We start from the raw sequence: 57,671 nt of genomic DNA, 5'->3' as shown, positions 1-57,671 counted from the left end.
CCCCTGAACATTCATCGCAGAGATCATCAGAACATGCTTCTCGCCCAGATTAAAGAAATCCGGGCATTCCCACATTCGTCCATAAACGCCATCATTCTTCAGGAGTACTCCCTGATATTTCCAGTGCGAGGCATCCACAGATTCATAGAGAACAATCTCTCCCAAGCCACTTTTGTTGTCTCGAAGAGCTATCACCGCATGATATTTTCCACCTTCAAACCATATTTTGGGGTCTCTGAAGTTCCTTTTATCCCCCTCCTCAGGCAGATCATTTTCAGTGATCACGGGGCCATATTTTTTAAAGTGATACCCATCACCTTTGGCAATGCACTGTCTCTCACAGCGATCTATCGTCTTATCATCGCACAGCCTTTCGTCATGTGCTGTATATATCAGCAGAAGCGTTCCATCCCGATCTGTAATTGCGCTTCCGGAGAACACACCTGTTTCATATGTCTGATCCGGAGCCAAGGCTGCTGGCTCATAGGTCCAATGCAACAAATCGAAGCTGGACCAGTGGCCCCAATGCATCGCATCCCAGTGACTTGCATATGGATAATATTGATAATATAGATGATATTTTCCATTGTAATAGGAAAATCCGTTTGGATCATTCAGCCAGCCACAGGCCGGTGTCAGATGATAACCGGGCCTTTCTTCTGCGCTGATATCCGATATCTTCCTTCTCTCATACGCCCGCGCCTCCTCTAATGTATAATTCATAGTCTTTTCCTTTGATACTCCTGGTATTCTTCTTTTGTCATAGATGATATCCCCCGTATTAGTTCTACATCGAGCTTGATCTCACTCTCTGAAACGAATTCACCCTGTATCTTCTGCATCAAAGTCCTGACTCCAACATCCGCCAGAGATCTGATCGGCTGCTTAATGCAGGTCACTGTCGGATAGATCATATTCAGGAAACTGGCCCCGTCAAAGGAGACAAAACGTATGTCATCCGGAATTTTTTTCCCTTGTGTTTGAACATATTTCATGTAATGCAGCACAAAAGAATCTGTCCCAAAGACGCCATCGATCTCCGGATACTTTTGAAAACAGTCCTGACACAGTTCCTCAAAATAACCATCATCAAACTCATTCCAGCGAATCAGAACATTAACGCACTCCGCATGATTTTCCCTCATAATCCTTTCAAATTCCTCATGGCGTTTGTTAAAAGGAAATTCTGCTTTTGTCTTATGATCCCGAAACTGAAGAACCCTTTTGCAGCCGGATCGAAGCAATTCATTTGCAGCCAGAGCCCCGCCTTTATAATGATCGACCGTGACTCTCTCTATCTGTCCCGGAACATAAATCGTGTCAAATGAGACAATCGGCCCCTGCGCCTTAACATAGCGATCCTGCCTCAAATCATGTGTACAGGTCAAAATTCCATCAACCATATTCCGATCTAACATATCGAGATAAAGCTGTTCATTGCTCTTCTCCCCATTTGTCTCGCAAAGCATTGTTTTATAGTTATACTGTCTGAGACTCCTCTCACACTCCGATACGAGCTCGCTGAAATATGGATTCTGAAGATTGGGAACAATAATTGCAATATTCATCGTTCTCTTCTGCAGGAGGTTTCTTGCCATTTCATTCGGCTGATAATTCAATTCTCGGACAGCCTCTCTTACCTTTTCCCGCGCGTTAGCTGAAGCATATCCGTTATTATTCAACACACGTGAGACGGTCCCTATACTAACTCCCGCCTTCTTTGCGACATCCTGTATTCCAATCATTGTGTCCCCCTCGTCTAAGATTCCCACCCTATATCGCGGGCAGAGGCCGTACTATATTCTTCTCGGGATCAAGCTTCAACTGATCCGATCTTCCGGTATCCAAAACGATATTGCGCTCAGCTCCTGTCTCTATCATGACGGCGATTATCTCTAAGTCCTCTCTTTTTGCACTCGTCAAAGCCTCAACCTGAGACGCAAAGCAGGCATCTGACGTTTCCGTCCTCTTATTTTCAGTCCTTGCAACAATATGATTCTGAGCAATATAATTACTCTCTCCGTCTGAAATATAAATGATTACCGGATGACACCCCAATGGCCGTAACATATCCCTTTTGCAAAAATAGGAAATATGATTTCCGATCAGAGAATTATCACTCCCGCTGATGCACAAGAGGCCCCCGTCATCATCTCTCTTATTATTGTACTCCCGCATCGGAGTCCATGGCTCATTATCCCTTAAAAAATGGTTGGCAGAAACCAGATTTTCACAACACTGTCTTTCAAAAACCAGCATACCCGGATAAAAAGCATGGAAGCGGTTCGCGCTGATATTTGATTTCGACACATGGAAAAACCGCACCACGCTCTCTCCTCGCGGAAAAATATTATTCCCCGTGATCAAAAGACCTCCAAAATTTTCAGCATAAACAGAATAGCCATGAAACCCTGCTCCAATCAAGTTATCCGTAACTTTAGACGCCTGACCCCAACCTCTTAACTCAATGCAATTACCGCATTCTGCGATAAAATTGTCATGAATCGATAATGCATCTGCGTGATAGACTGTCAATGCGTGCTCCAAATAGACAAATCCCATCTCGTTAATCCGAAAAGAGTCCTGGGCGCTTTTAACCAAAATCCCGGTCTTTCCATTTCGATAGCTATTCTCCGGATTCTCCATTTCACCTGTATCATCTGTAAAGTGCAAACCATCGATACAAAAGTTCGCAAATTCTACAGAACTGATTCTTGGATTTCCTTCTCTCTCAACAAGAAAAGCCGCTCCATCAGGTTCGTTTTCTCCCTTCTTCGGAAGTTCAACCATGATGCGACTCCCCCCCGGCCATATTTCATGTAATTGCCCCCACGCAAGCTCAGGAAGGTTATAGCGAATACTCGAAGATATAAAGCCATGTCCCGCACCCATAATTTTTAAGTAGCTGCAATCAATTCGAACCTGTGTTTTTAAAGGATAATCGCCTGGCGGCAGGAAGATAACTGCCCCTGCATACCCTTCTCCACAAGTATCTATCATTTCAGATTCGCTTTTCCGTCTCTTTATATCTGAAATAATTGAATTCAGGACATAGCCAATATCAACATATGGATCACCATCTCTCCACTTTGTGACATCATAAAAAGTTTCTTTCCTCATATCTGTTTACCCCTTTACCGCACCTGCAGTAATTCCCCTGACAATATACCTCTGTGCGGCCAAAGAGAGAACCATTACCGGAAAACTGAACAGGAATGCGCCTGCGCACATAGGCCCCAGATCTATGCTGTATGCTGATAAAAATCCAGCCAGCCCAACCGTAAATGTCTTGGCTGTGGTACTCGTCAAAAGGAGTGCGATCAAAAAATCATTCCAGGCCTGAAACAGCGTAAAAATAAAGGCCGTTGCCAATCCCGGACTTGCAATCGGCAATATAATCTTCCAAAATGTCTGATGACTGGTACAGCCATCGACACAGGCCGCCTCGTCTAGAGTCCTTGGAATCCCCTCATAAAAACTGAGCATTGTCCACATCACAAAAGGCATATTAATCGCTGCATACACAATAATCAGCGCAATTCGCGTATCATATAGCCCCAGCCGACTGATAATCTCATAAATCGGAACCGCAATGCTCGATGTGGGAATCATCTTTAAACAGAGGATCAAAACAATCAGACCAACTGATATCCTGCTGCCTGAGCGCTGAATCGCATACGCCGCCAAGGATCCCAGAATAAGGGCAATCATCGTGCTGATAAGACTTGTCGACAGGCTGTTCATCAGGAATTTCAAGGCGTCCATTCTCTGAAACAAATTGGCAAAGTTTTCTACAGAGAACACCTTGGGAAAGAAAGTCGGAGGAACCGCAATCACTTCTGCTCCAGGTTTGAAAGAACAGCAAATCACATAAATATAGGGAAACAGCCATAGCACAACTAATATAATTGATCCTGCAATCAAAATTCTCTCAAGGATTTTTGATTTGAGCGTCATTTCGACATCATCTCCATTCTCTTCTAATACTTCCGTGGTTTCCAGAGGTTTTGCATAAATATCAGAGTAAATACAACCAACACGACGATAAAGATAACAGCCATAGCACTGGCATAACCTGCGTTATTAAACCTGGTCAGGGTTTTATAAATCACAATACTGATCGTCTCCGATGAGCTGTTTGGTCCTCCTTCAGTCATTGCCCAGATAATGTCAAAGGTACGAGCGGCATCAATGATTCGAACCGATAGCGCCGTTAATAATACTCCCTTAATCAAGGGGATTTTTATTTTAAAAATCTGATTCCATAGGTTTGCCCCGTCAATTTTAGAGGCCTCCAGCAGACTACTGTCTACCCCCTGCAGACCGGCCAGGAACATGAGCATCATGTATGGTGTTGTCAGCCAGATGTCTGCGATACAGCAGGCGATCAGTGCCCATTTGGGATTCGCCAGCCATAGAATATCCGTCGGCTTCGACAAAATACCGATGCGCGTCAATAATTCGTTGACAATTCCAAAACTGGAACTCATCATTAATTTCCATATCAATCCCGCAACAAGAGGTGCAATCATAAGAGGCGACATCATAAAGGAACGAACCAATCTGCTTCCCTTATGATTTAATTCAAAAATCAAGGCAAAAAGCATACCAAGAACCGTTTCGAATCCAACCGCAAACAAAATATAGATCATCGTATTCTTCAATTGCTTCAGGAATCCGCCTGAGGAAGAAAATGCTCTACTGTAATTTTGTAGACCAATAAATTCTCTGGTCCCAGTAATATCAATTGAAAAAAAGCTGTCAACTGCCATTTTTATAATTGGATATACTAAAAATATCCCCATGAAAATGGCTCCAGGCAAGAAAAAAATCAATAATGTTCTTCTCGATATTAGTTTCATATCATCCCCTTGAACAACAATGGAATACACGCTCCACGATTATTCCATTGTCATGAACAGAGACTGCCACTCCATTCCTGATGTGGCAGCCTCTGGCAAACAGCTTATCGGCTCATCTGCTCAATCTGACTCTTTGCACCTGCGAGAGCTTCTTTTGCATCTGCGCCTCCCAGAACTGACTCTACTGTTCCTGTCAATACCTCTTCGATCTTCGGCCAGTTTTCAACCATCGGTCTTGCCTGTGACTGTGCTGCGCTAAGTGTTGCAAGAACTGCTGATGTATGTTCATTTCCCTGCTCTTTCGCGGCACTTTCATACACAGACTTGCGCCCCGCAATCTTAAGCGTCTGTTTCATGTAGTCTCCATTGTGGTCGTACATAAATTTGATATATTGTTCTGCAATCTCTTTGTTCTTTGACGCCTTCATGACGCACTCATACCAGGGACCTGTGGTCGCCCCAATTCCAGCGCTTCCACCAATCATAGGCGCACACCCGACTTTGTCCGCACCAAGCGCTTTAACAGCCGCGGGATATTGATGACTCCAGTTCAACTGCATCGCAACCTTCCCATTGGTAAATAATTCCTGAGACTCTGTTGCCGCCGTCGATAAAGAATCTGAGGGAGAATAATCTGCCTGCGCCATCTCTTTCATGAAATTCAACGCATCCACATAGGCCTGATCCGTCAAATTAACCTTTCCATCTTTATCAAAGACCAGACCCTTTGCGCCTGCCTGACATGCGAAATCAAGAAAAGAACAGACTGCATCTGAACCACTGCCAAAGACCGTCGTTCCATACATGTCATTTGTCTTTAATTGCTTAGCCAACTCCTTATATTCGTCCCAGTTCTTTGGCACCTTGTTCTCTGGAATCAGGTCTTTTCTATAAATCAATATTTTGGAATTAACCCACATAGGATACCCCAGCAATTGTCCATTCATACTCCCAGAGGATTCCAATGTTGGAAGGAAATCGCTTGTATCTGCATTTTTCAGCGGCTCGATTGCCTTCTGGAATGCCGGGAGCCAGACGACATCCATGCAGGCGACATCGTGTGTTGCCTGATTTGCCTTGACCTCAGTTGATATTTTGTCATACATTCCTGAATAGGCAACCGCGTCCACAACTACCTCATAACCGGTCTGCTTCTTAAATTCCTCCGAGGTACTCTTCGCCAGAGTCTCTGCCGGCGAACCACTCTCCACTAGCACATTAATCTTCTTTGCATCAGAAGATGTATTTCCCCCAGCGCCTTTCGTACCACTGTTTCCGCAGGCCATCAGCCCAGAAGCTGCGGTTAATACTGCTAAGAATACTGCTAGATACTTCCTACTCCTCATGTCTTACCTCCCTGATTTTTTGTGTAAACCTTTTCACATTTCTCTCAAATAGAAAAGGTCACAACATATCCGTCCCTAATTCCTTCTGATGGATGTGTAAACCTTTTCATATCTTGAATTTATCTTACCCCTTTGCCTCAAAAAGTCAACTACCTATCGCCTTGCAAATATAACAATTCTCTGTTTTTATTTTTGTGTAATTTATACAGACGATATCTCTTCTTCCCATTCATCGTGATGATTCCACCCCAATTACTCCATACTTTTCCACCTGATGTGGCTCTTTTATCCGTCTTATCCCCGCAAAAAACGAGGACCTGTCATACAGACAAATCCTCGCTCCTTACTTCCTCTTCCAAACCGCGGATCTCATTGAAAACCATGCCCGCGTTTTACCCTTATACGCTTACACTCTTATGCTCTCGATTTCTTGGCCTCTCGGCCTCTTGATATCTTGATTCCTTATACTCTTGCCCTTCTTTACTTCTCATTCCTTCTGCGCTTGATAATCGCAAGACGAACCCAAGTCAGAAAACTGCCTGCAAGCAGGGCGACAGCGATTCCGATCAGAAGCGACTGTTCGTCGCCTGTCTTTGCGGCCGTCACCTCCTGTCTCATTGAATTCTGCTGGTTCTGGGCAGACTTCCGAGACTTGTCCGTCTTTTGACTGCCGAGCGCCGTCTTCTGATCTGATACAGACTTGCCATTTGCTCTGATCCGCGCGCTCGCCTGATCCTGCTTCTTAATCCCGGAGTTTTCCGTCCCCGGCTTCACTGGATTTAAATTCTCTCTTCCGACGTCTTCCGCCCCCGGCTTCTTTTGATCCTCCGTCTCAGGCTTTTCCGGACCCGGCTTCTTTGGACTCGGATCCTCTTCCTCGGAATCCTGTGGCTTGACCTCCCGCGTCTGATACAGATCCATTGCCGGCGTCGGGTCGATTCCTGTCCTCCAGTAAAGCTTCAGCAGGGGATCGTCCGCCCCGATCGCCTCACTCTGCGCGCCGTCCGCTATATGCTGTCTGGAGCTGGTCACCTTCACCTCTCCGGCGATTGCCTTGCCCGGATTGGAATTTCTCAGCTTACTGGCATTTGCTCCCTGCAGGAAAGCCTCAGCTGTCTCAATGCTCCCCTTTCCGCTAATGGCGTTCCCGCCATCACCCCAGAGGACATCGCCGCCGATCGCTATCACTTTCCCCTTGCCGTCGATCTTACTTCCTTCCTCTAATTCAATGGCGTTTCCGCCCTTTGCGTTCAGAAGAACCTTTCCAGCTCCGCCGTAAGCGGCCAGCTGTGCCCCGTCTTCCAGATAGAGCCTGCCCCTCACACGCAGAGCAGTCTGTCCCCGGTCACTTCCCGCTTCATCTCCCCTGATAAATACCTGTCCCTTTACTGTGACATTTCCACTCATCGTCACGACCGGCTCCGCTGTCGTGCGATCCGTCCGGCTTCCGTTGGCCAGGTAGTTCGCATTAGAATAAATAGCCGCGTTCTCGAGGATCGCTCCGTCCGCCAGGCGAAGCTGTCCGCAGATGGATGCCCCTGTCGTGAATTTCCCCGCGAAGGAATCATAATTCATGGAGAATTTTCCCCCGTCCTGCACATCGATAATTCCCTGAACCGTGGAGTCTGACAGATTCAGTTTACCCCCCTTCTCAACGACGATGCGGACACTGCTCAAGATCTTCATATTCTTCAGGGTCAGATCGCAGCCGGCGGGAATATAGAGGGTCTGTGGAATCCTTCCCTGCTCCACATCTTCCCAGGCGATATCATATCCGAGCACCCCATAGGTTCCGCTCTCATGGGAACCGAACCAAACCTCAAGCTTAGCCGGTACTCGAACCGCATTGTCCTGTCCGGACACATTGCTTCCAAACTCCCGGATCGCCCAGGGCTCCATGATATCCCAGGCCATCAGGCCATTGGCATATTTTTTGAGATTTTCCTCCTTCAGCTGATCCGCCAGCTTCTCCTGACCCGAATATACTGTGAAGGGGAGGCTGTTGCTGACTGCCACCCGCCCCTGCCGGTCTGCTACCGAGACAGAAATCAGATAGCGACCCGGATCCTTAGGTGTTCCGCTCAGGGTCAGACTGCTGGACAGGGTCAGGTAACGTCCCTCCATCCCGCTCTGGCTTCCCGCCGCAGTACCGCTGGCTGTATCCGGCACAAGATTTACCCTGCACTGGCCGGGATCCAGCTGGATTTTCGAAGTATGATCCAGTTCTTCCCAGTCCTGGTCACTCGGCTCCTGCCCCTTCTTGACCAGGGCCCCATAGACCTTGACACTGCTGTTCTGGTTCTGGGATGTTCCGCTGAGACTGGCGCTTGTCACGCCATCATAGTTCTTCTGCCCCTTGATGGCTGCCTCGAAAGAGCCCTGCAACTTAACCCTGAATTCATAGGGATCGCCCTGCTGATCGTCCTCAGCCAGGCTGGCATTCCCATCAGCATCGATAAGGAACTTGAAGCTCAGATCCTCATAGCCCTCCGCCTTAACGCGGACACTGTCTCCGCTTTTTAAAATGGGAATGGTCTGCGCGGCGCTGAAATCCTGGGCGGCAAAAATCAGCTGATTTGTCTCAGCCTTTTTCTGGTATCTTCCTCCCATATTGGGACTGTAGGGATTCTCCGTCCATACTTTTCCGTTGACAGAGATCTCCTTTACCTTGGCAACATAAGCATCCGCGTCCGAGACCGTGATCTTCCAGGTGCTGCCCCAGAGACCCAGGCTGAGCTTCAGCTGACTCAGATTGATCTTGCCCGCCGTGTTTCCGCCCGGCACATTCCCGCTGCCGGATTGATTTCCGCCACCGGACTGACCTCCGCCGCCGGACTGATTTCCGCTGCCGGACTGGCCTCCGCTGCCCGACTGGCTCCCGCTCTCCTTTTCCACCGTCGCCTTATATTCATAAGGGTAAACGGCGGCATTCTTCTCTACCTTGACCTTAATCGTCTGGTAGCCCTTTGCCTTGATCGTGATTTGGGCCGGATAATCCGGGTTGACCAGCTTCAGCGCCCGGTATCTTCCATAAGCTCCCGTGACCTCCGTCACCTGCCAGACCTTCTCAGACGTCCCCCAGCTGATCGTACCCTTCACATATTTACTGCCGTCAACCGTCAGCTCCTTGATCTGATTCATCCAGTTCTGGTCTGTAAATTCCAGATTCAAAGTCTCCGGCATAAACCCGCTGACGGTAGCGCTCTTGACCTCACTCGGTCCCTCTTGCTTCTCTGCCGCCGACACAGGCAAAAAGCAGCTTGTCATGACAAGCAGGGCGGACGCCAGCAAGCTTCCTCCCCTTGTAATCATGGCTTTTTTCACGTTTTTCTCCCTTCTTCCGTTCCCGATCCGTCTTCTAACGACTCATTTCCTCGCGTTTGAATCATCCGATGAATTAGCGCTTTGTTAGTATAAACTAACTTCCTTTGAAAAAGGTAATCGTTTACCCCTGTCCTTGTCAATTCCCCTCTCGCAACTTTACAGATTTTGACAGCGGCCCGATATAAGGAAGTGAGCTCCGGCCAATCGAGTAGGAGGCGGTGATTAGCCGCCGTCCTCTCACACCACCGTGCGTACCGTTCGGTACACGGCGGTTTCAACAGTTGACGTGCATGGACTGATATGCTGTGGATAGATCAAAGAATCCCCAGTGTATCAGTCTTTCTTTTGTTAACGCCCTCTTGACCACTCCAACATTCGACATGCGCCAGTAGGACTTACGGCTATATGCTCCTTCGCAGGCTGCCCATTCAGGCAGGCCCAGCCCCAGAAGCTTCCGTTTGCGTGTCCTTGGCAGTTTCCACTGCTTCCAGATGCACATGCGAATTCTCCTGTACAACCAGCCGTTGATGTCTTCGATGTTGCTTTTCATATCTGCAATGCCGTAGTAGTTCAACCATCCCCGCGCACTCTTTTCTATACGCTTCATGGTATTGACTATGCTGCCGCATCTGCTCCGGGAAGTGAGCCCGCGCAACTTGTCCTTGAACTTCTTCTTGGATTTCTGATGTACTCTGATGAATACGCCTTTCTTCCCCTTCCCAAAGCAGAAGCCAAGGTACTTAAAATTTCGAGTTGCAAACACGCTGACCGTTCTGCTTTTCCCCCGATTCACCTTTAGCTTCAAGGTTTCCTCAAGGTACTTCACACTGGATTCCAGTAGCCTTAGCGATGCCCGCTCACTTTTCGCCAGCAGGACGATATCATCTGCATAGCGGATACACGGCACCCCTCGTTTACTGAACTCCTGATCAAACTCGTTCAGATATATGTTCGCCAACAGGGGAGAGAGACTTCCGCCCTGCGGTGAACCTTCTTCTGTCGGAGTCACAACACCGTTTTCCATCACTCCACTCTTCAGATACCTTTTGATCAGCTGTATGACCCGCTCGTCCTTTACATTCTGCCGTAAGAGGTTGAGCAGTTTCACATGGCCTATCGTATCGAAATAATTGGACAGATCGAGAACCACGGCTCTCGTGTATCCCTGCTCCACATACTCCTTTATCTTCCGAATGGCTTCCTTTGCACTTCTTCCCGGTCGGTAGCCGAAGCTTCCGTCCGAAAACAGTGGCTCATAGATGGGCATGATCTGTTGAGCCATAGCCTGCTGGATAGTGCGGTCGATTACCGTCGGAATACCAAGCTTTCGTATTCCGCCGTCTGGCTTCGGGATCTCTTTGCGTCTCACGGGAGAGGGAGTGTAATGTCCTCTCCTTATCTTCTCTATGAGTTCACTCTGATGCTCCTTTAACCACGCACGCGCGTCCTCGATGGTCATCCCATCGACTCCGGGCGCTCCCTTGTTTGCCTTCACTCTCTTATAGGCACGGTTAAGGTTATCCTTATCCAGTATCTTCCCGAGAATATCCGGCTCTGCACTGTCCCTTTCCTTCCATATCCGGTTGAAAGAGCGGTGCGCTCTCACATACCCTTTGCGTTCCGCGCTATCTCTTTGCGAGCAGCCATTGTTTCCAGTGTTTTCTGTACCCATTCGCCCTTTCCTCCTTTCCGGGTTGTACTTAGGACTCCTGTTGATTCGGCCCTTCACGGTTTTCCGCTACTATGACCTCTGCTGACTCCTGCGCGTTCAGCAACGCTTTCGGCGATGGTTACTCCTTTCGGAGCGTTCCGCGCAGGCCTCCCCGGGTACCACACGTTTCTTTCTCTCCATCTATCTGCCACATTTATCCCGTATGATTCCGTGTAGTTATTGGGCTTCGGCTTGTGTTGCAGTCTTACCCTCACACGAGACCTTCTATGTGATTTCTGTTCGTCAGACCAGAGATTTGCCCGTGGTTAGTCTGTTCCCACATCCGGCTTCCTTCAGATTCCACCTCACGATGAACACCCTTGCCTTCGGCTATATCCTTCCCACTACCGGGCGGATTCCGGACTTGCACCGGTTAGAAAACGTGCGCCGCCAGGCGCACAACTTAAAAACCCCTCCCACCGTCTGGTGGGAGGGGTTATATCATTCAGCGTTTATTCATGACAATAGAGAATGCTCAAAAAACATATATTCCATTGTCCATCTGTAGCCTGACAAGATACAGGATGATTTTCTTAATATCCGCCGTAGGAGTAGGTTCCCCACTTCTTCAGCAGCGTTCTGATATTGCCGCCGAATCTGCGATTGACCTGCTTGGTCAGAAAAGCCTGGTGGCTGGCATGGCTGTCGACTCCCGCGTAACCGGAGCTCGTCTGCCCGAAGCCCTTGCCCTCAATGGTGTGAATGACCCAGGTGGCCTCCTCGACAGAGAGATCATCAATCAGGCTGTCCAGTCCGGTTGACTTGTGGTAGGCGGATCCCTTTCTATGTCCCGGAATGGCCAGAAGCAGTCTTGCCACCTCGCGGGCATTGGCGCTTCCCGTCATGACGAGAAGTCCGTCAGAACCGAAGTAGGGGCTGACCGTGCTGACTTCCACTGAGTCCGTTTCCTGAGATGTGCTCTCAGCCGTATTCGTCGCTGCTGTCTGCGCGCTTGCGGCCTGCTCGGCTGCAGCTGCCTGAGCCTTCTTCATCGCCCTGCTCTTGGCCGCTTTTGTCTTGGTCTCCTCAGCTGCCTTTGCCTTGGCTTCTTCCTCGGCCGCCTTCGCATTGGCTTCGTCGGCCTTCTGCTTAGCCTCGGCAATCGTCTTGTCGCCGGTCTGTGCCAGAGACTCTGCCGCCTTGGCCGTCAGCTGGCCCGAAAGACTCGCCGCATCTGTCTGTGCTTCATTCTCGGAAGCACCCACCAGGTCTACCTGCTCCTGGCTGACACTGGCTGTCGTAGCCTGGGCAGAAGCCATTGCCTCGGACGCCGAATCGCCGGTACTTCCCATTGTCTGCAGGGACATAGCGCCGGAGAATACTGTTGTCGCAACCAGCAGGCCGACTGCCAGACGATTCTGCAGTCTGTGATTGGCCAGTGACTGGCGCAGGTGCTTGACTTTGTTTTTTACATTTTTGTTATCCATGGATCTTATTATTACATAAATGTTACAAATGTCAAGTCCATCTGAAACATTTCTGTGAAGACTTGGTGAAGGCGCTTATGCGCACTCTCCCTCCTGTCCCCTCCATGAATCGCAAGGCGGATCCCCCGGTTTCGATTTCCCCATTCACCTCCTTCAGTTCCCCTGCTTGGGAGAGACCTCCAGATAGTCAAGAAGCGTCGCCTGAAAATCTGCCCCCTTCATGCGGCAAAGAGCGCCCGCGGCGCAGGAGATCTCGTCATATTTCAAAACCGCGTCCCGCCTGATGTTCACTCCAGAAATAACGACGGGTACAGGATCTCCGCTGTGCTCTCTTCGCTCGCAGGGCGTCGAATGATCCGCGGCGAGCGCAATGATGACATTTCCCAGATCCTCCCTGGCGGCGATCAGTTGCTCGACACAGGCGAGCATGTGGTCATATTTCTCGATTGCCTGTACCTTCCCTGACGGACGATTGTCATGTCCCATCAGATCTGTCGCCTTATAGTGAAGCGCGACAAAGTCATGGTCTTTCAGCGCCTCCACTGCCATGCCGGCCTTCTTTTCCACATCTGTGTCCAGGTTCCCCGTGAAGCTGCTGTCGGTCATGACATCAAAACCCGCGATTCTGGCGACACCTAAAACCGTGCTCTCCGCCGCGACACAGGCCGCGGTATAGTGAAGAGCTTCTGTGACCTTCTGGATCGCGGGCATCTTACCCGCTCCTCTGGTCAGGATTGCGTTGGCTGCCAGCTGTCCGGCGGCAAGGCGCTTTTGATTCAGAGCGTGCCCGCCCAGAATCTCGTGCGCTCTTATGAGAAACTGATTCAAGACCTCCGCTGTAAATGCCGCCTCCTTGGACCCGTCGAGAGCCCGGGCAAAGTTGATCCTATGATCCTCGACCTTGGGATCCGTATCAGAAATGCGGTCTGACAGGCCCTCTCCGCGGAGGACCAGAACTGCGCGGTGCTCTGTGGCCTCTTTAAAAAGGATCTGAACCCCATCGATCTCCAGTCCGTTCAAGGCCCGCGCCAGCTCCCCGGTCCCCTCGCGAATCCGTCCCGCCCGCCGGTCTTTGACGAGGAAATCCCCGTCGACGCTGGCGAAATTACAGCGGAGCGCGACATCTCCAGGCAGGAGCTCTACCCCCTCTCCAAAGGCTTCGATCGGACCTCGCCCCGGGTAGTCCTTCAGGTCATATCCCCCCAGGAGAATCATATGCCCGAAATCCGTCCCCACTGGCACGCCCGCCCGGTAAAGGTCTACGATTCCGCAGGATCCCTTCTCAGCCAGCCGGTCCAGGTGCGGCGTGTTGGCATATTGCAGCGGCGTTTTCCCGTCAAGGCTCGGACAGGGCCGATCTCCCAGACCGTCTGCAATCGCCAGAAGAATTTTATTCTTCATAATAAAAGTTCCTTTCCTGTCAAGCATTCTGCATTCCAATCATTCCAGATTTCAGCCGAACAATTATCCAAAGACTCAGTCGGGTAATCTTTCCAGGCCTCAGCCGAATCATCACCCCAAACCTCGGCCAAATCATCATTTCATATTTCGGTTAAGCAATCGTTTCATACTTCAGACATACGATCATCCAAAGCTTCCGTAAAATCATCATTCTAAACTTTGACCGGGCAATCATTCCAAACCCCAGCCTCCAAAATGCGATCTGGCCTCAGCCTTCAAAATACTCTCTTGCCCTCTGAAGTCTATGACTTAATTCCACGGACACAAGCCCTTTTTCACAGACCCTTTTACAGGACAAATCGAATCCAGGCAAAATATACCAGACACAGGGCGCATGCCTCAATGAAGCAGGCGATGACTCCGTAGAGCAGCTCGTCCTTGACCTCAAAGTAACCGGTCCCGAAATAGAGCGCGTTCACCTTGGAATGGGGCGGCAGCGTTATGGTACAGGAAATGCCGAAGGAACAAACCAGGGCAAGAGCTGCCGCGTCCATCCCCAATCCCTTGGCCAGAGTGATGATCGCGGGAATCAGGATAGTGGTGCGAACGGTCTTGCTGGTGAAAATCAGATGGCTGAATACCGTGATGAAAATAAGGGCGATCGCGACCATCGACGGGGCCAGGTGATTCAGTCCAGTCGCGTTGATCAGGCGGTCAATCATCCAGCTCGCGGCCTTGGAATCGTCCAGCGCGCTGCCAACGGCATATGCTCCGGCGGAGAAAATCATCAGATCCCACTTGATATTCGCCTCCTTCCATTTGATGACTCCGATTCCCGGCATCAAACAGAGGAGCATACTGAGTACAGCGGTCTGCTCTGTGCTGATCGCAAATCCGAACCAGCTCTTCTGATAATCCCCGGTCGCCCACAGAAGCAGGGTGATCAGGAAAATAACCGCGGCCCGTTTTTCCTTTGCGCTCATTGGCCCGAGATCCGCAAGCTGTTGTTTCAGCGAGGCAACCGCATCGGACATATTTCCCGAGAACTCGTCCCTGTAGCGATAGAGGCGGATCCCGATCAAAAAAACAATGACCGTTGTGATGATTGCCTGCGGAAGAGAGCCGATCAGCCACTGCATATATCCGATGTGCGCGCCGGTCTGCTCATTGATAAAACCGACGGCAAGCACCTGGGCGCTGGTTGCCGTCATAACAACGGAAGTCGCGAAGGCATTGTTTTGAACTCCCTGTAAGGCCAGGAGCTTTCCGAACCTGCTCTTTCCAGGCGTCGCCTTGTACACCTCCAGAATTACCAGGGCGATCGGAATGATCAGAGAGGCTCTCGCTGTCGTGGACGGCACGAAGAAGGCCAGGATATAATTCACCAGGACAAAGACTAGCAGGGTTTGTGTCGGCGTCTTGGCAAATCTCGTGATCAAAAACAGGGCGATCCGTTTCCCCAGATTGGACGCGCTCATGGCGGAAGTCAGCACGAAGGCGGCGACCATCAGCCAGATGATGTCTTTTCCAAGCATTCCGAACGCGTAGGACTGCTTCTCCACAACGCCCAGCAGGGGAAGGAGCAGGACAACGGCAATCGACGTCAGATAGATCGGAATCGGGCGGGCAATCCACATGATCAGCGCAAATGTGAACAGGGCCAGTGCCTTTTGTCCGACCACAGTCATCCCCTGCGGACAGGGCATGAGCATCAGCGCAAGCAGCGCGGCAACGGCCAGGCAGGCCCCGATCACCTGGCCCCGGCTTATCTTATTAGATTTTTCTTTACTCATAAACTTCTCCTGAAATATTGTTTTCCCTCTTGAGGAGCTCCTGAAAAAGTTCATGCATGCATTTCTTATGATTGATTCTATGGGATGAGATAAGGTGAATCAAATTAAATTATATTTGTCGATCAATAACGATCTGTTATAATTTTGTAAGCAATCTAATTTGAAATGTCGGTCTGAGCATCAAATTCTGGCTATTGAATCCCGGATATTGATTTCCAAGTATTAAATTACGAATATTAAATCCTGGATATTGATTTCTAGGCATCAAATTCCGAAGATCAAATCCTGAATAATGAATTCCGGATATCGACTCAAATGGCTCCCGGCAAATCAGGAAGGCGCATCTGGTGATGTAAAATGGATATAACAAAGCTGAATTCATTCATCGTTCTCGCAAAAAAGGGGAATTTTGCCAGAGCGTCAGAGTTACTTTACATTTCCCAGCCAGCTCTGAGCAAGCGGATTCAGGCCCTTGAAGAAGAGCTTGGCGTTCCCCTCTTCAACCGAATCGGTTCCAGGAGCTATCTCACGGTGGAAGGGCAGAACTTCCTTCGCTATGCCCAGCAGATGGTCTCGACATATAACCTCGCCGTTGAGGATTTGCGTCAGATCAACGGACTGGAGACCGGCACCCTGAATTTCGGGGCGACCAATTTTATCGGCGTCTATATCATGCCCTCCTTTATTTCCCGCTTTCACAGGAAATATCCCAAAATTCATATCAACATGATCATCAACAATTCCAGAACGATCCTGGATATGCTCCATAAGAACCAGCTTGAGTTTGCCGCGATCTCTGATTATATTCTCCGGGATAAGGCTTCCAGAGACCAATACCTCAGCTGTCCCTTTGTGAAGGACCGTCTCAAGCTGGTCGTGGGCAGTGCTCATCCTCTTTTCTCCCGGGGCCACTGTTCCCTGAAGGATGTGGAAAATGAGCTCTACATCTCAAAGACAAAATATTCCTCACAGAATCAATTCCTGGAGGAAATCTTTCAAAGGCATTCCTTTGACTTTAAAAACCGCATGGTTATCAGCAACCAGGAAGCAGTGAAGGAATGCGTGATCAATAACATCGGAGTCTCGATTCTATCCACGCGCTCCGTGACCCAGGAGGTCCTCCATCAGAGACTCGCGACCCTGTCCTTTGATGAATTTGAAATCGAGAGGGATATCCAGTACACCTGTCTGAAGGACCGTCATCTGACCCCGGCGGCCCGGATATTTCTTGATTTCCTGCGTCGGCCCATGTCTGAGTCAAAAGATTCGGATCGATCATAATCAAACATCGACGTGGTTTAAACTCAGAATAAACTATCCATCCAATTGAAGCTCAGAATGAAAATCCGTGCGATTTGAACTCCAAATGAACCATCCATCCGATTGAAATTCAAAATAAATATCCGAGCGATTGAAATTCAGAATATAATATCCATGTGATTCAAATGAGGTAGACTTTATGATCCTGGCTTCCTACTTTAACAAGTTCATGTTCTTTTCCTTCATCGGCTGGCTCTATGAGTGCAGCTACTGCACCATCCGAAACCGCCACTGGGACAACCGGGGCTTCCTCTACGGCCCCATCTGCCCCATCTATGGCTTTGGCGCAATCCTCTGCCTCTTCCTCTTCGGGGACCTTCCCCTTTATCTGATTCAAACCAATCGCCTGCAGCTGCCGCTCGCTGACAACGGCCTGGCCCAGATTCCCCTCTGGCAGATCTTCCTGATCTGCATGGTCGGCTCCGCCATCATGGAATATCTGACCTCCTATCTCCTGGAAAAGCTCTTTCACGCGGTCTGGTGGGATTACAGCCATGTCCCCCTGAATCTTCACGGTCGAATCTGCCTTCCTGCCTCCATCGGCTTCGGCCTGGCCGGCGTCGTAATCAGCAAATGGATCATCCCCCTGGCCATGGAAGTGCCGGATCGGGAACACCCCCTGACGACCATCGTCCTGGCCCTGCTCCTGGCCTTTTATCTGGGGATGGATTCTGGCCTGACCATCGAATCGCTGATTCAGCTGACCCATCGTCTGGACCTCCTCCAGGAGTCCTTTGACAACCGCATGGAATCCACGGTACAGATCGCCTCTTTAGGCCCCGGGGCTATTGCTGTCGCCGCCGGCTCCGCGGCCAGAGAAGCGGCCTTAAACGCCAGGGAAAACCTGTCTGAAGCTGCCGCCATGATACGGGAATCCGCTGCCAGACAGGCCCTTCCCCTGAAAAACAATCTGTCTGAGATCGGTCCCCGCATGACCCGGCGGGAGCGCTATCACCTGCACGCCATTCGCAGCTACCGCGGCCGCAGGCCGGACCCGGACTCCGCCAAACGGGCAGGCAACGCCTTTCGCCGCCTGCAGGACCGCATTAACCGCAGGACAAAGCAATAGTCCGGTTCCCTGATCTGGCCCCTCCTCCTTCCCTGACCCGGAAGAAAGAGGAAGGGGTTTGAACTGTGGCAATCGGCCTGACAACAAATAGTAAAAGCCATGGTTTTAAGCTTTAGAAAACTCTTGCCAGGCTGACAAAAAGCATACATAATCATCTTGACAGATCCATTTCACAATGAGGAGCAATTCAGGTGATGAAAGAACATGAAGAGGCGCGCTTTCGGGAGCTCTCAAGAGACCTGACAGAAGATATCCGGGTTCGCCGCATGAGCCAATACATCCAGCACGGATCCACCACGACCTATGACCATGTCCTGCGGGTGGCGCGCACCGCCTACCGGCTCAACCACATTCTCCATCTGAAGGCCGACGACCACTCTCTAATCCGCGCTTCTATCCTTCACGACTACTATCTCTATGACTGGCATCAGCGGGGCGATCGTCTCCACGGCTACCATCATGCCCGCATTGCCGCCGACAACGCCCTCCGGGATTTCGCCATCTCCCCGGCAGAGCAGGCCATGATCCGAAGCCATATGTGGCCACTCAATCTCTTCTCCATCCCCCTTTCCCGGGGCGGCTGGCTCCTCACAATCGCCGACAAAATCGCCTCGACTCAGGAGACAGTCATGGATCGGATTCGTCCCTCCGCCAGCCCCTGCTGATGGCTGCCACCGCGGATATCATATTTAGTCACACATAAATCGGACCCCTGTATTTCGCTTTTGCACCCCATGTGCGCCTGCAATCTACAGCGGTCCGGTAAACTTATGCTTTGGCTTTACCCCTGATCCGGTAACTTTATGCTTTGACTTTCCCTCGGTAAATCTTTCCTTCTATTCTACTCCCGACTTCTATTTCTGACTTCCACTCCTGACTCGATTAATTTTCCCTTTCTACTCCTGACTTCCACTCCTAACTCGGCTGCTTTTTCCTTTCTACTCCCGACCGCTATTTCTGGCTTCCCTCCTGACACGGTTGATTTTTCCTTTAACTCTGCCCGTAATATTTCCCCAAAAACTCCCTGGTTCTCTCATTTTCAGAGGAGAACATAGCTTCCGGCGTCGCCTCCTCCACGATCAGCCCATGCTCCATGAAAATCATCCGGTCAGAGACATCCCTGGCAAAGGTCATCTCATGCGTGACAATCACCATGGTCATCTTCTCCTCCGCCAGGCTCTTGATCACCTTGAGGATTTCCAGAGTCAGCTCCGGGTCAAGCGCTGACGTCGGCTCGTCGAAGAAGAGGATCTTCGGCTTCATGGCCAGGGCTCTGGCAATGGAGACCCGCTGCTGCTGCCCTCCCGAGAGCTGGCAGGGATAGGCGTTTTCCTTATCTTTTAGCCCCATCTTAGCCAGGAGGGCTCTGGCCTCAGAGCAGACCTCCTCCTTATTTCTCCCCTGCACATGGATGGGGGCGTCGATGACATTTTTCAGAACAGAATAGTGGGGGAAGAGGTTGAAATTCTGAAAGACCAGGCCGAAGATCTGCATGGCCTTTCTCTGGCTCTTCTTGTCCACATAGACCGCCCTGCCGCCCCGGCTCGTCACAATCGGCTTGCCCAGATAAGCCATGGACCCGTCATCCATGGTCTCTAAGAGGGTTGCGCAGCGGAGCAGGGTGGATTTGCCGCTCCCGGACGGGCCGATGATGGAGACCACTTCCCCGGGGGCGACCGCGAAGCTGATATCCTTCAGCACCTGGTTGTCGCCGAAGGTCTTTTTGACATGGCTCATTTCGAGTAAATTCATCCTTGCCTCCTAGTCGTAGTAGCGCATGCTCTTCTCGATGAGCGCCATGATCTCCGCGACGATGAAATTAAACACATAGTAGAAAATGCCAGCGGCAATCAGGGGCAGCACATTGTGGGCAGAGGCGGCGAGCGCCTTGGCCTGTGTGAACATCTCCGCATAGGCGATGGAGAATGCCAGGGATGTATCCTTGACCAGGGTAATGACCTCGTTGGTGACAGAGGGCAGAATGCGCTTGATCACCTGGGGCAGAATGATCTTGAAGAAGGTCTGGCTCCCGGAGTAGCCCAGCACCCGGGCGGCCTCATACTGGCCTGCCGGCATAGACTCGATCCCGCTCCGGTAAATCTCTGCGAAATAGGCCGCGTAGTTGAGGGCAAAGGCGATGATGACGGCCGTCCCCCGGTAGGCGGAGGAGATCTGTATCCCAAAGATGTAGTAGGGCCCGAAGTAGACCACGATCAACTGCAGCATGAGGGGGGTTCCCCGCATAATGGAGATATAGATTTTTAAAATCCAGTGGAGGATGGGGTTCTTCGACATGTAGCCGAAGGCCACCAGCATGCCCAGGGGCAGGGAGAATACCAGAGTCAGGAGGAAGATCTCCACCGTGGTCAGCATTCCTCCGGCCAGCTGACCGATCAATACGGAAATATCCATCTTTTATTTACCATCTTTCCTGGCGGGACAGGGATGGGCCGTCTCCGATCGGACGCCCAAATTTCCACCGGCCCGCTTTTCACTCAATCCTGTCCCGCGTTCGTTTTCTGGGACAGGATGCTGACATTCTCGCCGAAATACTTCTGGGAGATTTTAGCAAATGTCCCGTCGGTATCCATCTCATGCAGGACGCTGTTGACCTGATCCCGCAGCTGCGTGTTGCCCTTGAGGAAGGCGACCGCATACTGCTCGGAGGAGATCTGTTCGTTTAAAATCTGAAACTTGTCCGGCTTGTTCTTCATCTGATCCAGGGCGACGAACTTATCCATGGCGACAGCGTCAACCGCTCCGGACTCCAGATCCATCATGGCCGTATTGTAATCAGCGACCTGATTGAGCTGGGCGAAGCTGTTCTTTAAGGTCTCCTCTTCCTTGGAGTTTAAGGCAGTCTCCGCCGAGGACTCCTTCTGAACATCGACCACCTTGCCCGCCAGTCCCTGCTCGTCCTCTATGCCGGAATTCTTGCGCACCACAAAGACCTGGGCATTATTCATGTAGGAATCTGAAAAGGTGTAATTCTTCTCCCGGCCATTGACGGAGAAACCGTTCCAGATACAGTCGATCGTTCCGGCCGACAGCTCCAGATCCTTGGTCTCCCAGTCGATGGGCTGAAGGACCAGCTCTACCTTCATCCGATTGGCGGCCTCCTGCGCCAGTTCAAGGTCAAAACCGGTAAAATTTCCATTGCTGTCCAGATAACCGAAGGGAGGGAAGTTCTGATCGAAGCCGACGATTAAATTCTGGTCGGTGTTCTTGACGTCCCCCTTTTTGGCGGTTTTACTCTCGGCCTTACTTCCGTCCCCGGAATTCGCATTTTTCTGATCTCCGGACTTGGTCCCGCAGGCTGTTCCGGCAAGCGCCATCACAGCGATCAAACCAAAAGCCATGATCTTTTTCATTCCTCTCATTTTACTCTCCTCTCACTCTCCTCAGTTCCCTTTTGGCCTGTCATCTCTCCCGACCGGGATCTCATTCCCTCGTCAGATGAGCGATTGCAATTCTCTTTTCTAAAAGTAAGTCTGAATGCGCTCTTGTCTTATCCAGACAAGGACAGGATAAGAGCAAATTCACTTTAGTATGCTAACACGATAAAGAGGATAACACGGCCGCCAGCTCTTGTAAAGAACTTATTCTAGGGGATAGGCCAGGCCCTATTCAGGGGGGATAAGTCAGACCTTTAGCCAGCAGGCCACTGATGAGATGATGCCTGCCCCTGTTCAATGGGATGAGTCAGGCCTTATTCAAAGCGATAAATCAAAACGAATTCCAATGGATACGTCAAACCTTGCCGGAATACTGATCCAGAATTCCCTCCATATAAGACCGATACTCCTCACGGACCTCCTCGGGGCCCGCGATCTCAATCTCAGGCCCCAATCCCGTCAACCAGCCAAAGAATTGCGGGCTGACCTCCACCAGAGCCCTGGCTTGGACTCTCCCGTCCTCCAGCTGCCGCATGGCAAGATCTGTCCCGAACCGATCAATGAGAACACCGGTCAGGCGGGCATTTGCCCGAAGGGTCACCCACTCCTCCCAGCCCGCGAACATGGAGAAGGTCCGCTTGGTATAGGTGGACGGGTCCATCTGATTCCAGGCAGCCATCCCCTGGCGGTCACGGGGCTGATCCAGCTCCAGGGCGTCCGTGATCTTATCCACCCGGTAGAAGCGGATCGCGGCCTCCCTCTCTGCGTAGGCGATCAGATAGTAGCGCTCGCTGTCCCAGAGCAGCTCGCAGGGGCTGACCCGGTAGAGGGCGCCCCCGTGACGGGCCACCAGCTCCTTGCGGCTGCCCATAAGCTCCCAGTCGCTGTAGTGAAAGCTCATCTGGTGGTTGTGGTCAATACAGGAGAAAATGGTGTCTATCCCGTAGAATCCAGCTTCCCGCTCCGCCTTGACCCGATCGGAAACCGTCACCTGACGGTGCAGCTGCAGGGCGTCGTAGCGATTGGTCAGAGTCCCGATCTTGGAGAGCAGGGCCCTGGACTTCTTCTCCGTAATGAAGCGGGAGGCTGCCACAGCATCCGCCAGCATCTTCAGCTCCGGGAGTTCAAAGGTCCGGTCCGCCAGGTAGTAACCCGGGGCCCGATCTCTCGTCCTCTCAATGTCCATGCCGGCGTCCTCCAGCTCGTGAAGGTCTCTGGTGACTGACTTCTTCTCCGCCGGAAAGCCTGCTGCCTCCAGCTCCTCCACAAGGTCTGCGATCGTCAAGCTATGGCTCTCGTTGGTCTCCCGCTCAAGGATCTCTTTGAGCGCAAGGATTTTTCGCTTGTTATTCCTGGTGTTGGCCATATGATCCCCTCCTCTTGCCGGTTCATATCCCCTATATTGTATCGGAGAATGATCTCTTCCGCCTAAAATCTTCCCTATCCCAAAATCTTCCCTGTTTTTGAATCTTCTCGCTTCCCTGTTTTAGATCTTCTCTCCCTGTCCTCTTTTCCCACTCTCCTCGCTCTGCTCTGACCATCCCCTTTTGCTGCCTTTGGGAATCTTCTTTCGTTTTTCTATCTTGTCCCCTCCTGCCCTCCTGACATACTTTCCCGTTTTATCTTGCGCTTGGGGCAAAACAGAACTACAATGAGATTAATTCAATCAGGTCGTACCGGGAGAAAAAGAGCAGGGTATGAATGAGGCGGCGCTGGCTGTCTCGTTCTCCCTGCTCTTTTTGTGTGTCCAGTGTCTGCGGAAGTACTGTCTTTTCCTCAGCTGTAGGTCACAGTGACTCAGTCTCCGGCGCGGTCGCTTACAAGGGAGGTTTTCAAATGTATGATGTAGCAATCATCGGCGCGGGAGTCACCGGTTGCGCTATCGCCAGGGAACTGGCCAAATACAGGCTCTCTGCCTGCGTTATCGAGCGGGAGGAGGATGTCTGCTGCGGTACGTCCAAGGCGAACTCCGCTATCATCCACGCCGGCTACGACGCCCACCCGGGCAGTCTCAAGGCCAGGCTCAATGTGGAGGGCAACCGGCTGATGGACAGCCTGGCCCAGGACCTGGACATTCCCTTTCGCCGCAACGGCTCCCTCGTCGTTATGACGCGGGATAATGATCCTGACGTCCTGCACAGGCTCTACGAGCAGGGCCAGGCCAACGGGGTTCCCGGACTTCGCATCTTGGACCAGGAGGAAGCGCGCCAGATGGAGCCCAAGCTGTCAGAGGATGTGATCGCTGCTCTCTACGCCCCGACCGGCGGGATCATCTGCCCCTTTGAGTTGACTATGGGACTCGCGGAAAATGCCTCCGCCAACGGCGTGGATTTCTTCTTCAACGCGCCGGTAGCTTCGGTGGAAAGGGTCTCTTTCCCTTCTCCCTCACAGGGCAGCCAAAATGAAAACCATATTACCGCCCCCTTCTTCCTTATCAAAGGCAAGGCTCCCTCTCTTCGCTTTGAGCCCTCTGGCAGCGAGAATTCCGGCAATTCGCAGGCCGCATCTGATCCCGACCTTCGTCTGGATCCCGATGGCAGCTTCTCGATTCATGCCAGGCTTCTGGTCAATGCCGCCGGTCTCTACGCCGACCTCATCAACAACCAGCTCTCCTCCCGCAGGCTGCATATCGTCCCCCGCCGGGGCCAGTATCAGCTTTTAGACAAGAGCGCGGGAGGGCACGTGGATAAGACCATCTTTCAGGCCCCTTCCAAAATGGGCAAGGGAGTCCTGGTTGCCCCGACGGTCCACGGCAATCTCCTGGTCGGCCCCACAGCGGAGGATATCGACAACAAAGAGGGCGTAAATACCACCGGGGAAGGTCTGTCTTATCTGGCTAAAACAGCTTCAAGATCCGTTGCCGAAATTCCCCTCCGCGAGGTGATCACCTCCTTCGCCGGTCTTCGCGCCCACGAGGACGGCGGCGACTTCGTCCTTGGACCCTGTGAGGATGTCCCCGGTCTCTACAATGCCGCCGGCATTGAGTCCCCGGGGCTCTCCTCCGCTCCCGCCATCGGCCGCATGATCGCGGACCAGATCACAGAGGCTTGCAAGGCACAGATAAAATCCGACTTTTGTCCTGTCCGCCGCAGAGTTACTGATATGGGACAGATGGATCTGGCCAGCCGCAATATGAAGATAGCAGAGAATCCCGCCTACGGGAGGATCATCTGCCGCTGTGAGTCTGTCAGCGAGGGCCAGATCCTGGAGGCGATCCACAGGCCTTTAGGCGCCAGATCACTGGATGCCGTCAAGCGTCGCACCAGAGCCGGTATGGGCCGCTGCCAGGCAGGCTTCTGCTCGCCCAAGGTCATGGAAATTCTGGAGCGGGAGCTGGCTTTGACTCCGGACCGGGTGACCAAGCACGGTCCCGGCTCCGAGATTGTCTGCGGCGAGAATAAGAAGATTTAAGGGGGGTATTGAAATGTTATCTTATGATTTGGTTATCATCGGCGCCGGCCCGGCCGGCCTCTCCGCCGCTGTCTCCGCCTACGACGCTGGAATCAGAAGCATCCTGGTCATCGAGCGCGACGACCGCCTGGGCGGCATCTTAAATCAGTGCATCCACAACGGCTTCGGCCTGCATATGTTCAAGGAGGAGCTGACCGGGCCCGAGTACGCCCAGCGCTTCATTGACCAGGTGGCAAAACGGGGCATCGAGTGCAGACAGGGCACCATGGTTATGGATATCTCCCCTGACAAGGTCGTCACCGCTATGAACCCTGCAGACGGCATGTTCCAGATTCAGGCCAAGGCTGTCATTCTCGCCATGGGCTGCCGTGAGCGAAGCCGCGGCGCCCTCAATATTCCGGGCTATCGGCCCGCCGGCATTTTCTCTGCCGGGACGGCCCAGCGGCTTGTCAATATGGAGGGGCAGATGCCCGGCCGCAAGGTGGTGATCCTTGGTTCCGGAGATATCGGCCTGATCATGGCCCGCCGCATGACCTTAGAGGGGGCGAAGGTTCAGGTCGTCGCTGAGCTCATGCCCTATTCCGGCGGTCTCAAGCGCAATATTGTTCAGTGTCTCAATGACTTCGACATTCCCCTCAAGCTGAGCCACACCGTGGTTGACATCGAGGGAAGGGACCGGGTGCAGGCGGTCACGATCGCCCAGGTTGACGAAAAGGCACGCCCTATCCCGGGCACCAAGGAGCGCTACGAGTGCGACACCCTCCTTCTCTCCTGCGGGCTGATCCCCGAGAATGAGCTGTCCAAGTCCTCCGGCGTCACCCTCTCCCCCGTCACCAGAGGGCCCGTCGTCAACGACGCCTTGGAGACCAATGTCCCCGGCGTCTTCGCCGCCGGCAATGTCCTCCACGTCCATGATCTGGCGGACTATGCCTCCCAGGAAGCCGCGGACGCGGGACTCCATGCGGCGGAATACATTCTCTCCCTTGATGCAGGCAATAAAGACAGGCAAGCCGTCTCCGACCGGGCAGAGGCTCCCGCCTCTTCTTCTGCCTGCGGTCCGAAAGCCCATCCCCTGACATCAGAGACTTCCCCTTCACCGGAGATGATCCCCGTCCTGGCGACAGACGGCGTCCGCTACACCGTCCCTCAGTTCATCCGCCCCGCTTCCATGGCGGACCTGCTGACCCTCCGCTTCCGCGTCGGTGCCGAGTTCAAGGACAGAGCCATTGCCCTCTACTTCAATGACCAGAAAATCTCCTCCCGCAAAAAAAGGGTCATGGCCCCCGGAGAGATGGAGGAAATCAAGCTGAAGAAGAGCCAGCTGGCTGACTTTCCCGACCTCAAGTCCATCCGGCTGGCCATTGAGTAACCCCAGTGTAAATAAAAGACAAATTTTCCCGCCATAAATCAACCAGGCTCTCTGCCACGGGAAAGGAGAAACCATGATCGAAGAAAAGCACTTAACCTGTATCAACTGCCCTCTGGGCTGTCAGCTGACCGTCTCCTTAGAGGACGGCCGGGTCACTTCCGTATCCGGCAACACCTGCCCCCGCGGCGATGACTACGGGCGCAAGGAGGTGACCCATCCCACCCGCATTGTCTGCTCCTCCGTCAGGGTGACGGGCGGCGATATGGATATGGTCTCCGTCAAGACAGCCAACGATGTTCCCAAGGAGAAGATTTTCGACATCTGCCGGGCCATGAGAGATGTTCAGGTGACCGCCCCGGTTCACATCGGAGACGTCATCCTCCCCGACGTCTGCGGCACCGGCGTCAATCTGGTGGCTACCAGGGAGATTAACCTCTCCTCCGGGAATCGATAAAATATATACGCGCACCTGCTGCCGGCTGACAAAAAAGAGACTGTGAGAAAATGGACAGATCCTTTCTTCACAGTCTCTTTTCATATTCTCTTCTTCCTTCGCCCCCGGCTCACAAGAAAAGATACAGGGAAGCGATCATTGCGAGCATTTCATCGCCACTCATCAGTATTCCTGCACCTTCTCCTCGCCTCGCATGACACGCAGGGCGCCCTGTGCCAAAGCCAGCATCTCCTCTTCGCCCGGATAGGCGGTGACAGGAGCGATCCAGTCGACGCGGTCGCGGATAGCCTCAATGACCTTTGGCTGATAGGCGATGCCTCCCGTCACCAGGATCTGGTCTACACGCCCCTTGACGACAGAGGCATTGGCGGCAATGTTCTTGCAGAGCTGATAGATAAAGGCATCCATGACCGTCTTGGCATAGTCATCCCCATTCTCGATTCTCTGGAATATCTCACGGGCATCATTGGTGCCCAGATAAGCGTTGAATCCGCCGCCGCCGATGATCTTCTTTGTCACCTCCTGCTGACTGTACTTGCCGCAGAAGCAGAGCTTGATCAGAGAGAGTGGAGGCAGGCCATTGGCTCGCTCCGGAGAGAAGCATCCGTCGCCATTGAAAGCGCCGTAGACATCTACAATCCTTCCGTGGTCATGAATTCCGCAGGAGACACCCCCGCCCAGGTGGCAGACGATCAGGTTCAGGTCCTCATACTTCTTCCCCTGCTCCTTGGCATACCTGCGGGCGACAGCCTTCTGATTCAAGGGATGGAAAATGGAGACTCTGGGGCACTCCGGCACGCCGGAGAGTCTGGCAATATCCGTCAGCTCATCGACAACGACCGGATCGACAATATAGGAGGGAACTCCGATCTCATCCCCGATCTCCCTTGCGATCGCCCCTCCCAGATTGGAGGCGTGCTCCCCCTGTACGCCGATCTTGAGATCCGCCAGCAGCGCATCCGTCACGGCGTAGGTCCCTCCCGGAATGGGCTTTAAGAGACCTCCGCGGCCAACGACCACATCGAAGGAGTGGATATCCACCTTCTTCTCGGAAAGAAAATCCAGGATCATCTTCTTGCGGAAGTCCTTCTGGTCAAAAATGTGCTCGAAGCCTGCCAGCTCCTGGGTGGAGTGGCGCAGGGTCTCATCAAAAACCAGGGTTTCGTCCTCAAAGACAGCCAGCTTGGTTGATGTGGAACCCGGGTTGATGATTAAACTTTTGATTGCCATGGTTATTTACCCCCTCATGATATTGTGTTTTCTCTTACCTTTGCCAGGCGTGAAAAGATCTCTGCCTTTGCGCTCGCTTGGCCCAGCAAATCCATCTCCGGCGAACAGACCCCTCTTCCGAAGTCCCTTTGTCAGAGTGTACCCTCTCTCTTCATCTGCTCAGCCACAACCGCCGCCAGAGCAATCGAGTTGACCTTGGTCTCGAAGGTATCCGACCGGCTGGTCAGGATAACAGGGACCTTGGTCCCGGTCAGGATACAGCCGTTCTTCATGCCGTCAATGCGGACAATCGCCTTATAGCAGAGATTGCCAGCATGGATATCGGGGAAGAGAAGAATATCCGCATCCCCCTGAATCTTGCGGTTCGTCGCCCCCTTGTGCCTGGCCGCCTCGGGATCAATTGCCAGGTCAAGAGAGAGGGGGCCGTCTACGATACAGCCTGTGATCTTGCCCTCATCATTCATCCTGGTCAGCTCAGCAGCCTCCACCGTGACAGGCATCTTGGGATTGACTACCTCGACCGCGGCCAGTACTGCCACCTTGGGAACCTCAATGCCGCAGGCCCGGCAGACGGGAACGGTATTATTGATGATATGAACCTTGTCCTCCAGGGTCGGATAGGTCATAAAGGCCACGTCCGTCAGAAAGAGCAGCTGGTCTGCAAAGGGGAGATCGAAGACGCAGACATGAGAGAGGGGCTTGCCGGTCCGAAGTCCCACCTCCTTATCCAACACAGAGCGAAGGAAGTCCTTGGAATCGATCAGTCCCTTCATGTACATGTCGACCTTGCCGTCATGGGCCAGCTGAACTGCCCTCCTGCAGGCCTGAATGGGGTCTTTTTCATCAATAACCTCAAATCCGGCCGGATCCATGCCGAGTTTTTCGGCGATGGCGCGGATCTTCTCCTCATCCCCAACCAAAACCGCATCGGCAATACCGCGCTTTTTGGCCTCATGGACAGCCTCTAGAACAGCGTCGTCCTGGGCATTGGCTACGGCGACCGTCTTGGTCTCGAATTCTTTGACCTTAGAGACGATATCTTCGAAATTCTTCTTCACTTTACCACCCTTCTTTCTGTCGAAATCTGCGGCTTGCGGATCATTTCCCGATCCGCACTCGTATGTTAAAACCTTAACCCTCTTAGGGTAAAAAGACAAGATCTCTCCGCCTGAAATCACGCCAGGACTCGTCTGTGCTCAGTCCAAGACTCCCCTGAAATCGTATCCGGGCTTTTTACAACCAGGCCAAAGCCTTTCTGAAATCACAAGAAGCGCCCGGGATACTCCGTCTCCACGAATCTGCGCAGCACCGGCAGAGACCGCCGGACCTTGTCCGTATCCAGGCAATAGGCCATACGAAAATAACCGGGCAGACCAAAATGATCCGAGGGCACCAGGATCAGGTCATACTTCTTCGCCTTGTTGCAGAAGGCAATCGCATCCTCCTCCAGACACTTGGGGAAAATATAGAAGCTGCCGCCGGGTCGGGTCACCGTAAATCCTAAATCAATCAGGGCATCATAGAGCAAATTCATATTGGTCTCATAGACCGACAGGTCGCTGGTCTGGTCGATACAGTCCGCAATCCCATACTGAGCCGTGGACGCGGGGCAGTTGTGCCCGATCCCGCGGCTGATCTGTCCGAAGATGAGCGCCAGATCATCCGCCTCTGTCGCCTTTGGATGAACCGCCACATATCCGATCCGCTCCCCGGGTACAGACAGGGACTTGGAAAAGGAATAGCAGGTCAGCGTATTGCTGTAGAAGGCGGCCGGATAGGGCGTTTTCTTCCCGTCGAAGATGATCTCCCGGTAGGGCTCGTCGGAAATCAGGAAAATATCATGCCCGTATTCTTCCTCCTTTTGGCGCATAATTTCCGCGATTTGCTCAAGCGTCTCTTCTGACCAGAGCGCTCCCGAGGGATTATTGGGCGTATTGATCAATACAGCCTGCACGTCAGGCGTCAGCATTTGCAGGAAGGCGTCTGTGTCAGCCTGAAAATTCTCCCTCCTGGCGGGAACGATCTCCAGTCTGGCCCCCGCCCCCTCCACATAGGGCACATACTCGGGAAAGAAGGGGGCAAAGGTCAGCACGGTGTCCCCCGGACTGGTCACGGCGCGCACCGCATGGGCAATGGCCCCGGCCGCCCCGGACGTCATGAAAATGTGCCTGGTCTCGTAGGGTATGCCAAAGCGTCTTCGCAGGCTGTCCGCCACAATTCCCCGCACCTGCGTATTGCCCAGGGAGGGGGAATAGCCGTGCAGATCCATCGAGCTCATGGTCTGATAGCGGTGGATCACAGCCTGATTATACTCTGCCGGAGCCTCCACGCTGGGGTTGCCCAGGGAAAAATCAAAGACATTCTCGTAGCCGATCTCCCGGCCTCTCGCCGTGGCATACTCGGACAATTCCCTGATGACAGATTTTGCAGCCAGCATGGATTTATAGCGCTGATTAATCATAGAGGCCTCCTTGATCCCTTCTGCCAGACACAAGAACTTACGGGAGTCGAGCGCATCCTGCTCAGCCATTGCCGGTCGAAGGCAATCGACGATACACTCCATCTGACATCTCTTTTATATGTTAATGTTACACCTAATCTCTCTTTCGCGCTCCTGTCTTCCGTCTCCCCCTGCAGAATCTTCCGTCTCCCCTCTGCAGAACCTTCTGGACAGAGTCTGACACATGAAAGAATATTCCGCTCTCCCTCACAGAATTTCGCAGGCATTCCATCGTTATGAATACAGCAGCGACAGCTGCCGACCCTGTGATCTCGTGGTATAGTTACAGCATAGCTTTCTTCCCTGTGCTTGTTCTGAACTGGTCCTGGGATGATCCCTGTACCGGTTCGGACCTGTTTCCCATAATAAAAAATCCTGTGAGGTCCTCTATGTCTGTATTCCCTGTCCAAAACCCTACTCCGGAAAGGGATGAGTCCCTGCTTCTCCCTCCCGCCTTTATCGAGCGCATGAAAGAGCAAATGGGCTCTGACTTTGACGCCTTCATGAAGAGCTATCAGAGACAGGATCGCTATCACGGCCTGCGCCTGAATCCCCTGGCAATCTCTGCTTTTTGGCCTGTGCAGGGGAAAACTCCTCCCTCAGACATTTCCCATCTCTCCGACAGCCGGCCTGCCCGTCATCTTCCGCCTGCCGACGGCCGGCCTGCCCGTCATCCTTCCTCCGTCAAGGCCCTCCTGTCCTCTGTCATTTCTGACCTCTCTGATCCCATCCCATGGGCTAAAGACGCCTACTACTACGGCGAGGAAGACCGGCCCGGAAAGCACCCCTATCACGAGGCGGGCCTCTACTATATCCAGGAGCCCTCCGCCATGGCACCCGCTGTCTATCTGGACGCCAGGCCCGGCGAATATGTCCTGGATCTCTGTGCGGCTCCCGGCGGCAAGAGCAGCCAGATTGCCGCTTGTATGCATGGACAGGGCCTTCTGATCTCCAATGAGATTGTCCCCAACCGGGCAGCCGTTCTCTCTGAGAATATGGAGCGCCTGGGTGTGGTCAATGCCATCGTGACGAATGAAGATCCCGATAGCCTGGCGGATCACTTCCCCCTTTTCTTTGACAAGATCATGGTCGACGCTCCCTGCTCCGGCGAGGGGATGTTCCGCAAAAATGCCATCGCTCTCTCAGAATGGTCTCCCGAGAATGTACAGAATTGCGCCGCCCGGGACGATGGGATCTTAGACGCCGCTGACCGCATGCTGGCGGAGGGTGGCCGCCTGGTTTTTTCCACCTGCACCTTCGCGCCAACCGAGGATGAGGGAAGCATCGAGCGTTTCCTGGACCGTCACCCCAACTACCAGATTGAGCGAGTTCCTCTCTATCCGGGCATGACCCCGGCTGATCTGGAGGGAACCATCCGCCTCTGGCCCCATAAACTGCGGGGCGAGGGACACTATATCGCAGTCCTCCGCAAGAAAACGTCGGACAGAGCCTTGTCCGCGGCAGGTTCCTCCTCCCTTCGCGCCGTCTCAGCCAAGCGTGAGAGCGCAGTAAAGGAAAGTGACTTCGACTTTCTCTCCATGTCTCTGAGAGAAATTGTCAAGCGCGAGACCGCCGATTGGATCCTTGGCGACGGCGAAATTCTCCGATTCAGAGACGACTTCTATCGCATTCCCCGGGGCCTTCCCTCTCTGAGAGGGCTGAAACTCACGCGGGCCGGTCTGCATCTGGGCACCGTGAAGAAGAATCGCTTTGAGCCTTCTCACGCCCTCTCGCACGCTCTTGAACCCAATCAAGCGCTGCGGACCGCAAATCTGTCAGCTTACAATGTCGGCCAGGACTCCAATGAAAGAGCTCTTTTCGGCGCAGATCAGATTCGACAGTTCATCGGGGATAGAGAACAGAAGATTCCGGCAGTCATCACAGATGTTCCTGGATTCTCCGCCAGGCGCTGGATTGCCGGAGAGACCTTCCGCATGGAGGGGGATAAGGGCTGGTACCTGATCACCGTCGATGGAATCCACCTGGGCTGGGGTAAGCTGGCCGGAGGATCTATGAAGAATCACTATCCCAAGGGACTGCGAAAAAATCTGTAATTACCGGATTTCCGTACCTGTAGAGCGCCCGCTATTCCTGTGCAGCTCTCAGAGGATCCACACGCCGCACTCCTTCATGTAGTCTAAGATCGCGTCTGCCACCTGAGCCTTGGTCATAAGGGGCAGTTCCCTCTGTCCCTTGTGGTCGATCAGAGTCACCACATTGGTGTCGGTACCAAAGCCGGCCCCGGCGGTTCGCAGACTGTTGGCCACGATCAGATCGGCGTGCTTGCTCTCCAGCTTGCTCTTGGCGTTCTCCAGCAGATCTCTGGTCTCCATGGCAAATCCGCAGAGGAACTGTCCCTCCCTCTTGTGCTCTCCCAGGTATCTTAAGATGTCCTGAGTCCGCTCCAGCTCAATTGTAGCGCCTCCCTCCTGCTTCTTGATTTTCTCATTTTCAACCCTGATCGGACGGTAATCCGCCACTGCCGCCGCCTTGACAATCGCGTCCATCTTAGGGGCCAGGCGGATGACCTCCTCGGCCATTTGCTCTGCTGAAATGACAGAGATCAGATTGACAAATGGCGGCGGAGCGATCTCTACCGGCCCGGAGACCAGGGTCACCTGCGCCCCCCGCAGCATGGCCGCCCTGGCGACGGCATAGCCCATCTTGCCGGTTGAGTGGTTGGAGATGAAGCGAACAGGATCAATGGCCTCCCTGGTCGGACCGGCAGTCACCAGAATCTTCTTGCCGACCAGATCATGTCTGGCCCCAATCTCCTGTTGGATGTAGTCGAAGAGGAGGTCTGGCTCAGGCATTTTCCCGGCGCCGACATCCCCGCAGGCCAGGTAGCCTTCAGCGGGACGAATCACCCGGTATCCATAACTCTCCAGCTTCTTCAGGTTGTCCTGGACAATCGGGTTCAAGTACATGTGGGTGTTCATGGCGGGGGCGATCAGTCTGGGAGCCTGGGTCGCCATGATGGTCGTTGTCAGCATATCGTCCGCGATTCCACCGGCAATTTTCCCGATGATATCCGCGGAAGCGGGGGCCACTAAAAAGAGATCCGCCTTTTTGGCCAGAGCCACATGCTCCACATGGAACTGAAAATTCCGGTCAAAGGTATCAATCAGACATTTGTTGGAGGTGAGCGTCTCAAAGCTGATGGGATTGATAAAATTGGTCGCATTCCTCGTCATAATGACATGGACGTCCGCCTTCTGCTTGACCAGCATGCTGGCCAGACCTGCGATCTTATAGGCGGCAATGGAGCCGCTGACTCCTAATACGACTGTCTTCCCCTCTAACATAAGGCTCTCTCCTTTGCGTCAGCTTTCATCTCTGCCCGAAAATCAGTGCTTTTCGAGGAAAATCTTTCTGGTGATGAAATTGTAGACCATGACAATGGCGGTAGCGCCCAGCTTGGCGATGGCATTGGCCCAACCGATGGCAAGCCAGGAAGACAGCCAGGTCCAGTGATGGTAAATGCCATCAATACTGATAAAAAGCACAAGCTCATTGACCCCCAGGCCGACGACGCTTAAAAAGACAAAGGTGATAAATTCGCGGGCCTTTGAGATGTCGTCTCTCCCCTCAAAGACAAACTTCATGGAGAGCAGGTAATTGACAATTACCGAAATGACAAAGCCTGCGACCCCGGCGATCAGATAATGGACTCCGAGCAGGTTGCAGAGGATATTGTAGACGCCAAAGTCCACGACAAAACTGAGGACTCCCACAAATCCGAAGCGGATGATCTGCTGCAATAATTTGTTCTTGCCGGTGGGCGCATAATTCCTGGACTGCTCTCTCATATCTCCTCCATAAAAGCTCTTTCTTTTCGCGCAGGAAAAACTGTTTTCCTCTCGTATTTTCCTGCAGACGCCATTATTCTAACATATTTCCCAAAATCACTCCTGCCGCGATTCCCTCTGTCCGAACAGGCATTAAGCATTAATTCATAAGCCTCTGTTTCCCGGACGATAGAACATCTCAGCACCTCATGGAGCGGCTGAATCGGCGCAAGTACAGAAATGGGGCGGGTTCCCGCAGGATCCCGCCCGACATTTTGCATAGTACCTGTCTCAGCTTCAATTTGACACAGAGCTTTGCTGCACCATTAATTTTGCCACAGTACCTTATCACGCCCTCGATTTGACCCGAAAGCCGGTTGTGCTTCTGCTTCTATGTCTGCTTCCGAATTCCTCTACTCATAGCCGAAGAACTCGTCCGTTTTCATGTTGCCTCCGCTGACGCCGGCCTCTGCCAGACTCTCCTTAAAGGCCTGATTCATACCGGGAGACCCGGCGATCAGATATTCAGCCTCATTTCCATGACTGACAGCGTAATTCCTTGCTTTCTCTGCGAATACATTGGAGTCAGTCAGAAGCTGCAGCTTGACATTCGGCATCTTCCCCTCAATCTGCTTCCAGAAGTCACCATACGCGAACTCCCCCCGATTGTCCGCATAGAGCAATTGTATCTTATGCGTGGGCACATTATTACTGCTGTAATGGCGCAAAAGCGAGCGGATGGGCGTCACACCGATCCCCCCGGCGATCAGGAGGCTCCGCTCCTTTCCCTCCATATCAATATCCATCTCTCCTAAGGGCGCGGACACAAGCATCGTGTCCCCGGCCTCCAGCTGCCGGAGCAGGATATCTTTGAACCAGCTGTGCTGGTCCGCAATCCGTGTAGAGAACATGAGGAAATGATCCTCCATAGCTGAGGCAATTGTAAAGACCCGATCCTCCTTCTCTCCCTCCGGAGCCACATAGTCCTGCAGCTGCCAGATCGCATACTGTCCGGCCCTCCAGGTATAGCCCTCAGGGATCTCCATCTGAATGCTGTAGATGTCACTCGTCTCCTTGACGATTTTCGTTACCTTTGCCTGTCTGAATTCCATACTGTACCAGTTCTCCTTCCCCATACAGTCTCCCAAGAATAACAAGCATCTTTTTCCCCTTAAGAGTAACACAGAAGGGAGAAAATGCCTAGTTGTCAGACACTTTCTCCCCTGCATTCACGGCTCTCCGCCATGAATATGCACAGCCCGTCTCCAAAAAAGTTGCGGAACCTTCCTGAAAACAAACGAAATCTCCACCCCGCGTTCAAATACGCTCAGACTGCCTTCCCGATGGCCAGGCAAATGGCCGCGATGACAGCAAGACCCGCCTGCATGGGAAAAATCCTGGGACTGGAGCTGATGGCTCCATAGGCGGCGACCACAATGATATTGGCCAGAAAGAGCGCGACGACCAGCGGCGAGTGGAAGACGAAAGCTCCCAGAATCAGCATCAGCGCAATGACTAAATTGTAGACTCCCTGATTCTTAAAGAGCAGGTCGACCGAGGGGCGCTTCAGTTCCCCCTCTTCCATGCCAAAGACAGACGCCGTCCTAGCGGACGAGGTTCTTACGCTCTCCAGATAGAAGATAAAGCAAAATTCCAGGGCCACAAGAAGCACCAGAATGTCCGTGAGCAGTTTCATCATTTCTCCTTTTCTCTTGAACGATTCGCGATCTGACCTTTCTGTGATCTGTTTCTGTGATCTGTTTCCGCGATCTGTTTCCGCGATCTGTTTCCGCAATCGATTGCCACCATCGATTGCCACGGTCCGGGAAGGCTTAGCGCCCTTCCTCGTTTGTATGTCTTCCCCCGTCGACGGGAGAGCATGTTACGACCAAGTCTCCCTCCAGGGTCAACTCAATCGTAGAATAACTTCCTTCCCCGCCCAGGTCATTTTCCCTGTTCACAATGTATTTGCCATTGTGGATCACCTTAAAGGAGGGATACTTGGGATCATAATACTTAAAAATCGCAATCCGCGTCCCGATGGGAAGTCTGGCGCCGGAGGAAAGCTTCTTCATATTGTTCGGGTTCAGATCATGCGATCCCTTGTTATCATCTGTCACAACTCCGACGAAGACGCTTCCGCTCTCATCCTCTATGGTCACCGTCGCGTATTTTTCCTCCGGATTGTTATCCTGTTTCTTGTCAGACGATGTGTCCTTCTTTCCGGTATCCGGCTTGGTCTGACCATTTAGCTGGTCCTGCTTTTTGGCGTCTGACTTCGCCTTTCCTCCCGACTGGCCTTTCTTTTTGCCTGCGGATTTTGTTCCCCGATCCGATGAGGACTTCTCTTCACTGACGCGTGCCTGGGCCTCCTTCTGCTCGGCCTCCTGCTCCGCCTTCACCTCCTCGTCGCTTGCAATATCCAGCTGGAAGAAGATATCTCCATCAATGTTCAGATCATCCACAAAAGCGGTTCGCCCCTTAAGGATCACCTTTGTCGCGGCTATGCGGTCTCCGATTTTGATCTGCGCCTTCAGATCCCTGTCTTTTGCCGCAATGGAAACGCTTCTCTGGCCGAAGGCAATATCCTGACCATCACTCCACTCCTGCCCGTCGCTGGTCACAAGAGCCAGGCTGCTGTCATTGACATGCACCGTCGCAATTCCCTGCTGGTTCTTGAGATTGATCTCTTTGGTCTCAACCTCCAGGTTGCCGTCTAAGATCAAGTCAAAGAACTTGACCTTCTTCTCATCCTCCAGGCGGGGAAAATCGTCATCCGCGAAGATCTCCCCCTTGTGCCGGATGGTCAGATGTACGTCACTGGCCAGATTGTACACATAGATGGCAACATGACTGCCCAGAGGCTGCTGGCTTCCATCACTATACTCCGCCAGATTGTCCGAATCCGGATCATAGACACGCAGGCCATTTACCTTGCCGTCCTTATCGGCACTGGCCGCATTATTGTGAATCGTCACTGTCACCGTCTGCGCGGTTCTCCGATCCTGCGGCAACGGCGGCGGCATAGGGATGGAATGCTTACTTATCCCCCATCCGATCACAACTGCCAGAACTCCCACGACTAACACGGCAATCAGGTCGAAAGCGAGATTTTGGAATAATCTTCTCATCTTCTTTCTTCCTTTTTCATCTCTCCCGCCTCAACTCCCTGACGCGGACAACGTCCTCTTTACTCCTTTATCCCTGCAATCACATCTTCAATGGAGCAGGATCTCTCTCTCGCAATTCTCGCCAGGTCGTCATACTCGTACTTGGCGCGGTTGACCCCATAACCTGAGGCAAGCTTTTTCCGGATCGGTCCCAAATCCGTATCCACCGTCTCGATCCGACGACCCAGGATATAGCGCTGCTGAATGCTCTCCCGGATCCCCAGAGTCGTCGTATACTTAAAAATGCTCTCGATAAGGGCCTGTCTCTGCTCCTCCTGACAGAGCACGACAAGCACCACTCCGGGCCTGGATTTCTTCATTGTGGCCGGGACCATATATACTTCCGCGGCGCCAGCCGCATAGAGACGGTCCATGGCAAAGCCCAGTCGCTCCGCTGTCATATCATCCAGATTGCAGGTCAGCTCGCAAATGCGGTCTCCCTCCCGGTCTGTCTCACCTAAGAAAGCGCGAACGGCATTGAGACTAGTGTATTTCTTGCCTCCGATCCCATAACCGATCTCAGACAGGCGCATGGCAGGCATCGGACCGAAGTCTTGGACAAAATGACGGATGATCGCGGCCCCTGTCGGTGTGCAGAGCTCTCCTTCGATCTGGCCCGCGTAGACAGGCAGACCGCGCAAAAGCAGAGCCGTGGCCGGGGCAGGCACCGGAAGCAGACCGTGGGCGGCTCGAACCTGACCATAACCCACCCTGACAGGGGAGGCTGTCACCCGATCCGCCGCCAGCATATCCATCAGCAGACAGGCGGAGGTCACATCGACAATCGCATCGAGAGACCCTACCTCGTGGAAATGAATCTCCTCGACAGGCATGCCGTGCACCGCCGATTCCGCTTTGGCAATCTCCCCATATATCGCCAGAATATGGCTCTTTACCTCTTCCGAGATATCAAAGCCCGCAACAATATGATGGATTTCTCCTATTCCATGGTGCGTGTGGCTGTGCTCTGATTCATGGGTTCTATGCTCTAACAGGCGCTCACCCTTCCGGTCGGCCTCCGGTTGACAATCCTCATGCTGATCCGTTCCCTGTGCCAGCTGATGACCCTCATGCCGGTCAGTCTCCGGGTCTGGCTGACATTTCTCCTGCGAATCGGCCGCCTGCGCCTCCTGATCTTTCTCATGCAAGTCCTGTCCAACCTCCTCCTGACCATGTACAAGGACTCGCATATGCACTCCGCAGATCCCCGAGCTGCTGACTGTCTCGGCGCTGACCCGGACACCGTCCAGACCCAGGCTGTTGACTGTCTTCAGATACTCCTGCTTTTGATCCTCATTTAAAAGATCAAAAAGAGCCGCCGAAAACATATCTCCGGCAATTCCCATTCCCAGATCTAAATAGAGTGTGCGCATGCGTCCTGCCTTCTGTCCCCGTTCACTGATACTCCCGTTCTCTACCCTAGCATATTTTCAAGGTACATTCCAGCGTCAACAACATGCATTAACATGCAAAAGCACATAAAAAGGCTCTGGCTGTCTTCAGGCAAGCTCCAGAATCAGCGCCTGATAGGGGGCCAGGCTGATCTCTGTTCCCTCGGAGCCCTCGCCCCCCTGCCCGGGCCGGATCTGACCGGGATCAGAATTTACATTGGACAGGACTACCTTCTTAACCTGATCTGAGATCCTGACCTTCTTTTCATTCATTGAGAAATTGCCGAGAACCAGAAGCTTCTTGTCTCCCCTCCGGTAAAAGGACATGAAACGGGGCTCCTCCGGCATAAAGGGATCGAAGTCGCCGTGGACAATGCTGTCGCCATAGACTGGATCCGAACGAAGAGCGGTCAGCCTGCGGTAGTAATTGAGAACAGAATCCGGATCTTTCTCCTGGGCAGCCACATTAATCTTCTTATAATTGGGGTTGACCGCCAGCCAGGGCTTGCCGGAAGTAAAACCGGCCTGAGGCGCGTCGGACCACTGAACCGGTGTCCTGGCATTGTCTCTGCTCATGCGGTTGACCACCGCCATGGCCTCATCCTGACTCAAACCGGCCTCGCGAGCAACCCTGTACTCATCCCTAGCTGAGATATCACTGATCTGATCGGGCGTATCCACATGGGTGTTCTCCATCCCGATCTCCTGCCCCTGATAGATAAAAGGCAGTCCTCTTAGCATCAGCTGCATGGTTCCCAGGAACTTCTTGCTCCTGTCAGAAAGCTCTTCCGCAGGAATATAGCGGCTGACGCCTCTCGGCTCATCGTGATTTTCAATAATGGTAGAGATAAATCCCCGTTTTCCGATTATCTTCTGCGTCTGATAGCAGGCGTCCCGATACTGGTCCGGCCCGACGGGCTTCCCGTCATACCAGCCCTTATCAGATCTTCCGACGCAATTGGCCTGAAAATCAAACATGCTTGAGAAATATCCATCCTCTGACCCGATCAGCACAGAGGCCTGCTCTGGCCTCTCATCAAAGACTTCAGCGACAGCAAAGGCATCGTGGGGAACAAAGCAGCGATCCCTCATTTCTCTGAAGAAGTCCCCGATCCCCCTGGCCTCCTGAATCATCTGCGCGCAGGAGGAGAGGCCGTCCTCCCGGTCGACTGGATAATCGTGCCCCGCCAGGGGAAAGACCTTCTTGATATTCATGATGGCGTCGATGCGAAAACCGGCAATTCCCCGGTCCAGCCACCAGTTGATCATCTTGTAGATCTCCTCGCGCAGTCTGGGGTTCTCCCAGTTGAGATCCGGCTGCTTCTTATGGAAGAGGTGCAGATAGTACTTATTCGTTCCGGGGATGGGCTCCCAGACGGAGCCCCCGAAATAGGATCGCCAGTTATTGGGCGCGTGCCCGCCGACCCCCTCTTCGATATAGAAGTACTTGCCATAAGGACCCTCCGGATCGGCCAGGGCCGCCTGAAACCACTCGTGCTCATCCGAGCAGTGGTTGACCACCAGGTCTAAGATGACAGAGATTCCCCGCTTCTTCCCCTCTTCTACCAGGGTAAAGAGGTCTTCATTGCTGCCAAATCTGGGATCAATCCGGTAGTAGTCCGCGATATCATAGCCCTCATCCGCCAAGGGAGAGAGGAAGCAGGGGGAGAGCCAGAGGATTCCTACATGCAGCTTCTTAAGATAGTCAAGCCTGGAGATGATCCCCCGAATATCGCCGATTCCATTTCCTGTCGTGTCCAAAAAGGACTTGGGGTAGATCTGGTAGGCAATCTTACCCTGCCACCATGTTTTTTTCATTCTTTTCACCTCACACAAAGAGACCTTCTCTGCTAAAACCATTTGTCAAAAGCTCATCTCCCCGGAGAATCCGCGCATCGGACTCCCCCGGCACACTGCCCCTCTTATACCTCAAGGACATAGGCCTCATAGGGCGCCAGCTTCCCGTCATGGATATCGTGCTCAGATATATTCTGAATCAGGACTTTGCCCTTCGCGAAATCCGACGGAATTTCGCATTTCCTCTCGTGTCCGGACAGATTCGCCACGACAAGCAGCCTCCTCTGATCCAGCTCTCTGCGATAGACAAAGAGGTCCGGATCCTCCGCCAAAAGCAGCTGATAGTGCCCGTAGACAATCAGGTCTGAGTTGTGCCGAAGGGCTATCAGCTTCTGATAGTAGTGGAAGACGGAGTCCTTCCGGTCCATCTGCTCTTCGGCATTGACCCTGACATAATTGGGATTGACGTCGATCCAGGGCTTGCCGGAGGTAAAACCGGCCTGGGGAGCATCGGACCACTGCATTGGTGTCCGGGCATTATCCCTGCTCTTGTGCGCGATCTTTGGAAGCAGGTCAGCCGGGTCCATTCCTGCCTTCTCAGTCAGTTCATGGTAAGCGTTGATGGACTCCAGGTCGCGGAACTGGTCCACGGAAGTAAATCCCACATTGGTCATTCCCAGCTCTTCCCCCTGATAGACATAGGGTGTCCCCTGCATCATGTGCAGCACCGTCGCGATGGCCTTGGCACTTCTCTCCCGATACTGGTCTGAGTCGTCCCCCAGGCGGGAGACAATTCTGGGCTGGTCGTGATTGCAGAAGTAGAGGGAATTCCAGGCGCAGCCGTCCAGTCCCAGCTGCCACTTGGTCAGATTCTCCTTCAGGGGCACCAGAGGCATCTTCCTGGTTGACCACTTGTAGGGAACCTTCGGATCCTCATCCAGTCCCACGTGCTCGAACTGGAAGACCATGCCCAGCTCCGTCCCCTGACTGTTCGCGTATTTCTTCGCTTCATCCAGGGTGACGCCTGCCGTTTCTCCCACAGTCATGATGTCAAATCTGGAGAGAACCTCCCGGTTCATTTCCTGCAGGTAATCATGTACATGAGGGCCATTGGCCACGGCGTCAAAGGCTCCGTAGATTCCGCCGTTCGTGGGGGCATCCGCGAAGACCTCCGGCTTGGAGATTAAAGAGATGACGTCCATGCGAAAGCCGTCGATCCCCTTCTGACACCAGCGGGTCATCATATCGAAAATATCGCGGCGGACCTTCTGATTGTCCCAGTTGAGATCCGGCTGCTTTTTGGAGAAGAGATGGAGATAGTACTGGCCCGTCTTCTGATCCCACTGCCAGGCGGAACCGGAGAAAGCGCTGCCCCAGTTGGTCGGCTCGTGTCCGTCCACCGGATCTCTCCAGATATAGTAATCTCTCTTTGGATTATCGCGGCTCTTTCGGGACTCCAAAAACCATGGATGCTCGTCTGAGGTATGATTGACCACCAGATCCATGACCAGCCGGATTCCGCGAGCATGAGCCTGCTCCAGGAGCTCATCGAAATCCTCCATCGTCCCAAACTCATCCATGATATCCTCGTAATCGCTGATATCATAGCCGTTGTCATCATTGGGGGACTTGTAAACCGGGGAGAGCCAGATGACGTCGATCCCCAATTCCTTCAGATAATCGAGTTTGGATGTGATTCCCTTTAAATCACCGATCCCGTCTCCATTGCTGTCGCAAAAGCTGCGAGGGTAAATCTGATAGACGACGCTTTCCTTCCACCAGGCTTTCTTCATGATTTTTCCTTTCTCTCTCCGCTCCTTTCGCGGGAGGTCATGCTTCTTTTGGCTTCTTCTGAATCTCTTCTGACGAATCCCGATTGACTGTTTTTCCTTCCGTCCGAGCCTGTTTCCAAGATTTCCTGCATAAGCACATTACCACACACGAAAGGGTCTTCACAAGAGAAAAAGCCCGCAAAAAAGCATAAAAAGACTGTGAAAAAACGCCAGGCAATCCATCCTGTACCGCACCACTTTTGACATGGATGCGGCAGCCGACTTCTGTCTTTGATTTCTTCACAGTCTCTTATACTTTGTCTCTTATATTTCGGCCAGTAAATCCGCCTGCCGTAGAGCATTGCAATGGCCACTCAGCGCACTGACGGCAGCCTGATCACAACCATTCCGTCCTCAGAGAACATTGCAAGGGACTTTAGCCCTTGACGGCTCCCTCGACCATGCCCTTCATGATCTGCTTCTGGCCGATCAAAAAGACGACGATCATGGGAACGATTGCCAGAAGAGCCGCCGACAGGATCAGGTCCCACTGCTTGACATAAGACCCGACGAAGGCCTGCACGGCGACGGGCAGGGTCTTGATCTTACCGTTGAGCCCCAGCATCAGAGAGGGGAGGAGAAAGTCGTTCCAGATCCACATTCCGTTTAAGATGGTGACCGTCGTAATGACCGGCTTTAAGAGCGGGAGGATAATCCGAAAGAAGGTCCCCTCGGGAGAACAGCCGTCAATGGCCGCCGCCTCCTCCAGATCATAGGGAACTCCCTTGATGAAACCGGTCAGGATGAAGACTGTCATCGCTCCTCCAAAGCCCAGATAAGCGAAAATAATGCCGGGGATCGACTGCAAAAGACTGATACCCACGAATTTCCCCGCGTCCCGGAAGGTCGAGATCAGAGGAAGCATAACAACCTGGAAGGGAATGATCATGGACGCGATAAAGACCATGTAAATGGCCGCGGCCCACTTCTTGCGATTGTTTCTGGAGATAACCCAGGCCGCCATGGATCCTAAGACTGCCAGAAGCACCAGAGAGCAGACTGTGATCACAACGGAGCTTCCGAAGGCGGACCAGAAGCGGAAGTTCGAATTATTGACGACACTGTGCAGGTTGCTGATCAGCTGGCTGAAGGAAGCCCCTGCAAAGGAGACCGGGTTGGCCACAATGGCGCTCTGCTTCTTGAAGGCATTTAAGACAACCAGATAGAAGGGAAAGAGAATATAGACCGCAATCACAATTCCCAGAAGGGTTAAGAGGATTTTCTTAATCTTGCTTGACGTACTCATTACAGCTCTACCTCCTTACTGTTCATCGTTCTCACCTGGATGAGCGATACCGCCGCCAGGATAATAAAGAAGAGGACTGCCTTGGCCTGGCCGACCGCGTAGCTGTTCTTGGAAATGGCCGTATTATAGATGTTTAGGGCCAGCATCTGGGTTCCGTTGGCCAGGTATCCGCCCAGGAAGCCATCCACGGATCCGGTTCCATTGGTCAGGGCCATGTTGACGTCGAACTGCTTGAAGGCGGAGGTCAAGGTCAGGAAGGTGCAGATGGTAATGGTGGGCATGATCAGGGGAATTCGCACATGGAACAGAACCTGTTTGGAATTGGCTCCGTCGATCGAAGCCGCCTCGATCACATCCTTGGGCACCTGGGTCAGACCGGTGATGTAAATCAGCATAATATAACCGGCATACTGCCAGATATAGACGACGATAATTCCCAGCATGGCCGTCTCTGTATTGGCCAGGAAGGAGGTCTTGGTCATCTGAATCAGGACATTGTTGAAGACGAACTGCCAGATATAGCCGAGTACGATCCCTCCAATCAGGTTGGGAAGGAAGTAGGCTGCCCTAAAGAAGCCCGTTCCCTTGATCGCGGAAGTACAGAGCAGAGCCAGCGCGAAGCCGATCAGGTTGACCATGATAATATTCAGAATCACGAAGAGGAATGTGATCAGCACGGACCAGAGGAAGGCTGGATCGTGGAACATACTGGAATAATTCGCCAGCCCCACGAACTTGGTGATCTTAATCCCCGTCCAGTCCGTAAAGGAATAGCCCACGCCGAGAACCAGAGGAATAATCACCGTCACGGCAAAGGCAAAGACCAGGGGAAAGAGAAAAATAAAATAGACAATTCCCCTGTGGTACCTCTGGCTGGGAAAACGGTAGAGGCCATAGAGAGCAGCCAGGAGGCCGATAATCAGCATTGCTCCTCTTGCGCCAAATTTTATCCCTGTAATATCAATGATCAGCGCGCCTACCATAAGAACAATTCCCGTGGTGAGCACGCCGATGGAAATAGGTTTTTGTATCGCGGAAGTCTTATTCATCCCTCTTCCTCCTAACTCTATTCCGGTGCGTATTCTGCCGGATTGATTGTCAGTTCTGAAACTGGAAAAAAGGGGGGCCAGGCCCCCCTATTCCAAGCAGCGCTTACTTGCTGTAATAATCCTTGATCGTTGTCGCCATCTTATTAGTGAAGTCCTCAGGAGTCGCAATCTTGCCCTGTGCAAAGTCGTTGAAGACCTGACCAAGCGCGTTCTGAGCCAGACCCTCCTTGTTGCCGGGCCAGGTCCAGCCGGAGGTCTTGCCAGCCTTCTGATAATCGGTCAAGGTCTGAGCGAAGGGATCAGACGCAACGTACTTGGAAGACTTGAAGGGGCTTACAAATCCAGCTTTTTCAACCAGGATCTGCTGTCCCGCATCACCCGCGCACCACTGGAGGAACTTCTTGGCAGCATCGCTGTTGTCGTTCTTGGTGACAGCCCAGTAAGATGGAGAGTCAGACTCCAGACGATCCATACCTTCCTGGAAAGCGTATGGGAGAATACCGCACTTGAAGTTGCCGGCCGCCTTATAAGCGTCCTTGTCATCCTTGCCGGTCATCGTCGCGCCGATCCAGGATCCCTGGGTGACAAAGGCGTACTTGCCGGAGGCGAAGTTCAAGATCTGCTGATCATAGGTACCTGAAACCAGAAGCGCGGGATCCGAGTACTTATTGAAAAGAGCTACCATCTTGGAGAAGTCGTTGAAACGGGTCTTGTCGATCTCTCCCTTGGAGAGCATGTCAAAGTACTTGGTATCACCTCTCTGCAGACCGCCGTCCTGGTATGCGGAGAAGATGTGGTTGCCGGTAGACCAGTAGAGGTTGACCGGCTCAGCGGAGTAGCCCAGCACTGCGGTCAATCCAAGCTCGCTCTTCTTGGCGTCCAGAGTCTCGAAAGCCTTCTTCATGCTCTCAGGTCCGGTAATGGACTTGGGGTCAATGCCCGCCTTCTGCAGAATGTCAGCGTTGTAGCAAAGGCCGATCGCCTCCTGGGTGTAAGGGAAACCGTATACCTTGCCATCCTCCTTGTAGGCCAGCTCCGTGTCCTTGGTCCACTCCTGGTCACTCAGGTCAACGATGTTGCCCTTCCAGTTCTTGAAATCACTGGAGCCGCCGCACACAAAGATGTCGGGCATATTCCCGGCCTGATTGTAATTCTTCAGCTGGCCCTGGATATCGACTCCGCCGCCCATGGACTCGATGGTGACCTTAGTCCCGGTCTCCTTCTCATAGGCCTCGGCCAGCTCCTTGAGCTGAGCATCGACCTCGATCTTACCGTTTACCAGGCGAAGCGACTTGCCGGAAGAATTGTTATCACCGGATGAGGACCCGCCGTTACCGCCGCCGCAGCCGGCGAACACGGAAGCAACCATGCAGGCTGCCATTACAAGAGCTAGCGTTTTTTTCTTCATATTCCCTCCTACTATGACCCAGTGAAAAAACGATTCCAACGTTTCAAAAACAACCGGGTTCAATGTTTACAAGAGGTATTATAGCACTTTGCTAAGGTCTTCCACGAAATATTGCCCTCTCCCGGTTAATTTGGTTAGGCTCACAGATTTCTCTTCTGACTTTTGTGCATTTTGCCAATTGAAAACCTTTCCAATATCGTCTATAGCCCTATTTTTTCTTCAAAAAATGGTCATTTTGTCAGTATTCCCCTGAGATTGCTCCTTTTCTGCCCATAGGATTCGGTAAAATTCTGAATTCTTCAAAATCAATCGCGCAATCACTCACGCGTCTCTTTCTCCCCGTCTGTCGCCCTGTCAATCTTCTTGCCCAGTTTCTCATCCGTCTCCTCGCACCGCCAATCGACCAGCTTATCAAAATAGATGCGAATCAGAGAGGCCACAGGAACGGCCAGAAACATGCCGGTCACCCCGCCCACCGCGGATCCGACCAAAAGAGCCGCGATCACGAGAACCGGGTGAACCGATACGGCATTGGAGAGAATACGGGGATTGATCACATTGCCGTCAATCGTTGTGACGACGAAGACCGCGATCAGGGCGATCAGCAGCTTGCTGTGATCCTGGGCGAAAACGCAGACGAAGGTCACGGAGACGTAACCCACGGCCGGCCCTACATAGGGGATCAGGTTTCCGATTCCCATCATCATGCCGATCAAGAGGGCATAGGGGACCTCGATTAGAGACAGGATAATAGACATGGTCACGCCGACGAAGACGGCGTCCAGCAGCTGACCCCGAACATAGCCGATGAAGGCGTGCCCGGCATTTCCCAGAAACTCCATGAAATAGCCGTACTCCCGCTCAGGCAGGATAGACTTGGCCGCCTTGGTCCAATAGGCGATAAAGCCCTCATGATCCGCCATGAAATAGATGGAGAAGATCAAGCTGAAAAAGGCGGTGGTCATGAATCCCGTGACCCCTTTAGCCGCGCTGGTGGCGGAATTTCTCGCCCAGTTGGAGGCGTTATTGACCGCCTCCTGGAGGAAGGACCGGTCAATATGAAAACGGTCCATCACCTCCGTCACCAGACTCCAGATCCCGGAAATCGACTCCTGGAAATTGTTGGCGATAATCTTCAAGTTCTCCACACTGACCGCCTGCAGGCTGTTGGTCAGAGAGGACAGAAGCAGGGAGGCCACAAGGAAGAAGACCAAAAGCGCGGCCAAAACCGTAATTGCCACGGAAAGACCGCGCGTCCTGTGCTTGCGCAGAATGGGGACGTGCGAGAACCCCCTCTCCAGCCTGTGCACCACGGGCGAGAGCAAAAGAGCCACCATGATCCCGAAGACAAGGGGCTTTAGGATTCCTGTAATCCACCCGATGAAGGTGCCCGCCTGCCAGAGAATCGTATCCATGTGCCGATAAGCCCAGACCATAATCAGCATAATCAGAAAGGTCAGGAGAACATAGCGCATGATTTTATTGAGAAAGTTATCGTTGAAATTCTTCATGGTTGCCTCTTCTTCTGACAGATTTTACTTAGAAAGCGGCCCGGTCCCGTCGCGGCCTTTGGCTTCTTTCATCCTTTAGCCCATGATACGTATTGGGCATTTTCATCCTTCGGCTCATGATGAGGCTTTTTCCCCTCTCCCCAGATTTCCCAGGTGGAAGTGACAGGCAAGGGCATACGAAAAAACGGCCAGAGCAATTCCCGCCGGAATGTCGATGATAAAATGCTGTTTGGTCGTCACCGTGCTGATGAAGATCAGGATGCAGAATATGCCGGTAAAAATCTGGTATCCCCTGGAGATCTCAGGCCTCTTATAGACCACCAGAAAATAGGAGGTCGAAATCAGACAGTGAAAGCTGGGAAGGAGATTGGTCCCATAGGTCAGCCCATCCGCAGCATAGGTCCACTGCAGAATTCCGTTGAAGAAGCCCGGGTTATTGTTGAGCAGTCCCTCCGCAGCCCGATTCATCCCTGTGGGATAGAGAACGAAGACGGCCGCTCCGATCAGCTCCGCAATCACGACCCCCGCGATGAAGTCACGATAGTGCGCCTTGTCCACCTTCGAGGCCGCGATCGGCCCTATGATCCAGAAGATATGGCTGAAGAGATAGATGATAATCCAGAACTCCGGCTGCAGGGGGATCAGATCGTCGAGCAGGGGGATCTTGGTCGTATGCCAGACCACCCCCACCCGCTCCTGATACATACGGATCTGCTCATAGAGCAGGTTCTGCAGGGCATAGAGCAAAACAGCCGTCAGATATCCATACAGTGGAAAACCCAGCAATTTTTTTTCGAGGAATTTCATGAATTCGTTTCCTTCATACGTTTTTTGGTAAATCTTTTTGTCCCTTTTTTACCTCCTTAGTTTAATCGGTCGGGACTGGAAATGCCACTGTTACCTGTCCGACTCCTCATCTGCCCCTACAACCTCTTATTCTTGTTCGGTATCATCCAGTTCCACATAGGTCTTCTGACTGGTGAACTTCCCCTCCTGCACTTTCTTCGCGATTTCTTCCTCGCTCATACCGGTCGCCGCCTTAATCTGCGCAATGGCAACATCCTGATAGATATAGGCTCCCTTGGGATCACAGAGGAAGAGATCCGAATAACAGACCGTACGGTTCAGATCCAGAGGCTCTACCTCGATTACTTCAGCCGCTTCCATAAGACCGCTCCCTGTTCTCTTTGCATCCTGCAGCGCTGTCAGAAAAACCTCCAGATTCCCTTCAAAAAAGTCTGTCAGGATCTGGCGGACTTTCGCCTTCCTCTCATAATCTGCCAGAAGTGCCTTAACCTGATCTGGGCTCATGTAGACGCCGGCAGCGTAATTCTCCGTCAGCTTCTCATGCTTTGGTGATGGAATCCAATCCGGCAGGAAACTCCTCCAGGAACTGCAGTACTCCCCCATCTGCGGCTGCCTGTCCAGGAGGAAAGAGTAAGCCGTGCCGCGAACATACTGGTATCTGGTAAAGAAACCGCTGATGACAGCCATCCCATAGAGCAGTCCCTTCTCGGTCGGCTGATTGGGATCCCAGCTGGCCAGGGTCTTCATGATATCAATGTACTTCTCCGCGAAGAACTTCTCCTGCTGCTTGCTGCGTTCCTCAGCGACCCTCCGGATAAGGCTGTCATCGCCCTCTCTCAGCGCCTTCATCGGCGCGAAAAACCACGCTTCCATCTCATCCTCTCGAATAGGATGATAACTGATATCAAAGCCCATTTCCCCTCCTTATCTCCCTTGACCGTCCGTCCTCTGCCTGCAGAAGATGATGACGAACGTCCTCCGAATTCCCCTCTTATAGCTCTCTTATCTGCTCTCCCCAGCGGAGGAGGGCCAGATAGGTTCCCAGGCTCAGGCACATGGCCAGGGGCAGAATCATCATGCCCATCCCGTATCCGACCCGGGCAATCACAAGTCCGAAAATAGCATTGAACGCAATATCAAACAGGGTTCCTGCACTCATAATCGCCCCCGTCGCAGTTGTTGTCAACTCCCTGTGAAAGTAGAGCTGAATGCACATTGTCATGGTCGGGTAAATGACAGACAGACCCAGCCCTGCCGCGAACAGGAGAAAGAAGGCCCGCTGTCCCAGAACAAAGGACAGGATGTAAACTGCCGTACCGGATCCAAGAAAAATCAGAAGCGCCTTTCGAATTTTCAATTTGGCGATCACAGGGGCAAAGAGAAGGCGTCCCAGCATCATACCCCCGTAGAAAAGACTGGGGATGAGGGCCGCGTCCCGGGCGCTCATTCCCAGCCCGTCACGACAGTAGATATTCATCCAGTTCATCACCCCGTGCTCGCCGATAAAGTAGGTGCCGAAAATAAGAATAAAGAGCCAGAAGGCCGGTCTGTGCAGAATCATGATATAGGGAGCTTCTTTTTCTTCCGGATAGGGAGGCTTCTTTCTCTCTGAGGCCCTCCCGGTAGCTTTCTGAGGAATTCCCTCTCCTGCCTCCGCCCTGTCCTTCTTATGGATGTTTCCGGCAGTCTCCCCGCTGATCCTCTTATTAATTTCTCCAGCCGCTTCCTCGCTGACCTCCCTACTGAGTTCTCCGACTGTCTTCTCGCCGACTTCCCTACTGATCTCTCCGTCCGTCTCCTCGCCGACTTCCCTACTGATCTCTCCGGCCGCCTCCTCGCTGACCTTCCTACTGATCTCTCCGGCCGCCTTCTCTCCGGCCGCCTTCTCGCTGACCTTCCTACTGATCTCTCCGATCACCTCCTCGCGGATCCTCCTGTCGTATGAGAGACCGGCATCCCCAGATGACAGTCTTGCGAAGGCGAGCAGGGCGATGACCCCGATCAAGAGGAGACCCAGGCTGACCAGCTTCCAGGCAAAAAAGGAGGTCGCAAGGCGTCCGATTCCGCCCTGGGTAAGCGTTGTCCCAATCGCCTGGATAAAGAAGAGAATATTGATTGCGGCCCCCGGCACTGTAAAAAGACGCGGACTCATGACATTCATCAGCATATTCAAAAGGGTCGAGGTCCCCATGGCGAAGAAGACGCCGACCAGAAGAGCCGGGTAGTGATCGGTCAGAAGATAAAGTGCCTCCGCGCCTATCCAGCAGCAAAGAGAGCCGCAAAATGCCCTCCGAAGGCCGAAATGATCGGAAAGCCTCCCTCCCAGGAGCATGAAGACGAAATTCCCAATGTAGCTGACGGTAATGATCAGGGACAGCTGCGAGGTGTTGAGGGCAAAGTGCTCTCTGAACACAGGGGCAAAGACGCCCCGCAAGGCGTCGCTGCTGCCCAGCCCCAACATCAGGAGTCCCAGGATCAGATAATAGGCTATCGTCCGGCTCTCAAACTTTGATTTCACGGTCTCTTTCTCTCTCATTCTTCCGACAGCTCAGAAAAGCAGTCATTTCTCACACGGCGGCAGGACTCAAATTCCACCGCCTCGCCGAACGAGCCCCCTGCCTTATCCGCAAAACGGACGGAACAATTCTCCATCGCCAATCCATCCACGTGACGGAACAAAAAGCCGCTGCTGTGGCGCGCTTCGATTCCCTTACCATAGCCCGGCCGCAGGTCATACATCCCCTTGGGCCACCTGGATTTGCTCGACATACGCACCTGCACATTGCGAAGATAGACATCCTGTATTCTATCATCTTCTCCTCCGACTTTTCCTTCAGATTTTTCTCTGAATTCCGCGCCGGATTCTTCTCCGAATTCTACTCCGGATTTTTCTCCGGATTCCGCGCCAGATTCTTCTCCGAATTCCGCGCCGGATTCTTCTCCGAATTCTACGCCGGAGATTCTTCTCCGAATTCTACTCCGGATTTTTCTCCGGATTCCGCGCCAGATTCTTCTCCGAATTCCGCGCCGGATTCTTCTCCGAATTCTACGCCGGATTCTCCGCCTGCTCCTCTCCTATTTTTTCGCGATAAGGACAATCCAGGGCTTTGAGGGGTGGTGGGTCACCTTGATCTTGGAGAATCCGGCCCTCATAAGATCCGCCTGAATTTCTTCTGGTGTATAGCAGCGCATGCCGTCGATGATCTTCTCAAAATGCCTGCCTGCCGCGTCCATCCCGTCGCACTCATTGACAATCAGGAAAATCCCGCCCGGGCGCAGGACGCGGGCCACCTGTTCAAAACATCTTTCCAGTCCGGGCCAGAAGTAGATGGTCTCAAAAGCCGTGGCCAGATCAAATGTCTCTGGATCGAGACTCAGCTCCGAGACGTCTCCCCGAATAACCCGACATCTTCCCTCCTCAATCTGCTTTTGGTTATATTCTCTGGCCTTCGCCACAGAAAGGGGAGAATAATCGACAGCCGTCAGATGAGCCGCAGGGTATCGCCGCAGCAGCTCTCCCGCGTTTCTTCCCCCTCCGCAGCCCAGATCTGCAATCTGCTCCGCCTCGATCCGCGGCAAATGCCGCATGCCCCAGTCCGCCATCTTCGCGTGACCGCGGTTCATACCGGAAATCATAACTTTCCCCAAAAAGCCTGCCGGCTTCCTGGTCTGATTAAAGAAATCTCTCAACAGTCCCATCTTTCCCTCCTTCTTCCTGCTCTCTTTTTTGCGCCTTTCCCCTCTGCGTCTCTTTTAGCGAAAGAGTACGAAAAGAGATGACCTCTAAAGGTCACAAAAAAGCCGATTATCTGATCTTTTTCTTGCGCATCTGCTGTTCATCATCTGTTATGCGAAGCTAACGCTTGTTTAGATTATGACCTATTTCCGACCATTTGAAAATATCCGTATGATGAGGACCGCATTGCACACACATGTCAGAAACTGCGTACGTCTTAGCGCCATGAACACTGGCAATAAACCGCACAGAGACAAAGCGCACAGGAAAGAGCGCGCAAGTCATCAGACTCGCGCGCCCTTTCTCTCAATCAACTGTTTTCGTCTGTGGTTACCTGGTCTGTCTTCTTCTCTTTCCGGCCAGAAGGCTGGCAGCTACTGCCGCAAGAAGCAGGAGCGATCCATAGAGAGGAAGGTTGCCCAGATCTCCTGTCTTCGGAGCCTTGGGGTTCCTGGGAACGACATTGGGCTTGGGTGAAGGCTTGGGCTGATCCTGGGTATTGGTGATCACAAAGCCATTGGCAGCATCTCCACTGATGCTTGTCGTATAGCCGGCAATCGCCTCCTCCTCAATGGTGTACTTGATCTCCTGACCATCCTTGTACTGGTCCAGGTTGGCGAAGGTGTACTGCCATTGATTGTCCCTGGACAACTTCTGGCTATCCACCTTCTGTCCGTCCGCGTAGAGGTTTACCGTGACGAACTCTGCAGGATCTCCGATCCACTTCTTAGTCACTGGAACAGAGACCTTACCGGTAATGGTATTGGTCACCTTAAAGCCATTCTCTGCCGTTCCGGAAATGCCAGTCACATAACCCTCTACCTTAACCTCGTCTAAGGTGTAGGCGATCTCATGACCATTGTTGGCGTCATACTTGGGCAGATCAGCAAAAGTGTGCTTCCAGCCCGTATCCTTGGTCAGAACAGCGGTGTCCTTGACGGTGCCGTCTGCCAGGAGCTTCACGGTTGCCGAATCAGCCGCCTTGCCGACCCAGGTCTTGGTCACCGGAATGGAGATCTTCTCCGTATTGGTGTTCTTAACCGTGTAGCCGGAGGTCATATCGCCACTGATCTCGGACTTGTAGTTGGCGATCGGGTCTTCCTTGATCGTGTACTTGATCTCAACGCCATTCTTGTACTTGTCAAGATTAGCGAAGGTATGCTTCCACTGGTTGCCTGCGTTTAAGGTGACAGCTTCCTTCTCCGTCCCGTCAGCGTACAGATGAATCTTCGCGGAATCAGCTGCCTTGCCGACCCAGGTCTTGGTTACGGAGACAGAGACCTGACCGGTGATGGTGTTGGTCACCTTAAAGCCATCCTTGGCGTTCCCGGTGATTTCGGTCTTATAGCCCTCTACCTTGACCTCGTCCAGCTTGTAGGCGATCTCATGGCCGTCATTGATATCATACTTGGGAAGGTCCGCAAAAGTATGCTTCCAGTTCGTTCCCGCGGTCAGAACAGCGGTGTCCTTGACAGCGCCGTCGGCCAGGAGCTTGACGGTCGCGGAATCGGCGGCCTTGCCGACCCAGGCCTTGGTCACATCAATAGAGATCTTCTCTGAGCCGGTATTGGTAACCTTAAAGCCCGTGTTCGCGTCTCCGCTCACCGCGGACCGATACTGCCTGCCACCGATCTGAATCTGATCGTTGGCATCCAGTCCTTCCTCCTTGACCGTATAGTTATATGCCTGATGGGTCGCCGGATCCTCTGAGGCGATGTTGCTGAAGCTGCCCTTCCAGTTCTTGGCAGCGTCCAGGGTAAGCACTTCATTGGTCGCCTGCCCGTTCCGGTAGAGACGAACCTGTACTGAGTCCGCGCTGTGATCTACAGCAGCGCTGCCCAGATCCTTCCAGACCTTCTCGACCGGGATATCCACCGCGGTCGTCTTGAAGCTGACGGCAGCGGACTGTCTGGTCAGTGTGGATGTATTCCCGTCGATATCGTAGTCCAAGACAGGAGAGATGACATTGATCTTCCCGTTATAGGTCGGTGAAAGAGTCGGACTGACCTCATAGTTCAGGTCAATGGTGCCTCCATCCCCAATCGCCAGAGCCTTTGTCGATTCAAAGACAGCCATATCTGCCTGTGCGGGATCTGTCACCACATCATAATCGCCGGGCTGAGGTGCCTGATTCATGGAGTAGGTCTTACCCGGGTGGAGCTTGATATACTTGACCGTGAAATTGGAGGTCATACTCGTGCCGGTCAGTTTTAACGGCCACTGGGTCTTGCCTTCCGGATGGTATCCCAAGCCGTTGTTCTTGTTCTCTGAGAAGAGCGGGACATAGAGCGTTGTGTGCTTGACTGTCTTGGTCGTATTATTGCGCACAACAATCCTCTGCGTCACCTTGCCGCCTCTGTCAAGAACCGGTGTCGTTGCTTTCTTCGTGCTCTCTGAGCTCGGATCATAGATATAGGTCTTAGGCCCCTGGTCTCCATCCGGCACAATCAGTTTGGAATCCGCTCTGACCTCATAGGCCTGGTTGACCTTAATCCCACGTTTCTCTGACAGAGAAGACATGGTCTCTCCGCCGTTGACGGCGTTACCGAAATCAGCCGTATACTTTTCCGTTGTCGAATTGGCGCTATCCCAACGCATGCCCTTAAGCTTGGCTCCGATATCCTTGAAATCCTTGGTGGTCATCCCGAGAAAATCATTGATATGGTAGGTACCGACTTTGGCGTCCGTGTTGGTCGTCACATCCATGCTGATCTCAGATGTCTTCCAGGTGAAATCAGGCTGATACTGGCCCCTGGTCTCCTGCCCGATATCAAGGGTATACTTCCATACCTTGACCTTCTCGGTACCATGCATGAACTCACCTACATAGACGGGCTTGGACAGTTTTCCATTGGTTACCTTGAGGTTGGAGTAACTGAATCCCTCGGGCATCGTCACATAGAAGACAGGCTCCTGCAGGGGATTCCAGTCCCAGTTCGCGTCGCTGGTCTTACCGGAGATGTGGAACTTATCTCCTCCGTTGATCTGGGACTTGTCAATGCTTCCGATCCCGTTGACAACCTTGGGAGGTCCTGATTTGCCCAGCACTTCATAGGTATTCGCAGCCTGAGGCGTGGTTCCCGTGTTATAGAACTTAATGGTACTCTTGACGTCGGCATCCGTCCCCTTCTTCCAGCTTCCGAAGACGCCGCCGGGCATATATGACCAGCCGTAATAGGCGCTCTCATCAATGAAAGCTGAATTGCGGCCGCCGGGCTTGACATTGTAAGCCTTTGTCTCGGGATTATAGTCGTAATTGGTATTGTCCTCATACCTTATCCCGTTCCAGCTTCCGGGGATCGTCCCGAGATCAACCTTGATGGTCTTGATGGAGTCGTTGATCCCCAGACCCAGGTCGGTATTCTTAATTAGAGTCGAAACCCCATCGTGCTGAAGCGAGTTCGGATCAATCGTCCCGCTCCTGCCGTCTGCGGAAGTCCAGGTCAGCATTCCGTAATGCATCCCGGCCGCATAAGGGATCGTGACGCCACGGATAATCGCCGTATTAGCTTCATCCAGATTCATTTCCAGAGTTTTGGGACGAGAGGCGGTACCCATCTCATTGCGAATCATCAAACCGCCAAAGCGCACGTTATAGGTGTCATACTTTTTCTTGGCCCAGTTAGGCATGGTATCGCGCACATTGACCTTGGTGAGAAGCTCCGGAGTGGAACCGTCCAGAATGGTGATCGACAGATCCTGCTCCTTCGTCGTAGAAGTCCGGCCGATATTCTCGTTCCAGACTGTCTGACTCAGATTCTTGAGCTTGACGGGGAAGGTTGAACCATTGGGACGGGTCGTTGTGCTCGGAACTGTGAATCTGGGTTTCAGACTCAAATTGCCCATAAGACGCCCGCTCTCCGGGAAGGTCACCCTCGTCGTCTTGTTGGTCCCATCATCTGTGGTGGCGCCAATGACGCCGTCCATGTGATAGATGCTGTCCTCTCTCAGTCCATCGAACTGTATGTCGCTGGGATAGACGACATCAATTGTAGTGCTGCTTCCGGCCTTGGTCAGAAATCCTGTTCCGGCCCCGGTTGTCCCTACAGACAGCTGGCTGGTCTGTCCGCCCTTGGTGACAACCTCTGAGCTGACATCGGGCCAGAAGCCGAGTGTCGGTGCGTCCTTCGCGTTGACCGGATAGGACTTGGCGTCGACAGAGCTGCTGCTGTCTGTCCGCAGGTTCAGCTTAATGACATTGGCGAGAATCTGGTTGGCGTCCATATTCTCATAGGCGTCATCCAGGCGGAACTGAATCTCCTTGGTAGAGGCAACATTGGTCAGGGAGTACTTGCTCTTAAATGAAATCTTTCCTGTCTTGGATTTGCCCACCGTGGGAGGAGTCGCGGACGGATCTGCTGTGGACGCAGGATACCCATAGGGTGAGTCCGCGTTGCCCGTCGGCGACAGAGTCAGCTCCTCAAATCCCGTACTGCTGATCGGTCCTGTCTTCCAGGTTGAACCGGGCAGAGACATATAGTAGAGTCCATTGCCCAGGGTCAGATCCATATAGGTATGGGAGAACTGCAGACCAGCCGGTACGGAGTAGGCTACATTCAGATAGTAGTCCTTTCCCGCCTCCAGACTGGGCTTCCCGCCAGCCAAAAGATCTGCCTTGACATTTCCTGCCGTGTCTGTCACTTCAATTTTCGTGAATTTCAGGCCGGTCGTGTCTTCTGCGTGTACTGACATGGTATTACTGAATATCGTAGTGACCATTGTCAGCAAGGAGATGGCAAAAGCCAATAGTTTCTTTCCTTTTTTCATAACACTCCTTTACTGATCTGCCTTTTAAAAAGTTGCCTATGCTTCAGAAGACATTATACATTTTTCACAATTTTTCCGCAATTTCTTTTTTAACAAAACACATTTCCCGCGAGGATTCGGTTATGACGAACCAAAAATGACTGTCCAACTCGCTCTTTCCCTCAATGGAAAGATACGAGCTGGACAGTCGATCTCTTATCATCAGAGCTCTCGCTCAGGTTCTGTGAATTCAATCCTCAGAATTCTTTATCTGTCGGTCTTTCTCTTCCTGCCAAATGCAACCGTTCCGATAACCAATGCCCCGAGCAGAATGCTTGCATAGATGGGAAGCTGTGTCTGGTCACCCGTCTTGGGCGCGATCTTGCTATCCTTGACAGGAACCACAGGCTTGTTGGGCTTAGCGGGATCTGCCGGCTTTACAGGCTTACTGGGCTCTGCGGGCTTATTGGGCTTGGGGGCAGGGGCAGCCTTATACTTGAGGGTAAAGCTGATATCCTTGCTGGTCGGGTTGATCGCGTCCGCACCTGAGGGCAGCTGCTCTGCCTCCCAGTTAAAGC

General features: G+C 52.8%; 45 protein-coding genes (1 of these 45 running past the window's edge). 7 read left to right on the top strand and 38 right to left on the bottom strand.

The genetic code is table 11. The features are described 5' to 3' along the window. The 11 genes from HMPREF1508_RS05390 to HMPREF1508_RS05340 form a co-directional block, all read right to left on the bottom strand. Positions 1-723, bottom strand: the beginning of a protein-coding gene (locus tag HMPREF1508_RS05390; RefSeq protein ID WP_044960164.1) for a glycoside hydrolase family 32 protein. It extends 792 nt beyond the left edge of the window; 723 of the gene's 1,515 nt are visible here — the first part of the coding sequence; its start codon is at positions 721-723; the stop codon falls past the left edge of the window. Then, positions 720-1,745 carry a LacI family DNA-binding transcriptional regulator gene (locus HMPREF1508_RS05385; RefSeq protein ID WP_044960163.1) on the bottom strand — a complete coding sequence of 342 codons (1,026 nt, stop codon included), beginning with the start codon at positions 1,743-1,745 and terminating at the stop codon, positions 720-722. The genes HMPREF1508_RS05390 and HMPREF1508_RS05385 overlap by 4 nt, the downstream gene beginning before the upstream one ends. A 28-nt stretch (positions 1,746-1,773) precedes the next feature. Beyond that, positions 1,774-3,120 (bottom strand): fructotransferase, encoded by a 1,347-nt coding sequence (locus HMPREF1508_RS05380; protein ID WP_044960162.1) that lies wholly within the window; start codon positions 3,118-3,120, stop codon positions 1,774-1,776. A gap of 6 nt (positions 3,121-3,126) precedes the next feature. Continuing rightward, on the bottom strand, positions 3,127-3,957 hold the full coding sequence (locus HMPREF1508_RS05375; RefSeq protein ID WP_044960161.1) for a carbohydrate ABC transporter permease: 831 nt from the start codon (positions 3,955-3,957) through the stop codon (positions 3,127-3,129). 23 nt (positions 3,958-3,980) lie between these two features. After that, on the bottom strand, positions 3,981-4,805 hold the full coding sequence (locus HMPREF1508_RS05370) for a carbohydrate ABC transporter permease (RefSeq protein ID WP_242834506.1): 825 nt from the start codon (positions 4,803-4,805) through the stop codon (positions 3,981-3,983). Between the two features lie 161 nt (positions 4,806-4,966). Beyond that, the gene (locus tag HMPREF1508_RS05365) at positions 4,967-6,208 is read right to left on the bottom strand and encodes an ABC transporter substrate-binding protein (protein ID WP_044960159.1); all 1,242 of its coding nucleotides are present in this window, start codon (positions 6,206-6,208) and stop codon (positions 4,967-4,969) included. A gap of 480 nt (positions 6,209-6,688) precedes the next feature. Beyond that, on the bottom strand, positions 6,689-9,532 hold the full coding sequence (locus HMPREF1508_RS05360) for a hemoblobin-interacting domain-containing protein (RefSeq protein ID WP_049906907.1): 2,844 nt from the start codon (positions 9,530-9,532) through the stop codon (positions 6,689-6,691). Positions 9,533-9,806: 274 nt separating this feature from the next. Beyond that, on the bottom strand, positions 9,807-11,204 hold the full coding sequence (gene ltrA / locus HMPREF1508_RS05355) for a group II intron reverse transcriptase/maturase (protein ID WP_044960158.1): 1,398 nt from the start codon (positions 11,202-11,204) through the stop codon (positions 9,807-9,809). A 572-nt stretch (positions 11,205-11,776) separates the two neighbouring features. After that, positions 11,777-12,670 (bottom strand): hypothetical protein, encoded by an 894-nt coding sequence (locus tag HMPREF1508_RS09685; RefSeq protein ID WP_049906906.1) that lies wholly within the window; start codon positions 12,668-12,670, stop codon positions 11,777-11,779. A 153-nt stretch (positions 12,671-12,823) separates the two neighbouring features. After that, complete coding sequence (apgM, locus tag HMPREF1508_RS05345; protein ID WP_044960157.1) at positions 12,824-14,071, bottom strand: 2,3-bisphosphoglycerate-independent phosphoglycerate mutase; 1,248 nt, start codon at positions 14,069-14,071, stop codon at positions 12,824-12,826. Between the two features lie 347 nt (positions 14,072-14,418). Further along, positions 14,419-15,864, bottom strand: a complete 1,446-nt coding sequence (locus HMPREF1508_RS05340; protein WP_044960156.1) for an SLC13 family permease — start codon at positions 15,862-15,864, stop codon at positions 14,419-14,421. 357 nt (positions 15,865-16,221) lie between these two features. On the opposite strand from HMPREF1508_RS05340, the gene HMPREF1508_RS05335 reads away from it, so the two are divergent. The 3 genes from HMPREF1508_RS05335 (at position 16,222) to HMPREF1508_RS05325 (ending at position 18,918) form a co-directional block, all read left to right on the top strand. Then, positions 16,222-17,145: a LysR family transcriptional regulator gene (locus tag HMPREF1508_RS05335; protein ID WP_044960155.1), complete on the top strand. Its 924-nt coding sequence runs from the start codon at positions 16,222-16,224 to the stop codon at positions 17,143-17,145. A 178-nt stretch (positions 17,146-17,323) separates the two neighbouring features. After that, positions 17,324-18,253 carry a putative ABC transporter permease gene (locus HMPREF1508_RS05330; protein ID WP_049906905.1) on the top strand — a complete coding sequence of 310 codons (930 nt, stop codon included), beginning with the start codon at positions 17,324-17,326 and terminating at the stop codon, positions 18,251-18,253. 194 nt (positions 18,254-18,447) lie between these two features. Further along, complete coding sequence (locus HMPREF1508_RS05325; RefSeq protein WP_044960154.1) at positions 18,448-18,918, top strand: HD domain-containing protein; 471 nt, start codon at positions 18,448-18,450, stop codon at positions 18,916-18,918. Positions 18,919-19,243: 325 nt separating this feature from the next. Here HMPREF1508_RS05325 and HMPREF1508_RS05320 read toward each other — a convergent pair whose 3' ends face one another. The 5 genes from HMPREF1508_RS05320 to HMPREF1508_RS10370 all read right to left on the bottom strand — a co-directional run bounded on the left by HMPREF1508_RS05320 (position 19,244) and on the right by HMPREF1508_RS10370 (position 23,189). After that, entirely contained in the window at positions 19,244-20,005 is a 762-nt protein-coding gene (locus tag HMPREF1508_RS05320) for an amino acid ABC transporter ATP-binding protein (protein ID WP_044960152.1), read from the bottom strand. Positions 20,006-20,014: 9 nt separating this feature from the next. Then, positions 20,015-20,665, bottom strand: a complete 651-nt coding sequence (locus HMPREF1508_RS05315) for an amino acid ABC transporter permease (RefSeq protein WP_006907073.1) — start codon at positions 20,663-20,665, stop codon at positions 20,015-20,017. Between the two features lie 83 nt (positions 20,666-20,748). Continuing rightward, positions 20,749-21,624, bottom strand: a complete 876-nt coding sequence (locus HMPREF1508_RS05310; RefSeq protein ID WP_044960187.1) for a transporter substrate-binding domain-containing protein — start codon at positions 21,622-21,624, stop codon at positions 20,749-20,751. A 379-nt stretch (positions 21,625-22,003) separates the two neighbouring features. Next, positions 22,004-23,014 carry a helix-turn-helix transcriptional regulator gene (locus HMPREF1508_RS05305; RefSeq protein WP_044960150.1) on the bottom strand — a complete coding sequence of 337 codons (1,011 nt, stop codon included), beginning with the start codon at positions 23,012-23,014 and terminating at the stop codon, positions 22,004-22,006. A gap of 31 nt (positions 23,015-23,045) precedes the next feature. Beyond that, a complete protein-coding gene (locus HMPREF1508_RS10370) occupies positions 23,046-23,189 on the bottom strand; it encodes a hypothetical protein (protein WP_198015579.1) in 144 nt (47 codons plus the stop codon). 295 nt (positions 23,190-23,484) lie between these two features. Here HMPREF1508_RS10370 and HMPREF1508_RS05300 point away from each other — a divergent pair, with 295 nt between their 5' ends. The 3 genes from HMPREF1508_RS05300 (at position 23,485) to HMPREF1508_RS05290 (ending at position 26,882) form a co-directional block, all read left to right on the top strand. Further along, a complete protein-coding gene (locus tag HMPREF1508_RS05300; protein ID WP_044960148.1) occupies positions 23,485-25,059 on the top strand; it encodes an NAD(P)/FAD-dependent oxidoreductase in 1,575 nt (524 codons plus the stop codon). A 13-nt stretch (positions 25,060-25,072) separates the two neighbouring features. Further along, entirely contained in the window at positions 25,073-26,428 is a 1,356-nt protein-coding gene (locus HMPREF1508_RS05295; protein WP_044960146.1) for an NAD(P)/FAD-dependent oxidoreductase, read from the top strand. Positions 26,429-26,504: 76 nt separating this feature from the next. Then, positions 26,505-26,882 (top strand): DUF1667 domain-containing protein, encoded by a 378-nt coding sequence (locus HMPREF1508_RS05290; RefSeq protein ID WP_044960185.1) that lies wholly within the window; start codon positions 26,505-26,507, stop codon positions 26,880-26,882. A gap of 162 nt (positions 26,883-27,044) precedes the next feature. Here the strand turns inward: HMPREF1508_RS05290 and buk are convergent, their stop codons facing one another. The 3 genes from buk to HMPREF1508_RS05275 form a co-directional block, all read right to left on the bottom strand. Next, positions 27,045-28,112 (bottom strand): butyrate kinase, encoded by a 1,068-nt coding sequence (buk, locus tag HMPREF1508_RS05285; RefSeq protein WP_044960144.1) that lies wholly within the window; start codon positions 28,110-28,112, stop codon positions 27,045-27,047. Between the two features lie 131 nt (positions 28,113-28,243). After that, entirely contained in the window at positions 28,244-29,170 is a 927-nt protein-coding gene (ptb, locus tag HMPREF1508_RS05280; protein WP_044960182.1) for a phosphate butyryltransferase, read from the bottom strand. Between the two features lie 203 nt (positions 29,171-29,373). Then, positions 29,374-30,573, bottom strand: a complete 1,200-nt coding sequence (locus tag HMPREF1508_RS05275) for a pyridoxal phosphate-dependent aminotransferase (protein WP_044960180.1) — start codon at positions 30,571-30,573, stop codon at positions 29,374-29,376. A gap of 428 nt (positions 30,574-31,001) precedes the next feature. Between HMPREF1508_RS05275 and HMPREF1508_RS05270 the strand changes: the two genes are divergently transcribed. After that, complete coding sequence (locus HMPREF1508_RS05270; protein ID WP_049906904.1) at positions 31,002-32,666, top strand: RsmF rRNA methyltransferase first C-terminal domain-containing protein; 1,665 nt, start codon at positions 31,002-31,004, stop codon at positions 32,664-32,666. Positions 32,667-32,714: 48 nt separating this feature from the next. Here the strand turns inward: HMPREF1508_RS05270 and coaBC are convergent, their stop codons facing one another. From coaBC to HMPREF1508_RS05165, 19 genes are all read right to left on the bottom strand, one after another. Continuing rightward, positions 32,715-33,917 (bottom strand): bifunctional phosphopantothenoylcysteine decarboxylase/phosphopantothenate--cysteine ligase CoaBC, encoded by a 1,203-nt coding sequence (coaBC, locus tag HMPREF1508_RS05265; protein WP_044960142.1) that lies wholly within the window; start codon positions 33,915-33,917, stop codon positions 32,715-32,717. 42 nt (positions 33,918-33,959) lie between these two features. Next, positions 33,960-34,421, bottom strand: coding sequence for a GtrA family protein (locus tag HMPREF1508_RS05260; protein ID WP_044960140.1), 462 nt, complete (start codon positions 34,419-34,421; stop codon positions 33,960-33,962). A 392-nt stretch (positions 34,422-34,813) separates the two neighbouring features. Beyond that, positions 34,814-35,536: a ferredoxin--NADP reductase gene (locus tag HMPREF1508_RS05250; protein ID WP_242834505.1), complete on the bottom strand. Its 723-nt coding sequence runs from the start codon at positions 35,534-35,536 to the stop codon at positions 34,814-34,816. 191 nt (positions 35,537-35,727) lie between these two features. After that, a complete protein-coding gene (locus HMPREF1508_RS05245; RefSeq protein WP_044960136.1) occupies positions 35,728-36,096 on the bottom strand; it encodes a DUF1304 domain-containing protein in 369 nt (122 codons plus the stop codon). 136 nt (positions 36,097-36,232) lie between these two features. Beyond that, positions 36,233-37,531 (bottom strand): hypothetical protein, encoded by a 1,299-nt coding sequence (locus tag HMPREF1508_RS05240; RefSeq protein WP_044960134.1) that lies wholly within the window; start codon positions 37,529-37,531, stop codon positions 36,233-36,235. Positions 37,532-37,590: 59 nt separating this feature from the next. Further along, positions 37,591-38,943: a nickel pincer cofactor biosynthesis protein LarC gene (gene larC, locus HMPREF1508_RS05235; protein ID WP_044960133.1), complete on the bottom strand. Its 1,353-nt coding sequence runs from the start codon at positions 38,941-38,943 to the stop codon at positions 37,591-37,593. Positions 38,944-39,069: 126 nt separating this feature from the next. Further along, positions 39,070-40,779, bottom strand: coding sequence for an alpha-glucosidase (locus tag HMPREF1508_RS05230; protein ID WP_044960175.1), 1,710 nt, complete (start codon positions 40,777-40,779; stop codon positions 39,070-39,072). 104 nt (positions 40,780-40,883) lie between these two features. After that, positions 40,884-42,551 (bottom strand): glycoside hydrolase family 13 protein, encoded by a 1,668-nt coding sequence (locus HMPREF1508_RS05225; protein WP_044960131.1) that lies wholly within the window; start codon positions 42,549-42,551, stop codon positions 40,884-40,886. A 415-nt stretch (positions 42,552-42,966) separates the two neighbouring features. Beyond that, positions 42,967-43,836: a carbohydrate ABC transporter permease gene (locus HMPREF1508_RS05220; protein ID WP_044960129.1), complete on the bottom strand. Its 870-nt coding sequence runs from the start codon at positions 43,834-43,836 to the stop codon at positions 42,967-42,969. Further along, positions 43,836-44,885, bottom strand: a complete 1,050-nt coding sequence (locus HMPREF1508_RS05215) for a carbohydrate ABC transporter permease (RefSeq protein WP_044960127.1) — start codon at positions 44,883-44,885, stop codon at positions 43,836-43,838. The genes HMPREF1508_RS05220 and HMPREF1508_RS05215 overlap by 1 nt, the downstream gene beginning before the upstream one ends. A gap of 103 nt (positions 44,886-44,988) precedes the next feature. Further along, positions 44,989-46,293, bottom strand: a complete 1,305-nt coding sequence (locus HMPREF1508_RS05210; protein ID WP_044960125.1) for an ABC transporter substrate-binding protein — start codon at positions 46,291-46,293, stop codon at positions 44,989-44,991. 317 nt (positions 46,294-46,610) lie between these two features. Further along, positions 46,611-47,804, bottom strand: coding sequence for an AI-2E family transporter (locus HMPREF1508_RS05205; RefSeq protein WP_044960123.1), 1,194 nt, complete (start codon positions 47,802-47,804; stop codon positions 46,611-46,613). Positions 47,805-47,918: 114 nt separating this feature from the next. Next, on the bottom strand, positions 47,919-48,611 hold the full coding sequence (locus HMPREF1508_RS09680) for a phosphatase PAP2 family protein (protein WP_049906903.1): 693 nt from the start codon (positions 48,609-48,611) through the stop codon (positions 47,919-47,921). Positions 48,612-48,737: 126 nt separating this feature from the next. After that, positions 48,738-49,526, bottom strand: coding sequence for a hypothetical protein (locus HMPREF1508_RS05195; protein WP_044960122.1), 789 nt, complete (start codon positions 49,524-49,526; stop codon positions 48,738-48,740). 76 nt (positions 49,527-49,602) lie between these two features. Further along, the gene (locus HMPREF1508_RS09675) at positions 49,603-51,129 is read right to left on the bottom strand and encodes an MFS transporter (RefSeq protein WP_198015576.1); all 1,527 of its coding nucleotides are present in this window, start codon (positions 51,127-51,129) and stop codon (positions 49,603-49,605) included. A 14-nt stretch (positions 51,130-51,143) separates the two neighbouring features. After that, entirely contained in the window at positions 51,144-51,392 is a 249-nt protein-coding gene (locus HMPREF1508_RS05180; protein WP_198015574.1) for a hypothetical protein, read from the bottom strand. A gap of 294 nt (positions 51,393-51,686) precedes the next feature. Next, positions 51,687-52,310: a class I SAM-dependent DNA methyltransferase gene (locus HMPREF1508_RS05175; RefSeq protein ID WP_044960118.1), complete on the bottom strand. Its 624-nt coding sequence runs from the start codon at positions 52,308-52,310 to the stop codon at positions 51,687-51,689. 367 nt (positions 52,311-52,677) lie between these two features. Beyond that, on the bottom strand, positions 52,678-57,114 hold the full coding sequence (locus HMPREF1508_RS05170; protein WP_044960117.1) for a Cna B-type domain-containing protein: 4,437 nt from the start codon (positions 57,112-57,114) through the stop codon (positions 52,678-52,680). 246 nt (positions 57,115-57,360) lie between these two features. Further along, on the bottom strand, positions 57,361-57,671 hold a 311-nt coding region (locus HMPREF1508_RS05165), incomplete at its 5' end, for an LPXTG cell wall anchor domain-containing protein (protein ID WP_044960115.1).

The organism is Shuttleworthella sp. MSX8B (genome assembly GCF_000524295.1).
GTDB classification, from domain to species: domain Bacteria; phylum Bacillota; class Clostridia; order Lachnospirales; family Lachnospiraceae; genus Shuttleworthia; species Shuttleworthia satelles.
This window is presented reverse-complemented; position numbering and strand designations above follow the sequence as displayed.

Excerpts from the sequence above, each read along its gene's own strand:
- HMPREF1508_RS05385 (WP_044960163.1), bottom strand. The coding sequence starts at position 1,745 with ATGATTGGAATACAGGATGTCGCAAAGAAGGCGGGAGTTAGTATAGGG.
- HMPREF1508_RS05380 (WP_044960162.1), bottom strand. The coding sequence starts at position 3,120 with ATGAGGAAAGAAACTTTTTATGATGTCACAAAGTGGAGAGATGGTGAT.
- HMPREF1508_RS05375 (WP_044960161.1), bottom strand. The coding sequence starts at position 3,957 with ATGACGCTCAAATCAAAAATCCTTGAGAGAATTTTGATTGCAGGATCA.
- HMPREF1508_RS05370 (WP_242834506.1), bottom strand. The coding sequence starts at position 4,805 with ATGGGGATATTTTTAGTATATCCAATTATAAAAATGGCAGTTGACAGC.
- HMPREF1508_RS05365 (WP_044960159.1), bottom strand. The coding sequence starts at position 6,208 with ATGAGGAGTAGGAAGTATCTAGCAGTATTCTTAGCAGTATTAACCGCA.
- ltrA (WP_044960158.1), bottom strand. The coding sequence starts at position 11,204 with ATGGGTACAGAAAACACTGGAAACAATGGCTGCTCGCAAAGAGATAGC.
- HMPREF1508_RS09685 (WP_049906906.1), bottom strand. The coding sequence starts at position 12,670 with ATGGATAACAAAAATGTAAAAAACAAAGTCAAGCACCTGCGCCAGTCA.
- apgM (WP_044960157.1), bottom strand. The coding sequence starts at position 14,071 with ATGAAGAATAAAATTCTTCTGGCGATTGCAGACGGTCTGGGAGATCGG.
- HMPREF1508_RS05340 (WP_044960156.1), bottom strand. The coding sequence starts at position 15,864 with ATGAGTAAAGAAAAATCTAATAAGATAAGCCGGGGCCAGGTGATCGGG.
- HMPREF1508_RS05335 (WP_044960155.1), top strand. The coding sequence starts at position 16,222 with ATGGATATAACAAAGCTGAATTCATTCATCGTTCTCGCAAAAAAGGGG.
- HMPREF1508_RS05330 (WP_049906905.1), top strand. The coding sequence starts at position 17,324 with ATGATCCTGGCTTCCTACTTTAACAAGTTCATGTTCTTTTCCTTCATC.
- HMPREF1508_RS05325 (WP_044960154.1), top strand. The coding sequence starts at position 18,448 with ATGAAAGAACATGAAGAGGCGCGCTTTCGGGAGCTCTCAAGAGACCTG.
- HMPREF1508_RS05320 (WP_044960152.1), bottom strand. The coding sequence starts at position 20,005 with ATGAATTTACTCGAAATGAGCCATGTCAAAAAGACCTTCGGCGACAAC.
- HMPREF1508_RS05315 (WP_006907073.1), bottom strand. The coding sequence starts at position 20,665 with ATGGATATTTCCGTATTGATCGGTCAGCTGGCCGGAGGAATGCTGACC.
- HMPREF1508_RS05310 (WP_044960187.1), bottom strand. The coding sequence starts at position 21,624 with ATGAAAAAGATCATGGCTTTTGGTTTGATCGCTGTGATGGCGCTTGCC.
- HMPREF1508_RS05305 (WP_044960150.1), bottom strand. The coding sequence starts at position 23,014 with ATGGCCAACACCAGGAATAACAAGCGAAAAATCCTTGCGCTCAAAGAG.
- HMPREF1508_RS10370 (WP_198015579.1), bottom strand. The coding sequence starts at position 23,189 with ATGGTCAGAGCAGAGCGAGGAGAGTGGGAAAAGAGGACAGGGAGAGAA.
- HMPREF1508_RS05300 (WP_044960148.1), top strand. The coding sequence starts at position 23,485 with ATGTATGATGTAGCAATCATCGGCGCGGGAGTCACCGGTTGCGCTATC.
- HMPREF1508_RS05295 (WP_044960146.1), top strand. The coding sequence starts at position 25,073 with ATGTTATCTTATGATTTGGTTATCATCGGCGCCGGCCCGGCCGGCCTC.
- buk (WP_044960144.1), bottom strand. The coding sequence starts at position 28,112 with ATGGCAATCAAAAGTTTAATCATCAACCCGGGTTCCACATCAACCAAG.
- HMPREF1508_RS05275 (WP_044960180.1), bottom strand. The coding sequence starts at position 30,573 with ATGATTAATCAGCGCTATAAATCCATGCTGGCTGCAAAATCTGTCATC.
- HMPREF1508_RS05270 (WP_049906904.1), top strand. The coding sequence starts at position 31,002 with ATGTCTGTATTCCCTGTCCAAAACCCTACTCCGGAAAGGGATGAGTCC.
- coaBC (WP_044960142.1), bottom strand. The coding sequence starts at position 33,917 with ATGTTAGAGGGGAAGACAGTCGTATTAGGAGTCAGCGGCTCCATTGCC.
- HMPREF1508_RS05260 (WP_044960140.1), bottom strand. The coding sequence starts at position 34,421 with ATGAGAGAGCAGTCCAGGAATTATGCGCCCACCGGCAAGAACAAATTA.
- HMPREF1508_RS05250 (WP_242834505.1), bottom strand. The coding sequence starts at position 35,536 with ATGGGGAAGGAGAACTGGTACAGTATGGAATTCAGACAGGCAAAGGTA.
- HMPREF1508_RS05245 (WP_044960136.1), bottom strand. The coding sequence starts at position 36,096 with ATGAAACTGCTCACGGACATTCTGGTGCTTCTTGTGGCCCTGGAATTT.
- HMPREF1508_RS05240 (WP_044960134.1), bottom strand. The coding sequence starts at position 37,531 with ATGAGAAGATTATTCCAAAATCTCGCTTTCGACCTGATTGCCGTGTTA.
- larC (WP_044960133.1), bottom strand. The coding sequence starts at position 38,943 with ATGCGCACACTCTATTTAGATCTGGGAATGGGAATTGCCGGAGATATG.
- HMPREF1508_RS05230 (WP_044960175.1), bottom strand. The coding sequence starts at position 40,779 with ATGAAAAAAACATGGTGGCAGGGTAAGATTGCCTACCAGATCTACCCC.
- HMPREF1508_RS05225 (WP_044960131.1), bottom strand. The coding sequence starts at position 42,551 with ATGAAGAAAGCCTGGTGGAAGGAAAGCGTCGTCTATCAGATTTACCCT.
- HMPREF1508_RS05220 (WP_044960129.1), bottom strand. The coding sequence starts at position 43,836 with ATGAGTACGTCAAGCAAGATTAAGAAAATCCTCTTAACCCTTCTGGGA.
- HMPREF1508_RS05215 (WP_044960127.1), bottom strand. The coding sequence starts at position 44,885 with ATGAATAAGACTTCCGCGATACAAAAACCTATTTCCATCGGCGTGCTC.
- HMPREF1508_RS05210 (WP_044960125.1), bottom strand. The coding sequence starts at position 46,293 with ATGAAGAAAAAAACGCTAGCTCTTGTAATGGCAGCCTGCATGGTTGCT.
- HMPREF1508_RS05205 (WP_044960123.1), bottom strand. The coding sequence starts at position 47,804 with ATGAAGAATTTCAACGATAACTTTCTCAATAAAATCATGCGCTATGTT.
- HMPREF1508_RS09680 (WP_049906903.1), bottom strand. The coding sequence starts at position 48,611 with ATGAAATTCCTCGAAAAAAAATTGCTGGGTTTTCCACTGTATGGATAT.
- HMPREF1508_RS05195 (WP_044960122.1), bottom strand. The coding sequence starts at position 49,526 with ATGGGCTTTGATATCAGTTATCATCCTATTCGAGAGGATGAGATGGAA.
- HMPREF1508_RS05175 (WP_044960118.1), bottom strand. The coding sequence starts at position 52,310 with ATGGGACTGTTGAGAGATTTCTTTAATCAGACCAGGAAGCCGGCAGGC.
- HMPREF1508_RS05170 (WP_044960117.1), bottom strand. The coding sequence starts at position 57,114 with ATGAAAAAAGGAAAGAAACTATTGGCTTTTGCCATCTCCTTGCTGACA.